This is a genomic window from Streptomyces sp. NPDC001663, from assembly GCF_042893105.1.
In the GTDB taxonomy this organism is placed as follows: domain Bacteria; phylum Actinomycetota; class Actinomycetes; order Streptomycetales; family Streptomycetaceae; genus Streptomyces.
The window spans coordinates 1-55,066 of record NZ_JBIAUR010000020.1 but is presented as its reverse complement, the minus strand read 5'-3'; the positions used below and the strand labels follow the sequence as shown (position 1 = coordinate 55,066).

57 protein-coding genes and 1 tRNA gene (1 of these 58 cut by a window edge) are annotated in these 55,066 nt (G+C 67.5%); 30 read left to right on the top strand and 28 right to left on the bottom strand.

Going from position 1 to position 55,066, the window contains the following annotated elements; all coding sequences use genetic code 11:
* The 5 genes from ACFY1L_RS45525 to ACFY1L_RS45505 form a co-directional block, all read right to left on the bottom strand.
* Positions 1-508, bottom strand: the beginning of a protein-coding gene (locus ACFY1L_RS45525) for a long-chain-fatty-acid--CoA ligase (RefSeq protein WP_388839235.1). The gene continues 1,151 nt to the left of window position 1, outside the view; only the first 508 of its 1,659 coding nucleotides appear in the window; its start codon is at positions 506-508; the stop codon falls past the left edge of the window.
* Between the two features lie 40 nt (positions 509-548).
* Positions 549-1,064 (bottom strand): hypothetical protein, encoded by a 516-nt coding sequence (locus ACFY1L_RS45520; RefSeq protein WP_388839233.1) that lies wholly within the window; start codon positions 1,062-1,064, stop codon positions 549-551.
* A 96-nt stretch (positions 1,065-1,160) separates the two neighbouring features.
* Positions 1,161-1,766: a lytic polysaccharide monooxygenase gene (locus ACFY1L_RS45515; protein WP_388839230.1), complete on the bottom strand. Its 606-nt coding sequence runs from the start codon at positions 1,764-1,766 to the stop codon at positions 1,161-1,163.
* Between the two features lie 110 nt (positions 1,767-1,876).
* Positions 1,877-2,992 (bottom strand): SPFH domain-containing protein, encoded by a 1,116-nt coding sequence (locus ACFY1L_RS45510; protein ID WP_388839227.1) that lies wholly within the window; start codon positions 2,990-2,992, stop codon positions 1,877-1,879.
* 73 nt (positions 2,993-3,065) lie between these two features.
* Positions 3,066-4,511: a peptidoglycan-binding protein gene (locus ACFY1L_RS45505; protein ID WP_388839224.1), complete on the bottom strand. Its 1,446-nt coding sequence runs from the start codon at positions 4,509-4,511 to the stop codon at positions 3,066-3,068.
* Between the two features lie 187 nt (positions 4,512-4,698).
* Here ACFY1L_RS45505 and ACFY1L_RS45500 point away from each other — a divergent pair.
* The 4 genes from ACFY1L_RS45500 (at position 4,699) to ACFY1L_RS45485 (ending at position 9,844) form a co-directional block, all read left to right on the top strand.
* Positions 4,699-4,772 (top strand) — tRNA-Lys (locus tag ACFY1L_RS45500).
* Between the two features lie 104 nt (positions 4,773-4,876).
* The gene (locus ACFY1L_RS45495; protein ID WP_388839221.1) at positions 4,877-5,593 is read left to right on the top strand and encodes a FadR/GntR family transcriptional regulator; all 717 of its coding nucleotides are present in this window, start codon (positions 4,877-4,879) and stop codon (positions 5,591-5,593) included.
* A 316-nt stretch (positions 5,594-5,909) separates the two neighbouring features.
* Positions 5,910-7,910: a glycosyltransferase family 2 protein gene (locus tag ACFY1L_RS45490; RefSeq protein WP_388839218.1), complete on the top strand. Its 2,001-nt coding sequence runs from the start codon at positions 5,910-5,912 to the stop codon at positions 7,908-7,910.
* Positions 7,907-9,844, top strand: coding sequence for a galactose oxidase-like domain-containing protein (locus tag ACFY1L_RS45485; RefSeq protein WP_388839215.1), 1,938 nt, complete (start codon positions 7,907-7,909; stop codon positions 9,842-9,844). Before ACFY1L_RS45490 ends, ACFY1L_RS45485 begins: the two co-directional genes overlap by 4 nt.
* A gap of 20 nt (positions 9,845-9,864) precedes the next feature.
* On the opposite strand, the gene ACFY1L_RS45480 is transcribed toward ACFY1L_RS45485, so the two are convergent.
* The 6 genes from ACFY1L_RS45480 to ACFY1L_RS45455 form a co-directional block, all read right to left on the bottom strand.
* Positions 9,865-10,875: a glycoside hydrolase family 6 protein gene (locus tag ACFY1L_RS45480; RefSeq protein WP_388839212.1), complete on the bottom strand. Its 1,011-nt coding sequence runs from the start codon at positions 10,873-10,875 to the stop codon at positions 9,865-9,867.
* A 445-nt stretch (positions 10,876-11,320) separates the two neighbouring features.
* Positions 11,321-11,989 (bottom strand): class F sortase, encoded by a 669-nt coding sequence (locus tag ACFY1L_RS45475; RefSeq protein ID WP_388839209.1) that lies wholly within the window; start codon positions 11,987-11,989, stop codon positions 11,321-11,323.
* Between the two features lie 4 nt (positions 11,990-11,993).
* Complete coding sequence (locus ACFY1L_RS45470) at positions 11,994-12,608, bottom strand: hypothetical protein (protein WP_388839206.1); 615 nt, start codon at positions 12,606-12,608, stop codon at positions 11,994-11,996.
* A 104-nt stretch (positions 12,609-12,712) separates the two neighbouring features.
* Positions 12,713-13,492 (bottom strand): HAD-IIA family hydrolase, encoded by a 780-nt coding sequence (locus ACFY1L_RS45465; RefSeq protein ID WP_388839203.1) that lies wholly within the window; start codon positions 13,490-13,492, stop codon positions 12,713-12,715.
* Positions 13,493-13,577: 85 nt separating this feature from the next.
* Positions 13,578-14,312, bottom strand: a complete 735-nt coding sequence (locus ACFY1L_RS45460; protein ID WP_388839571.1) for a hypothetical protein — start codon at positions 14,310-14,312, stop codon at positions 13,578-13,580.
* A gap of 108 nt (positions 14,313-14,420) precedes the next feature.
* Positions 14,421-15,545 carry an ROK family protein gene (locus tag ACFY1L_RS45455; protein ID WP_388839200.1) on the bottom strand — a complete coding sequence of 375 codons (1,125 nt, stop codon included), beginning with the start codon at positions 15,543-15,545 and terminating at the stop codon, positions 14,421-14,423.
* Positions 15,546-15,591: 46 nt separating this feature from the next.
* Here ACFY1L_RS45455 and ACFY1L_RS45450 point away from each other — a divergent pair, with 46 nt between their 5' ends.
* The 3 genes from ACFY1L_RS45450 to ACFY1L_RS45440 all read left to right on the top strand — a co-directional run bounded on the left by ACFY1L_RS45450 (position 15,592) and on the right by ACFY1L_RS45440 (position 18,107).
* Positions 15,592-16,659 (top strand): Gfo/Idh/MocA family oxidoreductase, encoded by a 1,068-nt coding sequence (locus ACFY1L_RS45450; protein ID WP_388839197.1) that lies wholly within the window; start codon positions 15,592-15,594, stop codon positions 16,657-16,659.
* Positions 16,656-17,159 carry a heme-degrading domain-containing protein gene (locus tag ACFY1L_RS45445; protein ID WP_388839194.1) on the top strand — a complete coding sequence of 168 codons (504 nt, stop codon included), beginning with the start codon at positions 16,656-16,658 and terminating at the stop codon, positions 17,157-17,159. The genes ACFY1L_RS45450 and ACFY1L_RS45445 overlap by 4 nt, the downstream gene beginning before the upstream one ends.
* 81 nt (positions 17,160-17,240) lie before the next feature.
* A complete protein-coding gene (locus tag ACFY1L_RS45440; RefSeq protein WP_388839191.1) occupies positions 17,241-18,107 on the top strand; it encodes an LLM class F420-dependent oxidoreductase in 867 nt (288 codons plus the stop codon).
* A 99-nt stretch (positions 18,108-18,206) separates the two neighbouring features.
* Here ACFY1L_RS45440 and ACFY1L_RS45435 read toward each other — a convergent pair whose 3' ends face one another.
* From ACFY1L_RS45435 to ACFY1L_RS45420, 4 genes are all read right to left on the bottom strand, one after another.
* Entirely contained in the window at positions 18,207-19,064 is an 858-nt protein-coding gene (locus ACFY1L_RS45435) for a fumarylacetoacetate hydrolase family protein (protein WP_388839188.1), read from the bottom strand.
* A gap of 141 nt (positions 19,065-19,205) precedes the next feature.
* Positions 19,206-19,928: a YidC/Oxa1 family membrane protein insertase gene (locus ACFY1L_RS45430; RefSeq protein WP_388839185.1), complete on the bottom strand. Its 723-nt coding sequence runs from the start codon at positions 19,926-19,928 to the stop codon at positions 19,206-19,208.
* An 81-nt stretch (positions 19,929-20,009) separates the two neighbouring features.
* Positions 20,010-20,321: a DUF6412 domain-containing protein gene (locus tag ACFY1L_RS45425; RefSeq protein ID WP_388839182.1), complete on the bottom strand. Its 312-nt coding sequence runs from the start codon at positions 20,319-20,321 to the stop codon at positions 20,010-20,012.
* Between the two features lie 43 nt (positions 20,322-20,364).
* On the bottom strand, positions 20,365-20,904 hold the full coding sequence (locus tag ACFY1L_RS45420) for a winged helix-turn-helix transcriptional regulator (RefSeq protein WP_388839179.1): 540 nt from the start codon (positions 20,902-20,904) through the stop codon (positions 20,365-20,367).
* A 69-nt stretch (positions 20,905-20,973) separates the two neighbouring features.
* Between ACFY1L_RS45420 and ACFY1L_RS45415 the strand changes: the two genes are divergently transcribed.
* From ACFY1L_RS45415 to ACFY1L_RS45405, 3 genes are all read left to right on the top strand, one after another.
* Positions 20,974-22,389 (top strand): MFS transporter, encoded by a 1,416-nt coding sequence (locus tag ACFY1L_RS45415; RefSeq protein ID WP_388839177.1) that lies wholly within the window; start codon positions 20,974-20,976, stop codon positions 22,387-22,389.
* Positions 22,390-22,566: 177 nt separating this feature from the next.
* Positions 22,567-22,989, top strand: a complete 423-nt coding sequence (locus tag ACFY1L_RS45410) for a hypothetical protein (protein ID WP_388839174.1) — start codon at positions 22,567-22,569, stop codon at positions 22,987-22,989.
* A gap of 53 nt (positions 22,990-23,042) precedes the next feature.
* Complete coding sequence (locus ACFY1L_RS45405) at positions 23,043-23,435, top strand: hypothetical protein (RefSeq protein WP_388839171.1); 393 nt, start codon at positions 23,043-23,045, stop codon at positions 23,433-23,435.
* Positions 23,436-23,507: 72 nt separating this feature from the next.
* Here ACFY1L_RS45405 and ACFY1L_RS45400 read toward each other — a convergent pair whose 3' ends face one another.
* The 3 genes from ACFY1L_RS45400 to ACFY1L_RS45390 are packed head-to-tail and all read right to left on the bottom strand — an operon-like array spanning position 23,508 to position 25,156.
* The gene (locus ACFY1L_RS45400) at positions 23,508-23,870 is read right to left on the bottom strand and encodes an Imm50 family immunity protein (protein ID WP_388839168.1); all 363 of its coding nucleotides are present in this window, start codon (positions 23,868-23,870) and stop codon (positions 23,508-23,510) included.
* Entirely contained in the window at positions 23,860-24,357 is a 498-nt protein-coding gene (locus ACFY1L_RS45395) for an Imm50 family immunity protein (RefSeq protein ID WP_388839165.1), read from the bottom strand. The genes ACFY1L_RS45400 and ACFY1L_RS45395 overlap by 11 nt, the downstream gene beginning before the upstream one ends.
* 16 nt (positions 24,358-24,373) lie before the next feature.
* Positions 24,374-25,156 (bottom strand): class E sortase, encoded by a 783-nt coding sequence (locus tag ACFY1L_RS45390; RefSeq protein ID WP_388839162.1) that lies wholly within the window; start codon positions 25,154-25,156, stop codon positions 24,374-24,376.
* Positions 25,157-25,383: 227 nt separating this feature from the next.
* On the opposite strand from ACFY1L_RS45390, the gene ACFY1L_RS45385 reads away from it, so the two are divergent.
* The 3 genes from ACFY1L_RS45385 (at position 25,384) to ACFY1L_RS45375 (ending at position 29,184) form a co-directional block, all read left to right on the top strand.
* Positions 25,384-26,856 (top strand): beta-1,6-galactanase, encoded by a 1,473-nt coding sequence (locus tag ACFY1L_RS45385; protein ID WP_388839159.1) that lies wholly within the window; start codon positions 25,384-25,386, stop codon positions 26,854-26,856.
* Between the two features lie 71 nt (positions 26,857-26,927).
* Entirely contained in the window at positions 26,928-28,097 is a 1,170-nt protein-coding gene (locus ACFY1L_RS45380; RefSeq protein WP_388839568.1) for an MFS transporter, read from the top strand.
* 76 nt (positions 28,098-28,173) lie between these two features.
* A complete protein-coding gene (locus ACFY1L_RS45375) occupies positions 28,174-29,184 on the top strand; it encodes a YecA family protein (RefSeq protein ID WP_388839155.1) in 1,011 nt (336 codons plus the stop codon).
* Between the two features lie 24 nt (positions 29,185-29,208).
* Here the strand turns inward: ACFY1L_RS45375 and ACFY1L_RS45370 are convergent, their stop codons facing one another.
* On the bottom strand, positions 29,209-29,607 hold the full coding sequence (locus ACFY1L_RS45370; protein ID WP_388839152.1) for a winged helix-turn-helix transcriptional regulator: 399 nt from the start codon (positions 29,605-29,607) through the stop codon (positions 29,209-29,211).
* 105 nt (positions 29,608-29,712) lie between these two features.
* Here ACFY1L_RS45370 and ACFY1L_RS45365 point away from each other — a divergent pair, with 105 nt between their 5' ends.
* The 8 genes from ACFY1L_RS45365 to ACFY1L_RS45330 all read left to right on the top strand — a co-directional run bounded on the left by ACFY1L_RS45365 (position 29,713) and on the right by ACFY1L_RS45330 (position 40,792).
* Positions 29,713-30,120, top strand: a complete 408-nt coding sequence (locus tag ACFY1L_RS45365; RefSeq protein WP_388839149.1) for a RidA family protein — start codon at positions 29,713-29,715, stop codon at positions 30,118-30,120.
* A 412-nt stretch (positions 30,121-30,532) separates the two neighbouring features.
* Positions 30,533-30,985: a very short patch repair endonuclease gene (locus ACFY1L_RS45360; protein WP_388839146.1), complete on the top strand. Its 453-nt coding sequence runs from the start codon at positions 30,533-30,535 to the stop codon at positions 30,983-30,985.
* Positions 30,986-31,154: 169 nt separating this feature from the next.
* Positions 31,155-33,704, top strand: coding sequence for a Z1 domain-containing protein (locus ACFY1L_RS45355; RefSeq protein ID WP_388839143.1), 2,550 nt, complete (start codon positions 31,155-31,157; stop codon positions 33,702-33,704).
* Complete coding sequence (locus ACFY1L_RS45350) at positions 33,701-34,723, top strand: PD-(D/E)XK motif protein (RefSeq protein WP_388839140.1); 1,023 nt, start codon at positions 33,701-33,703, stop codon at positions 34,721-34,723. Before ACFY1L_RS45355 ends, ACFY1L_RS45350 begins: the two co-directional genes overlap by 4 nt.
* Complete coding sequence (locus ACFY1L_RS45345; protein ID WP_388839137.1) at positions 34,720-36,708, top strand: hypothetical protein; 1,989 nt, start codon at positions 34,720-34,722, stop codon at positions 36,706-36,708. The genes ACFY1L_RS45350 and ACFY1L_RS45345 overlap by 4 nt, the downstream gene beginning before the upstream one ends.
* Positions 36,705-37,601, top strand: coding sequence for a hypothetical protein (locus ACFY1L_RS45340; protein WP_388839134.1), 897 nt, complete (start codon positions 36,705-36,707; stop codon positions 37,599-37,601). Before ACFY1L_RS45345 ends, ACFY1L_RS45340 begins: the two co-directional genes overlap by 4 nt.
* The gene (locus ACFY1L_RS45335) at positions 37,601-39,442 is read left to right on the top strand and encodes a DUF6339 family protein (RefSeq protein ID WP_388839131.1); all 1,842 of its coding nucleotides are present in this window, start codon (positions 37,601-37,603) and stop codon (positions 39,440-39,442) included. The genes ACFY1L_RS45340 and ACFY1L_RS45335 overlap by 1 nt, the downstream gene beginning before the upstream one ends.
* 9 nt (positions 39,443-39,451) lie before the next feature.
* Positions 39,452-40,792: a DNA cytosine methyltransferase gene (locus ACFY1L_RS45330; protein ID WP_388839128.1), complete on the top strand. Its 1,341-nt coding sequence runs from the start codon at positions 39,452-39,454 to the stop codon at positions 40,790-40,792.
* Between the two features lie 68 nt (positions 40,793-40,860).
* Here ACFY1L_RS45330 and ACFY1L_RS45325 read toward each other — a convergent pair whose 3' ends face one another.
* Positions 40,861-41,736: an ATP-binding protein gene (locus ACFY1L_RS45325; protein WP_388839125.1), complete on the bottom strand. Its 876-nt coding sequence runs from the start codon at positions 41,734-41,736 to the stop codon at positions 40,861-40,863.
* 217 nt (positions 41,737-41,953) lie between these two features.
* Here ACFY1L_RS45325 and ACFY1L_RS45320 point away from each other — a divergent pair, with 217 nt between their 5' ends.
* Together ACFY1L_RS45320 and ACFY1L_RS45315 are read left to right on the top strand one after the other, a co-directional pair.
* Entirely contained in the window at positions 41,954-42,802 is an 849-nt protein-coding gene (locus tag ACFY1L_RS45320) for a helix-turn-helix domain-containing protein (protein ID WP_388839122.1), read from the top strand.
* Between the two features lie 32 nt (positions 42,803-42,834).
* Complete coding sequence (locus ACFY1L_RS45315) at positions 42,835-43,011, top strand: DUF397 domain-containing protein (RefSeq protein WP_388839565.1); 177 nt, start codon at positions 42,835-42,837, stop codon at positions 43,009-43,011.
* A 15-nt stretch (positions 43,012-43,026) separates the two neighbouring features.
* Here ACFY1L_RS45315 and ACFY1L_RS45310 read toward each other — a convergent pair whose 3' ends face one another.
* The gene (locus tag ACFY1L_RS45310; RefSeq protein WP_388839119.1) at positions 43,027-43,491 is read right to left on the bottom strand and encodes a hypothetical protein; all 465 of its coding nucleotides are present in this window, start codon (positions 43,489-43,491) and stop codon (positions 43,027-43,029) included.
* A gap of 402 nt (positions 43,492-43,893) precedes the next feature.
* On the opposite strand from ACFY1L_RS45310, the gene ACFY1L_RS45305 reads away from it, so the two are divergent.
* The 3 genes from ACFY1L_RS45305 to ACFY1L_RS45295 are packed head-to-tail and all read left to right on the top strand — an operon-like array spanning position 43,894 to position 45,222.
* Complete coding sequence (locus ACFY1L_RS45305; protein ID WP_388839115.1) at positions 43,894-44,214, top strand: DUF6313 family protein; 321 nt, start codon at positions 43,894-43,896, stop codon at positions 44,212-44,214.
* Positions 44,211-44,483 carry a DUF6313 family protein gene (locus tag ACFY1L_RS45300; protein WP_388839112.1) on the top strand — a complete coding sequence of 91 codons (273 nt, stop codon included), beginning with the start codon at positions 44,211-44,213 and terminating at the stop codon, positions 44,481-44,483. The genes ACFY1L_RS45305 and ACFY1L_RS45300 overlap by 4 nt, the downstream gene beginning before the upstream one ends.
* A gap of 37 nt (positions 44,484-44,520) precedes the next feature.
* Complete coding sequence (locus tag ACFY1L_RS45295; protein ID WP_388839590.1) at positions 44,521-45,222, top strand: hypothetical protein; 702 nt, start codon at positions 44,521-44,523, stop codon at positions 45,220-45,222.
* 237 nt (positions 45,223-45,459) lie between these two features.
* Here ACFY1L_RS45295 and ACFY1L_RS45290 read toward each other — a convergent pair whose 3' ends face one another.
* The gene (locus ACFY1L_RS45290) at positions 45,460-45,960 is read right to left on the bottom strand and encodes a hypothetical protein (protein ID WP_388839109.1); all 501 of its coding nucleotides are present in this window, start codon (positions 45,958-45,960) and stop codon (positions 45,460-45,462) included.
* Between the two features lie 269 nt (positions 45,961-46,229).
* Here ACFY1L_RS45290 and ACFY1L_RS45285 point away from each other — a divergent pair, with 269 nt between their 5' ends.
* Both ACFY1L_RS45285 and ACFY1L_RS45280 read left to right on the top strand, forming a co-directional pair.
* On the top strand, positions 46,230-46,886 hold the full coding sequence (locus tag ACFY1L_RS45285) for a class I SAM-dependent methyltransferase (RefSeq protein ID WP_388839106.1): 657 nt from the start codon (positions 46,230-46,232) through the stop codon (positions 46,884-46,886).
* Positions 46,887-46,983: 97 nt separating this feature from the next.
* Positions 46,984-47,841: a hypothetical protein gene (locus ACFY1L_RS45280; protein ID WP_388839103.1), complete on the top strand. Its 858-nt coding sequence runs from the start codon at positions 46,984-46,986 to the stop codon at positions 47,839-47,841.
* Here ACFY1L_RS45280 and ACFY1L_RS45275 read toward each other — a convergent pair.
* The 4 genes from ACFY1L_RS45275 to ACFY1L_RS45260 all read right to left on the bottom strand — a co-directional run bounded on the left by ACFY1L_RS45275 (position 47,829) and on the right by ACFY1L_RS45260 (position 50,689).
* Positions 47,829-48,686, bottom strand: a complete 858-nt coding sequence (locus ACFY1L_RS45275; RefSeq protein WP_388839101.1) for an aldo/keto reductase — start codon at positions 48,684-48,686, stop codon at positions 47,829-47,831. The genes ACFY1L_RS45280 and ACFY1L_RS45275 overlap by 13 nt on opposite strands.
* The gene (locus ACFY1L_RS45270; protein ID WP_388839098.1) at positions 48,620-49,816 is read right to left on the bottom strand and encodes a JmjC domain-containing protein; all 1,197 of its coding nucleotides are present in this window, start codon (positions 49,814-49,816) and stop codon (positions 48,620-48,622) included. Before ACFY1L_RS45270 ends, ACFY1L_RS45275 begins: the two co-directional genes overlap by 67 nt.
* An 86-nt stretch (positions 49,817-49,902) precedes the next feature.
* Positions 49,903-50,070 (bottom strand): hypothetical protein, encoded by a 168-nt coding sequence (locus ACFY1L_RS45265; protein ID WP_388839095.1) that lies wholly within the window; start codon positions 50,068-50,070, stop codon positions 49,903-49,905.
* Positions 50,071-50,119: 49 nt separating this feature from the next.
* Positions 50,120-50,689 carry an ATP-binding protein gene (locus ACFY1L_RS45260; protein ID WP_388839092.1) on the bottom strand — a complete coding sequence of 190 codons (570 nt, stop codon included), beginning with the start codon at positions 50,687-50,689 and terminating at the stop codon, positions 50,120-50,122.
* Positions 50,690-50,945: 256 nt separating this feature from the next.
* On the opposite strand from ACFY1L_RS45260, the gene ACFY1L_RS45255 reads away from it, so the two are divergent.
* Together ACFY1L_RS45255 and ACFY1L_RS45250 are read left to right on the top strand one after the other, a co-directional pair.
* Positions 50,946-52,289, top strand: coding sequence for a tetratricopeptide repeat protein (locus ACFY1L_RS45255; RefSeq protein WP_388839089.1), 1,344 nt, complete (start codon positions 50,946-50,948; stop codon positions 52,287-52,289).
* 74 nt (positions 52,290-52,363) lie between these two features.
* Positions 52,364-53,557, top strand: a complete 1,194-nt coding sequence (locus ACFY1L_RS45250) for a serine hydrolase domain-containing protein (RefSeq protein WP_388839086.1) — start codon at positions 52,364-52,366, stop codon at positions 53,555-53,557.
* A gap of 211 nt (positions 53,558-53,768) precedes the next feature.
* Here the strand turns inward: ACFY1L_RS45250 and ACFY1L_RS45245 are convergent, their stop codons facing one another.
* Positions 53,769-54,284, bottom strand: coding sequence for a hypothetical protein (locus ACFY1L_RS45245; protein ID WP_388839083.1), 516 nt, complete (start codon positions 54,282-54,284; stop codon positions 53,769-53,771).
* A 91-nt stretch (positions 54,285-54,375) separates the two neighbouring features.
* On the bottom strand, positions 54,376-54,870 hold the full coding sequence (locus ACFY1L_RS45240) for a hypothetical protein (RefSeq protein ID WP_351330799.1): 495 nt from the start codon (positions 54,868-54,870) through the stop codon (positions 54,376-54,378).
* Between the last annotated feature and the right edge of the window lie 196 nt (positions 54,871-55,066).

Genomic DNA, 55,066 nt, shown 5'->3' with positions numbered 1-55,066 from the left:
TGGGGGCGCCCGTCGAGCCGGAGGTGAAGTACAGCAGGAACCGGTCCCCGGGAGCGGCGCGGGAGGCGTCCGGCTCGGCGGTCGTATACGGCGCGAGGAGGTCGTCGTACTCCTCGCTGTCGGTCAACAGCAGCCGTACGCCGGGGATTTGGATGCTGTTGAGGAGAGAGAGGTGGGCGCGCTCGGTGATGACGATGCGGCACTCGGTGTGCAGGATGTCGCGGGCGAGTTCGGCGCCTCGGCGAGTGGGGTTGATACCGGCGACGGCCGCTCCGGCCAGGGCAGCCGCGCCCAGCCACAGCGGATATTCAGGGGTGTTGTCGAGCAGCACCCCCACGTGGGGCTCGACGCCCGGCGGCAGGAGGTCGGCCAGCAGTGCCGCCCGGGCCGCGGCACCCGCGGCCACCTCGTGGTGGGTGAACACGCGCTCCCCACACCACAGCCCCGGACGGTGGTCGCCCCACCGCTCCGCCACGAGTTCCGCGACCGTGCGCCTGTTGGACTCCATGGCGGCGCACGGTAGTTGATGGACCGTCAGATGTGGAGGGTCACGGGGTCATCGTGACGCCGTCGACGACGACGGTGTTGGTGGTGTCGTCGGTGCCCTCACCGAAACTGAAGACTGTGGACATCTCGTGGTACGTGACCATGAAGCCGACGCAGAACACCGCGATCACCCCGAGGAACGCCAGGATGGCGACGGTGGACGCGGCCAGCGTGGCCCGGCGGGGGGCCTTGGCCGTGGCGACCACGTTGGCGCCCTCGGCGTAGTGGACGGTGACGAAGTCGCCCTCCAGCGTGGTCGCCGGACCGCCCTCCTCCTCGAAGCGGACGACGCGGCCGTCGCGCGCGGTGAACTCGTACACGTGGTGCAGCGTGGTGCTCACGGACGTGTCGCCGCTGCCGCCGTGGGTCGTCGTGAACATCCGCAGACAGCGCGCCTCGGCCGTCAGCCCGCTGTTCCACGCGCTGCGGATCTGCAGCGAGCGGCGCACCACGCGGTACGCGCCGAAGAGGACGACGGCCAGGATGAGGCCGGGTACGAGGTAGAAGAACAGGTCCATGATGCTTCCCCCGAGGTCAGGTACTGCTGGTGTGGGGAACCTACCCCCGGGGGAGGCACGCCTGTCTCAAGTAACGCTCAGAGATCCACGGGCGGGTCAGAAGGTGACGTCGGAGCAGGCGTAGAACGCGTTACCCGTGTCCGCGATCGTCCACACCGCGAGGATCACGTGGTGGCCGCTCAGCCCGGACGGCAGTGTGCCGCTGTGGGAGAGGGTGGCCGGGGGACGCTGACCGTTGTACGGCACCGTCAGGAACGGTGTGGTGTTGAGGTCGGAGCGGGCCAGGTTGTGGTTCTGGTTCCAGCCCTGCTTGGTGACGTAGTACTTGAAGTCGGTCGTGGCGTGCATGGCGGTGAACTGCCAGCGGAACGTGTAGCTCTGACCGCCCGTCACCTTGGTGGTGGGCCAGGCACCGCCGGACGGTGTCTTCGGCGAGCTGAGCTGACTGAACCTGCTGACACCGCCGTTGCATATCTGACCGTCGGCCGGTCCGGCGGCGGGGAAGCCCTTGGGCCCCTCGACGCTCTGCGGCTCCCACTGGATGTCGCCGCAGTTCGTCACGGTGCCGTTCTGACAGAGCTTCTGCCTGCTGATGGGGAGGTCGGTGTAGCCGTGGCTGCTCGCGCCGCCGGCGGAGAGCACGAAGGCCCCGGTGGTGGCGAGACCCACCACGGCGGCGTACCACTTGGTCTTTTTGCGCATGCTGCCGCTCCCTGGAGAACGTGGGGGAGGTTCCTGAGGCGTGCAGGTCTAGACCAAGCTCCAGATTATTGCCGTTAGTTGAACATGTCCATACCAATCACGGAGACCTTTTACGGCCCCTGTTCTCCGCGCCCCGAGCAGAACGCGACCGTCAAGTCCTTCACCAGCGCCTTGCGTTCGTAGTCGTCCAGCTCCACCAGACCCCGCATGGTCAGCCGCGTCACCGTGTCCTCCACCGAGTCCACGACCGACGTCAGCACGCTCGCCCGCTGCTGCGCGTCCAGCGCGGCGATACGGCGGCGGTGCATCGCGGCGGCTACCTCTGGGGCGTACTCGACCCGGACCGGCCGGACGGAGAACACCTCGAGCCCGACCGGTGCCGTGTCCGCCGCGACCAGCCGGGTCAGCGCGTCCACGGCCGCCTCCACCGAGCCCCTCGTACCGCCGGGCGTCTCCACCGGCACCCGCGCGAGGGCCGCCTCCACGCACTCGCGCAGATACGTCTCGTGGTCCTCGACGCCGAGCGTCGCCCGCGCGGTGTCCCGCACCCGCCACACCACCAGCACGACGGCCCTGAGCGCGACCCCGTTGCCGTCGGCCGCCGGCATCGGCTCGCTGCGCCAGTGCCGCAGCCGTACGTCGACCCGGCGGCGCAGCAGCAGCGGGTTGACCCACATCAGGCCGGTGCGCCGGACGGTCCCCCGGTAGCCGCCGAACAGCCCCAGCACCCAGGCCCGCCCGGTCCGCCCACGGGCCAGCCCGCCGAAGCCGAACAGCCCGAGGGCCCCGGCACCCGCGTACGCCGCCCACTGCGCGGGACCGAGCCCGGCGCCCGCGTAGGCCGGCAGCCGCAGTGCCGCCAGCGCGAGCGGCGGCAGGACGCCGGCCCACCACGAGGTGGCCACGCACCCGGCCGCCCCGCAGGCACCGGCGAGCATGCCCGCCGTGCCGGGCAGCACCCGGGCCGGGCGCTCGGCCAGTTCGGGGTCGACCTCGGGCGTGGGCCGCGACTTCGCCGGCAGCGGGCGCCGGAACCGCGGCTGTTCCCCGGTCCCCTGCCGACGGGCCACGACCGCGGGCCTGAGCGGCACCGACACCGGGGCCGGGTCGTCGCGGAACAGCAGGTGGACGGGGATCTCGGTGGTCGCCTCGTTCTGGATGAGGCGACCCGGCCTGCCGCCCGGCCCCTCGGACTCGGGCGTGTGTGAAGTGGTCGTCGTACTCATGCGTGCCTCCAGCCTCCGCGCCAGATGCGTCACAACAGGTGGATGAAACGAACCGCCAAAGGAAACCGACCGCTCAGGAGAACAGCCGCCTCCATGTCTCCGGCCCCGGATAGCCGTCCGCCGCGCCGCCCCGCCAGCCCTGGGCGCGCTGGAAGGCCTCGACGTTGCGCCGGTCCGCCTCGCCCCAGCGCGGTCCCGGCCCGGTCGTGTAGTACTTGCCGAACCCTTTCTTCACCAGCTGCGCCCCCAGCTGGGTGACGTACCCGTTGTCCGCGCCGGGCCGGAACAACGCCCGCCCCGGATAGCCCTGCACCCCGTGCGAGGCGGGCACCGCCCGACCCGCCACCCCGGTCGCCGGATCGGGCACCCCCTGATCCGGCACTCCAGTCGCCGGATCGGGCACCCCCTCACCCGGCACTCCAGTCGCCGGATCGGGCACCCCCTGACCCGGCACCCCGGTCGCTGGATCGGGCACCCCCTCACCCGCCACCCCGGTCGCCGGGATGTCCTTGCCCTTCCCGGACACCAGCAGCTCCCAGGTCTTCGGCCCCGGCAGCCCGTCGGCGGCCGCGCCCTTCCAGCCCTGGGCCGTCTGGAAGGCCTGGGTGGCCTTGCGGTCCGCGTCGGACCAGCGCGGGCCCGGGCCCGAGGTGTAGAAGCGCTTGCCACCGCGCTTGACGAGCATCTCCCCGAGCCGGGTGACGTACTTGTTGTTCGCGCCGGGGCCGAAATACACCGCTCCCGGGTACGGCGTCGGGGCGGTGGCCGGCGGGTTCGGCTTCGGCCCCGACGCGTCGGCCGAGAGCCCCTTGTACCGGTAGGGGAGGTAGCTCTCCGAGTGGCTCCAGTAGCCGTACGGGGTGGGCTGCCGCCGGGCGTGCGGCGGTGTCTGTTCGTAGGCCGTGTAGTAGGTGTGGGTGTAGTCCGTCCAGCCGCCGAAAATGACGACGTGCGAGCCCTTCTGCGGGTTCGCCGGATTGTGGAACAGCAGAATGTCGCCCGGCTGGAGTTCCTCCTTGGAAATGCGCTCCGCGAACTGGTCGAGGCTGCCGGTCCATTCGTTCTGGGGCAGGCTCCAGGCCATCGAGACGTAGCCCGAGCAGTCCTGCCGGTAACCGTCGGACCAGTACGCGGCCATGTCGTACGGCACCTGTGCGGCGACCCATTTCTTGGCCCGGTCGATGATCTCCGCGCGGGTGGTCAGGGGCGCCTTGACCGCACCCTTGGGCTTGGCCGGCTTGCCGGCCGGGCCGTACAGCGGAGCCCTGGGGCCCTGCGGGTTCTCGACCTCGTCACCTGCGGGTACACCCGGGCCGGGGGGTGCGTACGGAGCCGCGAGCGCCGGTGCCACGTGTCCCGCACCCAGGGCCGCGGACGCGGCGGCCGCCACGATCACGGTCCGGTGGGCGGCCGGGTGCCGGCCCGACCGCGCATAGGGGAGGACGCGGCGCCAGTGCGCGCATCCGGGGCAATCGCAGTCGCCTGCCGGATCGAATTCCTCGAATACCGGAGTCGCCATGCGATTCCCCTCACACTCCAGATGGAAATGACCGCCTCTGTGCACGATGATCAGTTTCCCAACGCTCTTCCCGACGCGCATGTTGACGGTCCGAATGATGTACGGCGGCCCGCTGGGGCCGGGTCCGCCCCGAGGCCCGTTGGTCCGGAGCACGCCCCGGCGTCCGGTAGAGTTACGACGTCAGCAGGCGCCGCTAGCTCAGTTGGTTAGAGCAGCTGACTCTTAATCAGCGGGTCCGGGGTTCGAGTCCCTGGCGGCGCACAGACCGGAAGGCCCCTCGCGAGAGCGAGGGGCCTTCTGTATGCCCTGAACCAAGACTGTCCGGAACGGGGAGCTCCCCTCGTTTGGCCGGATACTCTCTGGCCATGGCAGCCCGAGACCTCCAGGAGCGGATCAAGAAGCTCATCGTCGACCGCCGGCTTCCCTCCGGGGCGCCGCTGCCGACCGAGCCCGAGCTGATGGAGTTCCTGGGCGCGAGCCGGAACTCGGTGCGCGAGGCGCTGAAGGCGCTGCAGGCGATGGGCATCGTCGAGATCCGGCACGGCTTCGGGACCTATGTGGGCCCCATGTCCCTGGCCCCGATGATCGAGGGCCTCGCCTTCCGCACGGTCGCCGGGCACTACAGAGGAGAGGACTCCCTGCTCCAGCTGCTGGAGCTGCGCGAGGCAGTGGAGACGGGGCTCGTCTCCCGGCTCGCGGGGCGGATTCCCGAACGGGACCTCGTTGAACTCGACGGGCTCGTGGGACGTATGGAACAACAGGCCGCGCAGGGAGGTGCCGGCCTCGCCGAGACCGACCGGGCTTTTCACGCCACCCTCTACCGGGGGCTGGACAACGTGCTGCTGGGTGAGGTCCTGGAGGCGTTCTGGGACGCCTTCCACCGGGTGCAGACCGACCTCGGGGGAGCGCCGCAGGATCCGAAAGTGACCTGCAGCCAGCACCGGGACATCCTGGACGCGGTGCGGTCCGGCGATTCCGTACGGGCGGAGGAGGCCATAAGAGAGCACTTCGGCAACATCCGCGCCCGGCTGTCCACAACTGGTCCACAAGACCCCCACAGGCGCCACAATGAACGCGTATGACCGGTAAACACCGCGTTTCGCATCTTGCGATCATGATGAACGCCGTAGAACCCTGTTTTTCAAGATGCTGCGGATACGCGGCAGTTGGGGGTCAAGTAAGCGGTTGCCGGGTCTGCGGGGATAGGGGGCCCCGTTCACGAACGGATGCCGAGGGGGGCATCATGCAACCGGAAGGTCGCGGTTCCATGTCTATGGGTGTGGAAAGTGTGGTGACTGCGGCCGGTCACTGATACGTCTGTGAAGAGTCGAGGGGGACTCGACATGGACGGAAGGAACCGACACAACACGTGGTGACCTGCGTGTGGGGGGATGACTCATGACGTCGACGCCGACGGGCGCCGGGCATAACTTCGACCCGTCTGAAACCACCCAGCTCAGGGTGCCTTCGCATCGGAACAGCACGACGGGACAGTTCCGCAGGATCAAGAAGAACCTGCCGAGATACGACTACGAGCACTACAGCCGGCTGGCCGGTCCCCTCACCCAGCCCGACCCGAGCAAGCCGTACAAGGTGCAGTACCGCTCACTGCTCTCGCAGGAGCCGCACCGGCTGCGCGCCGCGCTGATGCTGGGCGCCGCGCCGCTGCTGTCGCTGGTCCTGCTGGGCTGGCTGCTGCAGCCGGAGCACTGGACGGAACGCGACTACCCCGCCTTCGACTTCCTGCCGGCGCTCGACGTCGTGATGCTCGTCTCGATCGGTCTGATCGAGTTCTTCCGCTGCATGAACGTGTTGTCGAACGCGCACGCCACGCTGGTCGCCCGCGACCCGGTCCCGGTGGTGCCGGAGACCGGCACAAGAGTGGCGTTCATCACGACGTACGTGCCCGGCAAGGAACCCCTGGAGATGGTCACGAAGACCCTGGAAGCGGCCGTGCGGCTGCGACACCGGGGCCTTCTGCATGTGTGGCTCCTCGACGAGGGCGACGACGACGAGGTCAAGGCGGTCTGCGCGCGGCTCGGCGTGCACCACTTCTCCCGCAAGGGAGTCGAGCAGTGGAACCAGAAGAAGGGCCCGTTCCGCGCCAAGACCAAGCACGGCAACTACAACTCCTGGCTGCAGGCGCACGGCGACGAGTACGACTACTTCGCCTCGGTCGACACCGACCACGTCCCGCTGCCCAACTACCTGGAGCGGATGCTGGGCTTCTTCCGCGACCCGGACGTCGGCTTCGTCATCGGCCCGCAGGTGTACGGCAACTACGACAACCCGATCACCAAGGCCGCCGAGTCTCAGCAGTTCCTCTTCCACGCCCTCATCCAGCGCGCGGGCAACTTCTACGGCGCCCCGATGTTCGTCGGCACGTCGAACGCCGTACGGATCAAGGCGCTCAAGCAGATCGGCGGTCTGTACGACTCGATCACCGAGGACATGGCGACCGGCTTCGAGATCCACCGGCACAGGAACCCGGCGACGGGCAAGAAGTGGCGGTCGGTGTACACGCCGGACGTGCTGGCGGTCGGTGAGGGCCCGGGTGCCTGGACGGACTTCTTCACGCAGCAGCTGCGCTGGTCGCGCGGGACGTACGAGACGATTCTGAAGCAGTACTGGAAGGGCTGGTTCTCGCTGCCTCCGGGCAAGCTCTTCAACTACACGATGATGATCATCTTCTACCCGATGTCGGCCCTCAACTGGATCCTGGCGGCGCTGAGTTGTGCGCTGTTCCTGGGCCTGGGCGCCTCGGGTGTGAACATCGACCCGACGGTCTGGCTGATGCTGTACGGCAACGCCTCCGCGCTGCAGATCGGCCTCTACATCTGGAACCGCCGGCACAACGTCTCCCCGCACGAGCCCGAGGGCTCCGGCGGTGTGGCGGGCATGGTGATGTCGGCGCTCTCCGCGCCGATCTACGCCCGCTCGCTGATGGACGCCGTGCTGCGCCGCAAGAGCAAGTTCGTGGTGACGCCCAAGGGCGACTCGGCGAGCCCGGACACCCTGTTCGGGACCTTCCGGATCCACCTGTTCTTCATCCTGGTCTTCGGCGCCTCCATCGGCGCCGGCTTCACGCTGGGGCACTCGCACCCGGCGATGATCATCTGGGCCACGTTCGCCCTGCTGATCACCGCATCGCCGATCTTCGCCTGGCGGTACTCGCTGCGGAAGGCGAAGAAGCAGCCGCCCGCGCCGGTGTACGCGGAGGCGCAGGACCCGGCGGCGACGCCTGCGACGGCGTACCAGCCGCAGCCGCTGCCGGCCCGGCAGGCGCCGCACGGCTCCGGGCACAAGCCCACCTGGGCCGCCTCCGGCGGAGGCCCGGACGCGGGCAATGACCAGACGATGCAGATCGCCCTTGGTGGATTTGGGGGACGTAAGGAATGAACGACCGAGCAGGCCGCCGCCGCGCCCGTCGACTCGCGATCGGCACGGCGGTGGTGCTCGCGCTGGCCGGGATGAACGGGCCTTGGCTCTACCGCGTCGGGACCGAGAAGTACCACGAGTACAAGATCAACAGACCCGAGTACAAGGCGGACAACGGGCACTGGGACATCGTCGAGTTCCCGCCCGAGTACCGCCAGGACACCATCCACGCGGCGCTTCTGCGCACCGGAAAGGTGCTGCTGATCGCGGGTTCGGGCAACAACCAGGACAACTTCGACGCGAAGAAGTTCGACACCCGGATCTGGGACCCGGTCAAGGGCACGATCAAGAAGATCCCGACGCCGAAGGACCTCTTCTGCACCGGCCACACGCAGTTGGCGAACGGCAATCTGCTGATCGCGGGCGGCACCAAGCGGTACGAGAAGCTGAAGGGCGACGTCACCAAGGCCGGCGGCCTGATGGTGGTGCACAACGAGAACCCGGACAAGCCGATAACCCTGCCCGCGGGGACGAAGTTCACGGGCAAGGAGAACGGCAAGACCTTCGTGTCCAAGGACCCGGTGCTCGTGCCGCGCGCGAAGAAGGTCTTCGACAAGGCGACCGGGAAGTTCCTGCGCAACGATCCCGGCCTGGGCCGTATTTACGTCGAGGCGAGGAAGAGCGGTACGAAGTACGAGACGGGTACGCAGGACAACTACCGCATCCAGGGTCTGACCGGTACCGAGGCGCGCAACACGTACGGCATCGCGCAGAAGCTCGCGCTCGACAAGAAGGACTTCCAGGGGATCCGGGATGCCTTCGAGTTCGATCCGGTCGCCGAGAAGTACATCAAGGTCGACCCGATGAACGAGGCCCGCTGGTACCCGACGCTCACGACGCTGAGTGACGGCAAGATCCTCAGCGTCTCCGGGCTCGACGACATCGGGCAGTTGGTGCCGGGCAAGAACGAGGTCTTCGACCCGGCGACCAAGAAGTGGACGTATACGAAGAAGATCCGGCAGTTCCCGACGTACCCGGCGCTGTTCCTGCTACAGAACGGCAAGATCTTCTACTCGGGGTCGAATGCGGGGTACGGGCCGGACAACGTCGGTCGCATTCCGGGTATTTGGGACGTCGACACCAACAAGTTCACGAAGCTGCCGGGACTGAGCGACGCGAACGAGATGGAGACGTCCGGGACGGTGCTGCTGCCTCCGGCGCAGGACGAGAAGTACATGGTGATCGGCGGCGGCGGCGTCGGCGAGTCCAAGGCGTCCAGCAACAAGACGCGGCTGATCGATCTGAAGGACAAGAACCCGAAGTTCACGGACGGGCCGACCCTGGAGAAGGGGACTCGGTATCCGCAGTCCTCGATCCTGCCGGACGACTCGGTGCTGGTGTCGGGCGGTTCGGAGGACTATCGCGGGCGCGGTGACTCCAACATCCTGCAGGCGCGGCTGTACAACACGGAGACGAACTCCTTCGAGCGGGTGGCGGATCCGCTGGTGGGGCGGAACTACCACTCCGGGTCGATTCTGCTGCCCGACGGGCGGGTCATGTTCTTCGGGTCGGACTCCCTGTATGCGGACAAGGCCAACACCAAGCCGGGGAAGTTCGAGCAGCGGATCGAGATCTACACGCCGCCGTATCTGTACCGGGATTCCCGGCCGTCGCTCTCGGGCGGTCCGCAGACGATCGCTCGGGGCGGGACGGGGACGTTCACGTCACCGCAGGCTTCCGCCATCAAGAAGGTGCGGCTGATCCGGCCCAGTGCGTCGACTCACGTCACGGATGTCGATCAGCGGTCGATCGCACTGGACTTCAAGACGTCCGGCAACAAGATCACGGTGACCGTGCCGAAGGGCAAGAACCTGGTGCAGTCGGGGTGGTACATGCTGTTCGTCGACGACGACCAGGGGACGCCGAGCAAGGCGCAGTGGGTCAAGGTTCCGTAGCCGGTCAGTAGCTTCGGCTGCTACTGACTGGCCTTGGCAAGGGCGAGTGCATAACTCGCCCACCACTGGCCCGCCTTCGGGCCGCCCTTGCACGTGCCGTCCGACTCCCCGGGGCGCTTGACCCACACGTACGCGTCCACCAGCGGGTCCGCCGTCTTCGTCGTCGGGGACTCGCCCAGTTTGCGGCCCGGGGGGTTGCACCAGTTCTCGTCGGCCTTTCCGGCCGTGTACGGGCCGTTGCCGTTGCGGCTGGTGTCGATGACGAAGTGCTTGTTGCCCACCTTGGCGGAGAGCTGCTTGCCGTAGGCGATGGAGTCCTTCGTCGAGTAGAAGTTGGAGACGTTGACCGCGAAGCCGTCGGCCTGGGCGATGCCCGCCCACTGAAGGGGCTGGAAGATCTGGTCGGGGTGGCCCCAGCCGGCGTTGCCCGCGTCCAGGTAGACCTTGGTGTTCTTCAGGGACTTGAGCTTGCCGATCGCGCCCTTGAGGAGGTCGTACCGCTCCTCGTGGAACTCCTCCGGGGTGCAGCCGTCCACCAGGTGCAGTACGGCGTCCGGTTCGAGGATGACCGTGGCGGAGCGGTCGCCGATGCCCGCCGCGACGCCGTCGATCCAGGTGCGGTAGGCGTCGCCGTCGGCCGCGCCGCCCTGCGAGTACTGGCCGCAGTCGCGGTGCGGGATGTTGTAGAGGACGAGCAGGGCCGTGCGGTCGGCCTTCTCGGCGGCCTCCGTGAAGCCCTGGGCCTCCTGCTCGGGGTTCTCCGGGCCGATCCACTCGCCGGTCGGCTGCTCGGCGATCTTGCGGATCTGCTCGGCCTCGTCGTCCTTGCCGGATTTGGCGTAGGCGGCGACCTGCTTCGCGGCGTTGCCGTCCGGGTTGACCCAGAACGGGTCGCCGGCCTTGGGCTGTTGAGTGATCTTCGCGCCGGCGTCCTTGTCGCCGTCGCCTCCGGAGGAACATCCCGCGACGAGCAGTGCCGCCCCCAGCACCGCCGCGGAAGCCCGCATTCCGGCCCCCCTCATGCCGTACATCCAACTCCCCCTTGGGTGCACCGGTCGAAGTCTCAATCCTGACATACGCCTCGCGGCACCCACGAGATCACCCGGGCCTTGTCGGCGAGCTGTTACAGCACCGGGGGTCGGCGCTCCAACGGGCGGCGTACGACGCCGAGTTGCGCCCCAGGTGGCGAAAACGACCGGAAGGCGGTCGTAGAACCCTGAATCACCAGCGCGGATGACGGAGAGCCACCGTAGCGGAACCTGGCGTTAATCACCCTCTAGGTTCTGGCGCTCATCCGTTCTAGAGTCTTCTCAGATGGCCCCAGCCCCCGGCCATGACAGCCGCTGTGGCCCCTGAACCTCCCGCGCTGGTCGCCGGGTTACTCCCGCAGCCCGTGCGCGCGCGGTTGAGGACCAGCCCGGTCGGCGGCCTCGGGGGGAGCGGGCCGCCGACCGGGCCAGGTGCGGGCCGGTGCGCTCAGACTCCGGTTCCGGTGAGGTACGCCGAGACGATCACGTTCGCCGTGTAGGTGCGGCTCGCCCGGTCGAAGGTGCCGCCGCAGGTGATCAGTCGCAGCTCGGCGCGGCCCGATTCGCGCTGGGCGTAGGCCTGGCGGGCGTCGAAGCGGTCGCGGGTGAGGACCTGGACGTCGTCCACGGTGAAGTCGGCGACCTTGCCGTCGTCGCGGGCCACCCGGATCCTCTCGCCCGGCCGCAGGACGCTGAGCTTGTAGAAGACGGCGGGCCGGGTCTCGGTGTCGACGTGCCCGACCATGAGCGCGGCCCCGGCCGCCCCCGGTCTCACCCCGGCCGCGTACCAGCCGACGATGCCCGCCTGGTCGAAGGGCGGCGGATCGACCGCCCCCTGCGCGTCCAGGCCGCGGGCCACCACGGGTGCCTGGACGCCCAGGTCGGGGATGTCGATGCGCTGCGGCAGCGCGTCCCCCAACGGACGTGCCGCGGGCGGCAGTTCCGCATCGGGAGGCCGTCCGACCGCGGCCATTTCGCCGGTGGTCGGCGCGGCCATGCCCTGCCGTATGTCGGTCACCTGCCGGCCCCACAGCCACAGCCCGAGCAGCAGCACGGCCCAGGCCACGCCCGTCAGGAGACGTCCGGTGCCGGAGGAATGCCCATGCTCGTCGGACATCGGGTCAGCCCGTTCCGCGACTCCGGCGGGCCCTCAGCAGCCCCACGGCCGCCGCGGCGGCGCCCGCGAGGACCAGCCCGGTCACCGCGTGCCAGGTGTTCGGCCCGGTCGCGCGGGCGTCCACGGTGGCGAAGTGCGCGGCACCACCGCCGCCCGCGTCGACGGGGGCGATGGGCGAGGCGTACACGGTGGACGGCACCGCAGGCTGCGGCTCGGGCTCCGACTGGGAGTGCGGCTTGGAGTGGGACTGCGGCCGTGCCTCGACCGGCGGCCGGGACTGGGACTGGGATACGACGGTGATCCTGCCCTTGATCACGAGGTCGGCGCAGGTGATCTTCACGTCGTAGGGGCCGGGCTCGACCGAGGTGCGGATGCGGGTCTCCCCGGCGAGGGTCCCGTCGGCGCCCGCGAGCTGTGCGTCCGCGACGAAGGCGGCCGACACCGCGGTGGCCGTCCTCCCGGAGCAGCCGCTCACGCGCAGCGCGACATCGGCGCCGGCGGCTGGCGTGGACGGGGTCACCGTGACGTCGCGTCCGTCCCCGTCCGCCGCGTGCGCCACCGGGATGAGGGCGCAGGCGGTCAGGAGACCCGTACAGAGAGTGAGACGTAGTGAGCCCATCGTGAAACCTCCAGACACACTGGAGGCTCCTCCTCGGGCCCGCGCCCCGCATCCTCAGCGGCGGCCCACTACTCCGAACGGGTCACCGGCCCCTGCTGCAGGCGTCAGATCCGGTCGACCAGGTCCGCGATCGAGTCGACGACCTTGGACGGCCGGTACGGGAAGTCCTCGACCTGCTCGGGCCGGGTCAGCCCGGTGAGCACCAGGAACGTCTGCATCCCGGCCTCCATGCCGGCCAGCACGTCGGTGTCCATACGGTCGCCGATCATCGCGCTGGTCTCGGAGTGGGCGCCGATCGCGTTGAGCCCGGTCCGCATCATCAGCGGGTTGGGCTTGCCCGCGAAGTACGGCTTCTTGCCCGTCGCCTTGGTGATCAGTGCGGCGACGGCGCCGGTCGCGGGCAGCGGGCCCTCGGTGGAGGGGCCGGTCTCGTCGGGGTTGGTGGCGATGAAACGGGCGCCGCCCTGGATGAGCCGTACGGCCTTGGTCATGGCCTCGAAGGAGTACGTCCGGGTCTCGCCCAGGACGACGTAGTCGGGCTCGTGGTCGGTGAGGATGTAACCGATGTCGTGCAGCGCGGTCGTCAGACCCGCCTCGCCGATGACGTACGCCGAACCGCCCGGCCGCTGGTCGTCCAGGAACTGGGCGGTGGCGAGGGCCGAGGTCCAGATGGACTCGACGGGCACGTCCAGGCCCATGCGGCGCAGCCGGGCGTGCAGGTCGCGCGGGGTGTAGATCGAGTTGTTGGTGAGCACGAGGAAGGGCTTGCCGGACTCGCGCAGCTTCTTCAGGAAGGCGTCGGCGCCGGGGATCGGTACGCCCTCGTGGATGAGCACACCGTCCATGTCGGTGAGCCACGACTCGATGGGCCTGCGGTCTGCCATGTGCGGGATCTCCTGCCGTACGCATGTACGCGGTGCTGCGTGGCCCCCAGGGTAGACACTGGCCGGATCTTGCGGAATGGGCGTCTCAGCGGCGCCTGCGCTGCCTTCGGGCCAGCAGCAGCGCGCCGCCGGTGACGAGGACGGCGGCGGCGGCGAGGACCGCGCCGGACGTGACCGGTCCGGTGCGGGCGAGTTCGTCGGCGAAGGGGAGGCGCGGGGCGCGGCTGGGCGGGGTGGTGCCGTTGCCGGTGGTGGGTTCCGGGGTGGGGTCGTCCTGGATGCGGAAGGAGTAGTCGTTGGACTGCCCGACCCAGTCGCCGTCCTGGTTCTCGCGCTGGACGACGGCCGCGTCGACGGTGACCTGGTTGGGTACGGCGTCCGAGGTGAGCGCGAGGCGGAGCTTGACCGTGACGGTCGTCCTGGGGGCGACGGTGAAGCCGGGGAAGCCGTCGAAGGCGCCGACGAGTTCGTCCTCGTCGGTCTTCTCGAAGCGGACGGGGCGGGGGTGGGAGCCGTCGTAGAACTCCAGGCGCGGCTGGGACGGCTTCAGTGCGCGCTTGTCGTCGACGAGTACGACGACGGGGTGGATGTTTCCGCAGGTCCGGGCTGTGGTGTTGGTGAGGTCCAGATACCAGGTGCCGAATCCGCCACCGGCTTCGTAGGCGTCGGGGCCGCCGTGGATACGGGTGGTGAGGGGGAAGGCGCGGCCGTCCGGTGCGGCACAGGTGGGTCGGGAGGTCGCGTGAGCCGGGGCCGCCGCGGGCACAAGCGCGGCTGCTGCGAGGCAGAGGGACACGGGCGTGCAGAGTCGCATGAACAGGTGACGGTGCCGTGCGGCGGTGCGGGACGCGGGCTGCCGCTCCGGGTGTGGGCTCGAACGGGCGCATGATGCCGCCCGATCGGCCCCACCCTCACTCGCCCGGTGTCGTCACCCGTCCCCCCGCCCGAACAGCGGCGCCAGCACCAGCTGTGCCGCGCCCTCCGCCACCCCGCCGGAGGCGAGGCGGGCCGGGATCGGGGGCTCGCCCGCTCGGTGGGCGCGGTCGTCGAGGGCGGTGGACACGCCTCGTACGTAGGTGTCCGGGTCGGCGGCGATCGTGCGGCCGCCGAGGAGTACCAGGTCCACGTCGAGGAGGGCGACCAGGTTGCCCGCGCCGGTGCCGAGTACGCGGGCCGCCTCCCGGGTGTCGCCCCGGGCCGCCGCCGCCAGGCACAGTGCCTCGACGCAGCCGCGGTTGCCGCATTCGCAGGGCGGCCCGTCGAGCTGGATGACCTGGTGGCCGAACTCACCGGCGCCGGTCCTGGCCCCCCGGTGCACCGCTCCCCCGATCACCAGCCCGCCGCCGAGCCCCGCCCCGAAGTGCAGATACGCGAAGGACCCGGCCTCGCCCCGCACCGCCAGGCCCAGCGCGGCGGCGTTGGTGTCCTTGTCGACCACGACCGGCAGCCCCAGCCGCCCCGCGAGCACGTCCCGCAGCGGGAAACCGTCCCACTCGGGCAGCCCGGTCACCCGGTGCAGCACCCCGCGCCCATGGTCGAGCGGCCCGGGCAGCGCGACCCCGACACCGAGCACGCTCCCTCCGGGGACCGCGCCCAAGAGCTCCCCGACCTCTCGGACCGCGCGCCCGACGACCGCCTCGGCCCCGGCGCCCAGGTCCAACCCGGCCTCGCGCCGCGCCACCACAGCCCCCGTCAGATCGCAGAGCACCGCCGTCAGCTCGTCCCGGTCCAGGTGCAGCCCGACCGCCTGCCCCGCCTCCGGCACGAGCCGCAGCACCGTGCGCGGCTTGCCGCCCGTGGACGCCCGCCGGCCCGCCTCCGCCGCGAGCCCCTCCTCCCGCAGCCGCCCCGTGATCTTGCTGACCGCCTGCGGGGTCAGCCCGGTCCGCTCGGCGAGTTCGAGCCGGCTGATGCCCTCGGCCCCCGCCGTGCGCAGCAGGTCGAGCACCAGCGCCGTGTTGTGGCTGCGCAGCGCGAGCAGGTTCACACCACCGCCCGTCACACCCGCACCCCGCATGCCCTGCCCGCCCTTCGTCCTGTCCACGCCCGCCATTCTCCCCGCGCTTGCACTTTGGCAACAGCGTTGCGAAAGTGGAGGCATGACTCGTACTCCTCTCCGCGTGGGCCTCGTCGGCTACGGCCTCGCGGGCTCCGTCTTCCACGCCCCGCTGATCGCCGCCACCGAGGGCCTCGTCCTCGACACCGTGGTCACCTCGAACCCGGAGCGGCAGGAGCAGGCCCGCGCCGGGTTCCCGGACGTACGCGTCGCGGCGACCGCCGACGAGCTGTTCGACCGCGCCGCCGAGCTGGACCTGGTCGTCGTGGCGTCGCCGAACAAGACGCACGTGCCGCTCGCGACCACCGCCCTGAAGGCCGGCCTCCCCGTGGTCGTCGACAAGCCGATCGCGGGTACCGCCGCCGAGGCCCGCGAGCTCGCCGCCCTCGCCGAGGAGCACGGCCTGCTGCTCTCCGTCTTCCAGAACCGCCGCTGGGACAACGACTTCCTGACCCTGCGACAGCTGCTGGCCGAGGGCGAGTTGGGCGACGTATGGCGCTTCGAGTCCCGGTTCGAGCGGTGGCGTCCGCAGCCGAAGGGCGGCTGGCGCGAGTCCGGCGACCCGGCAGAGATCGGAGGTCTGCTGTACGACCTCGGCAGCCACCTGGTCGACCAGGCCCTGGTCCTCTTCGGCCCGGTCACCACCGTCTACGCCGAGTCGGACATCCGCCGCCCGGGCGCGGAGGCGGACGACGACACCTTCATTGCGCTGACGCACGCGAGCGGTGTCCGCTCCCACCTCTACGCCACCGCGACGACGGCCCAACTCGGCCCGCGCTTCCGGGTGCTGGGCTCGCAGGCCGGTTACGTCAAGTACGGCCTCGACCCCCAGGAGGCGGCCCTGCGCGAGGGCGACCGCCCCGGGCCGGAGTGGGGCAGGGAGCCCGAGTCCCTGTACGGCCGCCTCGGCGCCGGCGAGTCGCCGCTGACCGGCGGCGGCACTCCCGTACCCACCCTCCCCGGCGACTACCCGTCGTACTATGCGGCCGTGACCAGGGCCCTCAACGACGACGGTCCCAACCCGGTGACCGCTCTGGAGGCGGCCGCCGCACTCGACGTGCTCGAGGCGGCCCGCCGTTCGGCCCGCGACGGAGTGGCGGTGACGCTGTGACACACAACACCGGGATCACGCCGAAATTCCACCCGGAGATCACTCCGCCCGTGGAGGAACTGGAGGCCCAGGAACGCCGCCTGGTCTTCAGCCAGTTCACCTACGAGGACGCGTGGGCGCTGGGCTCGCTGCTGGTGGAGCTGGCGCGGGAGCGCCAGGCGCCGGTCGCGATCGACATCCACCGCGGAGGCCAGCAGCTCTTCCACGCCGCGCTTCCCGGCTCCACGCCGGACAACGACGCCTGGATCGCCCGCAAGCGCCGGGTGGTGGAGCGCTACGGCTCGGCCTCCTACCTGGTCGGCGCCCGGTTCCGCGCCAAGGGCTCGACCTTCGAGGACTCCTCCCGCCTGGACCCCGACGAGTACGCGGCCCACGGCGGCTCCTTCCCGATCAACGTCCTGGGCGTGGGCGTGATCGGCGCGGTGACGGTGAGCGGGCTGCCGCAGCTGCAGGACCACCGGTTCGTGGTGGAGGCGCTGGAGGAGTTCCTCAAGCGCTGACGGATCGCCGAACGGGGATTATCGCGAGGCACCCTCCGGTTGGCACCGCTGTAGAGCACACCGACCGGAGGGACCGCACCCGTGAGTGACGCCTTGAAGCAATCCGTCGGCCGCTACGGCATCTGGAGCGTGGGTCTGCGCTCGGAGGACCCGTCCCTCCGCAGCGAACTGGCCGACTCGGCTGCCGAGTTGGAGGAGCTGGGCTTCGGGGCGGTCTGGCTGGGCGGTAGCAGCGCCGCCCGCCATGCCGTGCCCCTCGTCGAGGCGACCTCGAAGCTCACCGTCGGCACGAGCATCCAGTCGATCTGGCAGTACGAGGCCGCCGAGAGCGCGGCGGGCTTCGCGGACCTGGAGGCGTCCCACCCCGGCCGCTTCGTCCTCGGCCTCGGCGTCAGCCACGCCAAGATCGCGGACCAGTACCGCCGCCCGTACTCGGCCCTGGTCGCCTACCTCGACGCCCTCGACACGGCGGGCGTCCCCGCCGACCGCCGCGTCCTGGCCGCGCTCGGCCCCAGGAGCCTGGAGCTGGCCCGCGACCGCTCGGCCGGCTCGGTCCCGTATCTGGTCACCGCCGACCAGACGGCCAGCGCCCGCGAGATCCTCGGCGAATCCCCGCTCCTGGCACCGGAGTTGAAGGTGGTCCTGGAAACGGACCCGACCCGGGCCCGCGCCGTGGCCCGCGGCACCCTGGCCATGTACCTCGCCCTCCCGAACTACACCAACAACTTCCTCCGCAACGGCTTCACCGAGGAGGACCTGAAGGACGGCGGCAGCGACCGCCTGGTGGACGCGGTCTTCGCATGGGGCGACGACTCCACGATCCGCTCCCGCATCGACGAGTTCCTCACCGCGGGCGCAGACCACGTCGCCCTGCAGCTGCTGGACGACGGCAGCCGCGACGCCCTCCCGAGGGAGGCGTGGCGCAGGCTGGCCGCTCTGCTGGCGTGAGCCTTTTGCTTTTGGGGGCGCGGGGAACTGCGCGATCAGCCACGGACGGCCCGCAGCCGACAAACGACCGCAGTTCCCCGGCTCTCCCCAGCGGAGCGCTTACGCGTCCTTCAACTCCTGCCGCTGCCGACCGAGCCCAGAGATCTCCAGCTCCACAACATCCCCGGCCCGAAGAAACGGCTTCGGCTCAGGCTGCCCGAGAGCAACCCCCGCCGGCGTACCGGTGTTGATGACATCACCCGGGTAGAGCGTCATGAACTGACTGACGTACCGCACGACTTCACCCACCGGAAAGATCTGCTCGGCCGTCGTCCCGTCCTGCTTCAGCTCCCCGTTGACCCAGAGCTTCAGCGACAGGTCCTGCGGATCGGCGACCTCGTCGGCCGTCACCAGCCACGGCCCCAGCGGATTGAACGTCTCGCAGTTCTTCCCCTTGTCCCAGGTCCCGCCCCGCTCGATCTGGAACTCCCGCTCGGACACGTCGTGCGCCACCGCATACCCCGCGACATGCCCGAGCGCGGCCTGAGCCGACTCCACATACCGAGCCGTACGCCCGATGACGACCGCCAGCTCGACCTCCCAGTCGGTCTTCACCGAGCCCCGAGGCACGAGCACGGTGTCGTTCGGCCCGACGACCGTGTCCGCGGCCTTGAAGAAGATGACCGGCTCGGCAGGCGGCTCGGCCCCCGTCTCGCGTGCGTGGTCGTGGTAGTTCAGCCCGATGCACACGATCTTGCCGATCCGCGCGAGGGGCGGCCCGACCCGCAGTCCGGCGGCGTCCAGCGCGGGCAGCTCACCGGCGTCCGCGGCGGCCCGGACCCGGCCGAGCGCGGCGTCGTCGGCGAGCAGCGCCCCGTCGATGTCCGGGACGACACCGGAGAGGTCCCGCAGCACCCCTTCGGCGTCGAGCAGCGCAGGCGTCTCCGCTCCCGCCGTACCGACTCGCAGCAGCTTCATGATCACAGTCTCCCTCGATCGCGGGTGCCCGCCGACGGGTGCAGCCATCGGAGGACTGGTCGATCCTCCAAGCTGGGCGTCCAGTCCGCAATACCCGGTTCACGGACTGGACCGTAACCACGGATCCCGGAGCCTCAGGAATCAGGAATAGAGCACCGCTCGCTCCACAGCACTCCACGTCGTACTGGTCACCACATACAGCGCGGCGGCCAGCGGCACCACCGCCACGGTGAAGAGCGTGAAGAAGGACATGAACGGCATCACCTTGCTCACCGCACCGAGCCCCGGAACCGACTCGCCCTCCGGCACCGGTACGGGGTTGCCCGCCGCCATCATCCGCTTCGTACGCCGGTAGTTGAAGGCGGCGACCACCGCGACCACGACGAACAGCCCGAGGTACACGAGCCCCGCACCCCCGAAGATCCCGCCGTCGGTGAGCGCGTCCGTCCACCGCCCGCCCAGCGGCGCGGCGAACAGCTGATGGGCGAGCAGGCCGTTGCTCTCGCCGCCGATGGTCGAGTTCGAGAACAGGTGGTACAGCAGGAAGAACGCCGGCAGCTGCAGCAGCCCGGGCAGGCACCCGGAGACCGGCGACACCTTCTCCTCGGCGTGCAGCTCCAGCACGGCCTGCTGGAGTTTCTTGGGGTCGTCCTTGTGCCGGGCGCGCAGCTCGGTGATCTTCGGCTGCAGCGCGGTGCGTGCCTTCTGGCCACGCGCGGCGGCCCGGGACAGGGGATGCACGAGCAGTCGTACGAGAGCGGTGAACAGGACGATCGCGGCCGCCGCGGCGGTGGCGCCGAACAGCGGCTGGACGAGATGGGCGAGTTGCTCGACGAGATCGGCGAACACCGAGAAAACGGACATGGGTGAGCCCTCCGAGGGTCATGCCGGAATGTGGTCGTGACGGCATGACGACCCACGCGAGGGCGGTCGGTGGTGCGTGCCCTACGCGACGGTCGCCGGAAGGGCGGAACCGGGCGCTCGGGGCCGGGTGCGCCCCTTGGCGTCGGGGTCGCGTTGCGGCAGGAAGGCTGTACGGCGGGCGCGGTCGCGGATCGCCGTACGCACCCGCGTCGGCGGCACCGCGGGCGCGCAGCGCGCGGCGACCAGGGCGCAGGCGGCGAGCGCGGACCCGGCCGCGGCGGTCGCGGCGAGCGCGACGGTGGCGGTGAGGGTGCCGGTGTCGAGCAGGGCGACCTGGACGAGCAGGAGGAGGAGTACGACGGCGGGGCGCGTGGTCGCCCGGTCACGGATCATGTCCTGCGCCCCCCTCTCGTACGTACGCCGACCGCTGTGTTCGTTATACCTGACCGGCCTCGGCCGGCAGCACGACGGGCTCCAGCAACCGCTTCGGCTTCAGCAGCGCCCGGCTGACCGGATCCGCCGGGTCGGGACTCAGCCCGGGCCCCGGCTCCATGAGAACGTCCTCGACCGGTACGACGGTTCCGCAGGCGGCGCATTCGCCGTACGACCCGAGTTCGGTGCCGCAGTCGGCGTGCCGGAAGTAGCGCAGCTGGGTCTCGTCGAAGTGCTCGCGGCCCCACCGGCCCAGCGAGCGCAGGGTGGGCCACAGCGCGATGCCGCGCTCGGTGATGACGTACTCGTCGCGCGGCGGCGACTCCTGGTAGCGCCGCTTCTCGAGGATCCCCTCCCCGGTGAGCAACTGGAGGCGGGCGGCGAGGACCGCACGCGGGATGCCGAGGTGGACGAGGAAGTCGTTGTACCGCCGGACGCCGTAGAGCGCGTCGCGCACGACGAGCAGCGTCCACCGCTCGCCGATGATCTCCAGCGCGCGGGCGATGGAGCACTCCTGTGTCGCGTAGTCCTTGCCCAGTGCCATGCCGTCCACTGTAACCATTTTTCGCGGAGTTGGTTCAATGAACGAACCTACGGTGTTACGGTTCAGGGCATGACTAGGTTCAATGAGCGAACTCTCTCCGAGGTCGACGCACCGAGCACGCCGCGTACAAAGACACCACCCCTCGCGGAGGCACCTCCGCATCCCCGTGCCACCCTCGCCCTGACCAGCGCGGCGACGGCCGTGACGCTGATGACGTACACCGCCCCGGTGGTCACGCTCCGGGACACGGCGGCCGCTCTCCACACTTCGCTCTCGGCACAGGCCTGGCTCATCAACGGCACCCCGCTGGGCCTCGCCGCCCTGCTCCTGGTCGCCGGCAGCCTGGCCGACGACTACGGCCGCCGCCGCATCTTCCTGGCGGGCACGCTGACCTTGGGCATCACGACAGCCATCGGCGCCCTGGCCTCCTCCACCCTGCAGTTCACGCTGGCCCGTATCGCGCAGGGCGCGGCGAGCGCGGCGATCCTGGCGAGCAGCCTGGGCCTGCTGGTCCACGCCTTCCCGACCCCACGCGGCCGACTGCACGCGACGGGCGTGTGGGGAGCCTTCGTGAGCGGCGGCATCGCGGTCGGCCCGCTGCTCGCGGGTGCGATGCCCGACTGGCGGGCGGCATACGGCGTCCTGGGCGCGGCCGCGCTGGTCGTGGCGGCCCTGGGGACGCGTACGTTGACGGAGTCCCGCTCACCGAGGGGCGGCCGCCCCGACATCCTGGGCGCGCTGACCTTCGGCCTGGCCCTGGTGTCCCTGGTCGCCGCACTCACCCTCGGCCGGGACGGCTGGCTGCGCGCGGAGGTGGGCGGGCTGTTCCTGGCGGCCGCGGTCCTGGTGGCCGTGTTCGCACTGCTGGAACACCGGACCACGACCCCCATGATCGACCTGAGCCTGCTGCGCCGCCCGGGCTTCCTGGCGTCGTCCGCGGGCGGCCTGTTCACGGGCCTCGCGGTGATCGGCCTCTTCAGCTTCCTGCCGGTGCTGTTCCAGCAGGTGCTCGGCCTGTCCCCCATGGACACGGCGTGGCTGTTCCTGCTCTGGTCGGGCCTGTCCTTCGCGGTCGCCCTGCAGGCCAAGCGCCTGGCGGGCCGCGTCCCGCCCCGCCACCAACTGGCCGTCGGCTTCACCCTCCACGCGGCCGGCGTCCTGACGATGCTCGGCGCGATCGACTCCGGCTCCTGGCACCGCCTCCTCCCCGGCCTGATCCTGGGCGGCATCGGCAGCGGCCTCCTGAACGCCGCCCTCCCCCTCCTCTCGGTCGAATCGGTCCCGGCAGCCCGAGCGGCCATGGGCTCCGGCGCCCAACAGACCTTCCGCTACATCGGCTCCTGTGCCGGAGTCGCCCTGACGATCGCGATCGTGACGTCGTCGAGCGGCGGCCTGGGCCACGGCGCGAACATCGCGCTGCTGGTGTCGGCGGGGCTGGCGCTGCTGGCGGCGGTGGCCGTGCTGGTACTGCGCGAGCGGGGCTGAGCGCGAAGCCCACCCAAGTCACCCTGAGAACTCTCAGGTTCCCGTCCCACGGCCTGCGTTCCACGATGTGGTGGAGCCGGCCGGCCCGGCACCTTTCGACGGCCTTCGAAGTGTTTGCGGCTGCCTCTGGGCCGCACCTACGTTGAGGCGCCGGGGAATCGACAACGGGGGGACACCATGAAGAGTCACGTCCGCCAGGCGGGACCGATGCGCCGTCGCGCCGCCGCGATGGCAGGCGCACTGGCACTGGCCGCAGTCGCGGTGGGCGCATCCGCCTCGCCGGCATCGGCCGCGGGCTGGGCCTGCGACCACGACGGGCACACGGTGTGGTGTGCGTCGGTGACCGGTATCTCGGCCGGGTCCTACCTGGCCTCCCACAACGGGCCGTCCTACTCCTCGGGCACGACCGGGCACCGCTACTACAACGGCAACACCATGATGCTGGCCTGCTGGACCACGGGCGACGGCGACGCGGACGGCCACGGCGACCACTACTGGTTCGCCCTCGACTTCGACAGCGACGGCGGCTACATCAACGACTGGTACGTGACGACCGGATCGCCGTCCCAATGGCAGCCGCACGTACCGCACTGCCGGTGAGCCCAGCGCGGCAAACACACGCCCCCCACCTACGCTCCCGTCTGGAGATCACCATGCGTCGCGCCTTCATCGCGCTACTGGCCTGCCTGGGGCTGGCCGTGCCCGCGGTTGTCACGGCATCCACGACCGCGTCTGCCTCACCGGCCCCGTCGGTGCAGACCGCCTCCTGCAACGCAGGTCATGTCTGCATCTACAAGGGCGACATCTGGGACGACAGCCCCAATCACGCAAAGGTGTACGACTTCTACTACTACGGCACGTACAACGTGCACAATCTCGTCGGCGACTACACCGTGCTGAATTGCCAGACAGGCGGCGCAGGCGTCAAGGGATTCACGGGATACAACGGCACAGGAAGCGTGACGTGGGATCTCCCCGCAAACAACTGTGCAGGCGGCCTTTGGACGGACCTCACACCGACGTACTCCGTGAGGCTGTACGCCTGACCTCGCTCTTGCCTGAGGGTCCGTCGGCATGCCGACGGGCCCTTTCTGCACGCGAGTTGGGGCCCTGAGGCCTCAGAAGCTGTCCGAGGCAAGATAGGCACGCGACTTCGCCAGGCGAACCGCGGAAGCCCGGAAGCTGATTCCGGAAGTCCCGGACCCGAGGGACACGTCGAAGAGCTGGGCGCCTCGGACGGCCACCTCGATCTGCCCGGCCTCCGCATACCCCCAGCCGGTGACCCGAAGGCCCTCCAGCCCGGTGAAGACGAGATGGAACTCGAAGGCGTTCAACTCCTTCTCCACCCATTCCGGAAGCGGATCCGCGGGGAATTCACGCGTCTCGAACCCCAGGGTCGCAGAGTTGCCGCGCTCGTCGAAATGCACGTAGAAGAGACGACACGCGGCCGAAGTCAGAAGCCGCTGCCAGTCAGCGCCCATAGAACTTGTACTCCTCCGTTCCAGGAAGGCACTTGTACAGTCGCGCATCCAACTTGCCGACGTAGCAGTGAGGACCGCTGTCCGCGCCGTCCGGCCGCATCTTGAACGCACTCACATGGCCGAGGGTCGCGAGCTCATGACACTCGAACTCCAACGCCACCCCACTCCCCCCGACGGCGACACGCATACGCCTCTCGTCGCCATACGGTTCCATCCTCACGTCACCCGTCGTCGGCGGGACCCAGCGGGTGAGGGAAATCCTCGTCACGTCCAGAAACGCAAGCTGACACTGAACCGCGTCCGCACCGGCCTCGAGCCATTCCCGGGGCGCAGAACTCGGAAAGGACGGCAAGTCGACGCGAAGCGTGACCGTGGGACCGCTGGGGTTCAGGTTGATGGACCTGATGCCGACGCCGCTCAGGTCGGGAATGCTGCCGTAGAGCGACTGAAGCACCTCCGGATTCACCAGACGGTTCTCAACGCTCATGGTGGTGCTCCTGTTGCTAGTGCCGAGGCCGCATCGACACCAGCTTCCCCCACACCACCAGCCGATACCTCGACGTGTACTCCGGAGTGCAGGTCGTCAGCGTGATGTAGTACCCCGGCTCGGAGTACCCGTAGCGGGGCTTGACGATCGAGCGTGGGATCGGGCGTACGACACCCGAGTCGCGAGCCGAGGTCTGCGGGAGCGTCTTGTCGACGGCGTATGTGTAGGTCGCGGTCTTCGTCTCGACCTCCACGAGGTCCTTCGCCCGCAGCCGGTTGATGTACCGGAAGGGCTCGCCGTGTGTGTTCCGGTGGCCCGCGAGGGCGAAGTTTCCTGCCTGGCCCGGCTGTTGGGTGCCGCGGTAGTGGCCGACGTACCCCATGTTGAGGACGTTCTGTTTGCTGACGCCCTCGGCGACCGGGACGCGGAGGCCCAGCCGGGGGATGGTGAGGATGGCGTAGGCCTGGGACCAGGAGGGGCGGGACTGCCCGGCGGTGGTGGTCTGTTGGCGGTTGCGGGTGCTGGTGCCGGTGCGTGGCTGGGGCGTCGCGGCGGGGACGGACGTATCGGAGTCGTCGCCGCCTTTGTCGGTGGCCCCGTCACCCCACTCCCGCTCCAGCGCCTCCACCTTGCGCTCGGCCCCGCGCCTGGCCTCCCGGTTGGTCCACCACAGCTGGTGGACGACGAGCAGCAGGAGCACGAGCCCCGCGGTGACGAGGACTTCGCCCCCGGTCCACAGCGCGCGCCGCCGCCGTGCCGACCGTCGCCGGCTGCTGTGCTGCACGACCGGAACGCGCATCCGTACGCCTCCTTCACCGGGCCGCCCGCACGATAAGGGCCGGACGTCGAAGTCACCAGACCTGCACTCCTCCGGCCGTGGGACAGCCGTACGACAGGGGTCGTTCGGGACTTCGTACATAGGTTTTAGAAAGGGCTGGCACAACCCTCGACAACCCCACCCGCCACACCCGATGCTTCCCTCCAGTGACCTGACGGGCCAGGTCACCCATCGAAGGCGGAGAAGCCATGATCCGACGCAGAACCCTGCTGACCGCAGCCGGCGGCACCCTCCTCGGCAGCGCTCTCGCGACCGGCACCGCACGCGCGGATGCCACGATCGCCGTCAACCCCGGTACTTCGTACGGCACTTGGGAGGGCTGGGGCACCTCCCTGGCCTGGTGGGCCAATGTCTTCGGCGCCCGGGACGACTTCGCCGACATCTTCTTCACCACCAAGTCGACGACGTACAACGGCACTTCGCTCCCCGGCCTCGGCCTGAACATCGCCCGCTACAACCTGGGCGCGTGCAGCTCCAACACGGTGAACGGCGAGAGCATGGTCGCCTCCGCCAACATCCCCGCCTTCAAGCAGATCGAGGGCTACTGGCAGGACTGGAACAACGAGGACCCGACCTCCTCGGCCTGGAAGTGGACGGCGGACGCCACCCAGCGCGCGATGCTGGTGAAGGCGACCGCACGCGGCGCCACGACCGAGCTGTTCGCCAACTCCCCCATGTGGTGGATGTGTCTGAACCACAACCCCTCCGGCGCCTCCGGCGGCGGCAACAACCTCCAGTCCTGGAACTACCGCCAGCACGCCTCCCACCTCGCGGCGGTCGCGCTGTACGCCAAGAACAACTGGGGCGTGAACTTCGCGACGGTCGAGGCCTTCAACGAGCCGAGCTCCAGCTGGTGGACGGCGACCGGCACGCAGGAGGGCTGCCACATGGACTCGACGGTCCAGTCGGCCGTACTGCCGTATGTGCGAAGCGAGTTGGACAAGCGCGGCCTGACGAGCACGAAGATCTCCGCGTCCGACGAGACGAGCTACGACCTCGCGCGCACCACCTGGAACTCCTTCAGCTCCACGACGAAGGGGTACGTGAACCGGGTCAACGTCCACGGCTACCAGGGCTCCGGCGGCCGCCGCGACCTGCTCTACACGGACGTCGTGACCACGGCGGGCAAGGCCCTGTGGAACTCGGAGACCGGCGACAACGACGGCACCGGCTACACCCTCGCCTTCAACCTCCTCTACGACTTCCGCTGGCTGCACCCGACCGCCTGGGTCTACTGGCAGGTCATGGACCCGTCCACGAACTGGGCGATGATCGCGTACGACGCGAGCACGCTGCAGGCGGGCGCGGTGCAGACGAAGTACTACACGATGGCGCAGTTCAGCCGGCACATCCGCCCGGGCATGAAGATCCTCGACACGGGCGTGAGCAACGCGGTGGCGGCCTACGACTCGAGCGCGAAGCGCCTGGTGATCGTGGCGCTCAACACGTCGTCGTCCTCCCAGACCTTCACCTTCAACCTCTCCAACTTCACGACCGTGACGGGCGGTTCGGGCGGCCTGGTCCCGCGCTGGAACACGGTGACGACGGGCGGCGACCTCTACAAGTCGTACTCGGACACGTACTTGAGCGGGAAGAGCGTGGCGGTGTCGCTCGCGGGGAAGGCGGTGCAGACCTTGCAGATCGACGGGGTGACGATCTGACCTCGGAGCGATCCGACATCGAAGCGGAGGGGCGAGCTGTGACCGCCCCGTCCGCCACGCCGTCCGGGCGGATGCCGGCCGGGCTGGTCGCGCTGGCGCTCGGCGGTTTCGGGATCGGTCTGACCGAGTTCGTGATCGCCGGGCTCCTGCCGCAGGTGGGCCGGAGCCTCGCGGTGTCCGAGGCCGCGGCGGGCTGGCTGATCTCCGGATACGCCCTGACCGTCGCGGTCGGCGCGATCGCGGTGACCGCCGCGACGGCCGGACTGCCCCGCAAGCCCGTCCTCACGGGCCTGGTGGTGCTGTTCGTCCTCGGCAACCTCGTCTCCGCCCTCGCGCCGAACTACCCGGTGATGATGCTGGGCCGCGTCGTCGCCGCCCTGTGCCACGGCTCGTTCTTCGGCATCGGCTCCCTCGTCGCCCGCCGTATGGTCGCGCCGGAGCGGGCGTCGAGGGCGGTGGCGGTGATGTTCGCGGGCCTGACGGTCGCGAACGTGCTCGGAGTCCCCTTCGGCGCCCTGGTCGGCGAACGCTGGGGCTGGCGGGCCACGTTCTGGGCGATCACCGGGATCGGCGTGGTCGCGGTGCTGGCCATCGCGGTGCTGGTACCGGAGTGGGCGGGAAAACCCGAGGCGGAGACCGGCACGGCAGGCGCACTGTCCGGCCAGATCCGGGCCATGCGTTCCCGCCAGGTCTGGCTGACCCTCGGCGCGACCGCGCTCAGCTACGGCGGCATGTTCGGCGCGTTCAGCTACCTCGCCTACACGTTCACCGAGGTCACGGGCTTCTCCGACACGGACGTCGCCTGGCTCCTGGTGGTGTACGGCAGCGGTCTCGTGGCCGGCAACCTGGTCGGCGGCCGGGCCGCGGACCGCAATCGCGACCGCGCCCTGATCGCATCCCTGACCGCGTTGACCGCGACACTGGCCACGTTCGGCCTGCTGGCAGGCAGCCCCGCCGCCTCGGTGATCCTGACCTTCCTCCTGGGCCTGTTCGGCTTCGCCCCCGTCCCCGGCCTGATCACCCGTGTCACGGACGCCGCCCACGGACTACCACTGGCCGCCAGCGCGAACGTATCGGCGTCGAATGTCGGCAACGCGCTGGGCGCCTGGCTGGGCGGCCTGGCCATCAGCGCGGGCCTCGGCTACACGGCGCCGCTGTACGTCGGCGCGGCGATCGTCCTGGCAGGCCTGGTGACGATGCTGTTCGCGGCGTACGGGACGGCAGGGCAGGAAAGGCAATGATGGTCCGCCTCCCGATCCCGCCCTTTGACCAGCACATACCTCTTCTTCGTCAGAGATGGGCAGTACGGTTTCCCTCATGCGCCCCGACACGCCTGCCGAGAACGTCGACCACACCGCCGAAGCGGCCCGCCTGGAGCGAACCGCCGGCCTCTATCCCGAGGACGCCGAAGCCCTGCTCCTGCAGGCCGCGGCCCACCTGGAACTGTCCGGCGACCGCCCCGCCGCGACCGCGCTCTACGACAGCCTCCTGTCGTCCCAGGCCGGCCTCGAGAACCCCTATCTCGTACGGGCCCTGAAGGCCTCGAACCTGTGGGAGTACGGCCACGAGGCCGAGGCCCGAGCGATCATCGACGGCGTCCGAGCGGCGTCCCCGCGCGACCCGGCCCCCTGGGTGATCGTGGCGGAGGCACTGGAGTCCCACGACGAGCTGGAGGCGGCCCAGGAGACGTTCACGGAGGGCGCCCGCCTGCTCCTGACGGACGTGGAAGAGCCCCCGTACTCGACGCACCCGCTCCTCTTCGGCCGCCACAGGGTCAGGCGCATGCTGGGCGTGGCCCACGACGAGTGGGACACCATTGCGGACCTCCTCCACTCGTCCCCGGTCTCCCTGGACGAGCTCCACGACCCGAAGCGCGTGTGGTCCCTGGGCTCGGACAACCCTGTGGAACTGGCGGCCGAAATCTCGCGCCTGCGGGCGGAGTTGGGCGCGTACCGCGAGGCGCTGTCCCGCCCCTTCCCAGTGGCGGTCCTGCACTGGCCGGCGGGCGAACTGGCGGAACTGGTGGAGGCGTACCCGACGCTGGCGGTGGAGTACCCCTCGCATGAGGAGCACCTGGCGACGATAGAGGGGTCGCTGCGGGAACTGGCGGCCTCCGGCACCCCGAACCTGGGCATCGTGACGGGGACGGTCCCTTCGTACGAGGCGTTCGCGGCGTCGGAGGGCACGTCACCGGCGGAGGCGGAACTGCTCCCCCAGTACGCGACGACGCTGGCGGCGCGGGGGCGGGCTGTGGAGTGGCCGCCGCAGCGGGGGGCGGTGTGCTGGTGCGGGTCGGGCCGGGTCTACGAGGGATGCCACGGCGCATAGCCGTATCGACCGCCTGGCCGCCCGTCAGCCACCTTCACCCTCGTTGAAGCGGCGACGGGCGGCCTCGATGTGCCGGAAGTACTGATGGGTCCACACGCACATCCCATCAACGGTCGCCCGCAACCCCTGCCCCGCCTCGGTAAGGGTGTACTCCACCCGCGGCGGAACGGTCGGATACACCCGCCGCTCGACGAGCCCGTTGCGCTCCAGCATGCGCAGGTTCTGGGTGAGCATCTTGTGACTGACGCCCTGGACCTCATTCCTCAACTCACTGAAACGCAGCGTGCCTTCACCGATGGCCTCGATAATCAGCAACGCCCACTTGTTGGCGACGTCGGAAAAGATCTCCCGCGCGAGTGAGTCCGCACGCCGCAGATCCGCATCCGCTTCCTCGCCCAGGCCCTCGACCTGCTTGGTCACCATAAGGTTCCCCAGTCACTGAAAAGTGCGTTCTTCCACGTCAGCGCTCACTCTCCTACGGTTCCCAAGTAACCACAAGCGAGCACGAGCACGTAGGAGACAAGCACCATGCCCATCACCCTGGTGAACCCTGCCGGACTGCCCAAGATCGACGTCTACAGCCAGATGTCGATCGCAACCGGCTCGAAACTCATCCACATAGCCGGCCAGGTCGCCTGGAACACCGAGGGCACCACAATCGGCAAAGCCGATCTCACCGCCCAGGTAGAACAGTGCTACCTGAACATCGCCACGGCCCTGACCGAGGCCGGCGCCTCCTTCACCGACGTAGCGAAACTGACCTTCTACGTCGTGGACTGGACGCCCGACAAGATGCCAGCGCTGCTGGAGGGAGTGTCCCGGGCATCCGCAACGCTGGGGACCACGCCGACTCCGCCGACCACGCTGCTGGGCGTCGCGGCGCTGGATGTCCCTGAGCACCTGGTCGAAATCGAAGCAACGGCAATCATCGACTGAACGACCACCCAGTGAGAGCCGCTAAACCAGCCCGGCGTGCCCCGAACTGCTGACGCGCCCCTACCCCCGGCCAACTGCCCAGCCCACAGCGCACCCACCCTGCCTTGACCCCCGCTTCCCCGGGCCGCTCGCTCGCTTCCAACCCGTGCTGGAGCGGCCCGGGTCAAGGGTAGCCCGCAGGGCCATCGCCGAAGGCGACGCGAAGCGCCCTTGAGGCGGGCCGTGGAGGCACGACACTGCCAAAGAAACGGGCGGCCCCACGGCCACCTGAACGATTGACGGGGCCAACCCGCCTCCACCCCGCCTCGCCTCTCCCGGAGCGGTACGCCATCTTCACCCGGGGCTCCTCACACGCCGGCAGAATGTTGACGTGCCACATGCCGTCCCTTCCTCTCCCGCCGTCTCCGCCCGCATGAGCCGACAGAGCTCCCGCGACACGGCTCCAGAGGTAGCGGTCCGACGGCTTCTGCACGCGGCAGGCCTGCGCTACCGGGTGAACGTTCCGGTCCCCGGCATGCCCCGTCGAACGATCGACATCGTCTTCGCCAAAGCCAAGATCGCCGTCTTCATGGACGGCTGCTTCTGGCACGGCTGCCCCGAGCACGCAACGCAACCAAAGGCGAACGCCGAGTGGTGGCGGGCCAAGTTGGACAAGAACATGGCTCGGGATGTCGAAACGACCGACCACCTCACGGCGCAGGGATGGACAGTTCTGCGTTTTTGGGAGCACGAGTCGACCGAAGACGTTGCAAGCCGGGTCGCGGCCTTCGTAGCAGATCGGACGCCGCCGCCCGTCAAAGCCTCACCCGTACCGTTCGGCGCCCCGCGCTCCGAGAAGCGTCCGGGAGGCGAAGACCCACCGTGACTCCGATTCGCGTCTTATCGCCGAACTCACACCCACAGCGCGCGGCGACTGTACAGGCGGGCGCTCCTTTGCACCTCGGGATCACCGGCCCGTGGCCGGCGTCTGCCGAGGCCATCAGTCTTTCCAATGCTGTCGGCTTGACGAACCAGAGCGGGGGCGGTCGATTCCAATGACCAGCGAATTCAATGCGATGTACGAGACCTTCCAGGCACTCCTGGACGCCTTTCCGCCTTCAGAGGCAGTCAAGCGCCTGGAGGTATTGGGTGTAAGCTCAGAGATCGTCCAGCAGATTCGTGAGCAGCATGAGCAGTACACGGTTCGCATCAAGGAACTCGAAGAACCTCACGCTGTCGTGCGAGACGGTCTCGACACCTGGTACACGGGTCCACAGGCCAAGGACAAGTGCTGGCCCGCAATCGTGGACCTGCTAAGCAAGGACGGCTGGTCCAAGGATCCGGCAATTCGCAATCTGGACGATTCATCCACGCGCGTCCTCTCGCTGCTGAACCATCCAAAGGAAAAGAAGTTCTCCACGCGAGGGCTCGTGGTCGGCTACGTACAGTCCGGCAAGACGACCAACTTCACCTCGGTCATGGCCAAGGCCGCCGATCGCGGCTACAAACTCTTCATCGTCCTCGCAGGCATTCACAACGGCCTGCGGCGCCAGACCCAAGCCCGGCTGGTCCAGCAACTGGTGGAGCCCAACCCCTCCTTGTGGTCCCAACTGACCGGGCTGGAGAAGGACTTCACTCCGCAGGAGAACCCAGCCTCATACTTCGGGAAGAACAACAAGACGCGCGTGCTGTGTGTCGTCAAGAAGAACGCAACGGTACTGCGCAAACTCGCAGTCTGGCTCGAAAAGGCCTCGGACTACCTGAAAGACTGCCCGGCCCTCATCATCGACGACGAAGCAGATCAGGCCACCGTGGCAACGAAGTCCATCAACCCGCTGATCCTTCGAATCATGGAGAGCCTTCCCCGGTCCGCCTACGTGGGGTACACGGCATCGCCGTTCGCCAACCTCCTGATCGATCCGAGCGCCAAGGACCTCTATCCTCGGGATTTCGTCGTCAACCTTCCCAAACCTGCGGGCCACTTCGGCACCGAGGTTCTCTTCGGCCGCTACGCACTCGACGGCGAGGACCCGGAACAGGTCGACGACGGTTACGACATGATCCGCTCTGTGCCGGAAGACGACGTAACCTGCGTGCGCCCCGAGACCAGAGCCGACATAGATGGCTTTGAACCCATCATCACCGACACCCTCCGGAAAGCAATCGAGTACTTCTGGTTGGCGACCGCTGCCCGCCGTGTACGGGGATCCGGCAACCCGCACAGCACCATGCTGATCCACACCAGTGTCAACACCGCAGTGCACAACAGCTTCAAGCGCCCCTTGCAACACCTGCTGGACCGGGCCGCAGGATCCCTCGCCGACGCGGCCTTCCTTGCCCGGCTGCGTGATCTTTGGGACCTGGAGACGGAGAGGGTCCCCGCATCGGAGTTCGGTGAGTCGAAAGTGCCTTTCGCGGAACTGGTCCCCGAACTGCCGGGCGTTCTCCGTAGCTGCCGGATCATCATGGACAACTCCAGCAGCGAGGACCGCCTCGATTACGAGAATGGCCCTGTCGTGGCAATCGCCGTGGGCGGCAACACGCTGTCCCGTGGACTTACGCTGGAGGGCTTGGCGGTGAGTTACTTCGTACGCTCCGTCTCGGCGTACGACACACTGCTGCAAATGGGACGTTGGTTCGGCTTCCGAAATGGATACGCGGATCTTCCCCGCATCTGGATGACCGACGAATTGGCCGAATGGTTCCGTCATCTGGCCACGGTCGAGACCGAGATGCGTCGAGACATTGACATTTACATGACCGAGGACGAGACGCCGACCACATTCGCGGTCCGTCTGCAAACCCACCCGGCCCTTCGCGTCACGGCGGCGGCCAAGATGAAGGACGCAGTCACCGCGGCATCCTCATACGGCGGCAAGCGGGTGCAGACACACTATTTCCACACCAATTCCAAATGGCTCGGCACGAACCTGGCAGCCGCGCGCGACCTGGTGAGCGCGTCCGTTTCGAATGCCGTCAGAGTGGAACACCGGCCCGAAGACGGCCGCTACATCTTCCGTGACGTGCCGTTCGACGCCGTGACCGATTTCCTGGCGGCGTACAAGTTCCACGAGAAGTCACCCGAGAACGACGCCGATCTCATCAGGGACTACATCCGGAAGCGAGTGACAGCGGGCTCACTCCGCCGGTGGAACATCGCCGTCGTCGGCAACCCCGCAGGTGAGCCCTTCAGCTTCGCCCCGACCGTGAGTGTGGGGCTCAACAGCCGTGCGCGTCTTGCCATCAAGAACCCCGATCCCGACTTCGCCGATATCAAGACTCTGATGAGCCGCCGCGACGGCGCAGTCGATCTGACCGGCGACATCGAGAAGTTGACCGAACAAGGCATCAAGGACCAGCGTCGTCTCCAGTTGCCGAACACAGGCCTGCTGGTTTTGTATCCAATTGACAAAATGTCCGAGCCTAGCCCGGCGAAGAAGGCACGTGCTGCCCTGAATGCCGACGAACACGTAATCGGCGTCGGCCTCATGTTCCCTCAACCGCAACACGAGGACAGCACGGTGAAGAAATACATCTCAGCCAATCTGTCCGGTCTGCGTATCGAGGACGAGGATCTCAGTGCCCTCGAAAGTGAAGACGCATGAGAGACGACAGCATGCACCGAGTCGTCGAGGAGTGTTGGACCGCCCTCGAGACAGAAGGGACGACCAGCGAGCGTCGCCTGCGGGTCTCATTGCTGCCCGCTGCAACCGATCCTGCATTGGCCGTCGCCGTCGACCACGACGGTCACCGCCACCTCTTGGTACCGATTCCTACACACGGGAAGATACGTTCCGGCCTCGACGGCCCTGTCCTTCAACTGCGCAAGCGCCCCTTGGAGGATGCCGAGACCTACCAGACGTATGCGGATCTCGCCTGCTTGCGAACAGACCTCAACGACCTGTTCACGGAACTGTGCGTTGAGGTGGTGGGCACGGCAGACAGGCTGCCCGAGAACCCCGTGAAAGCGCTCTACCGCGTCCTCGACCGGTGGAAAGCCCTCTTCCAAACTCAGGGGGCGCCCCTGGGGATCGAACAACTCGCAGGGTTGTTCGGTGAGTTGCTGATTCTTGAGCAACTCCTCAAGCGGGATTCGAGCGCCCATCGCCTGTGGCGAGGTCCAGAAGGTCACCACCACGACTTCTCTGCCGGAAGCACAGCCGTGGAAGTGAAGACGAGCACTGTCACCGAGGGACGTCGGCCACGCATCCATGGACTTGATCAACTCGATGCACCAGAAGGCGGGACGCTCTCACTGGCCTGGTTCCGGCTGCGTCGCACCGCAAGGAGCGATTCGAGTATCGGTTTCCTGGACTTGCTCGATCGAGTCCTGCGACTGTGCGACGACGAGAGCACTCTCCGGGAACTGCTCGCCGAGGCCGGCTACCGACCCGTCGACGCAGAGCAGTATCGCGAGATGTACTTCCAGGTGGACGAGGAAACTTGGTACGAAGTCGTCCCTGGCTTCCCCAAGCTGACGACCCGTACGCTTGTGGCCGCGGACGTGCCCGTCTCCGTGGTGGACGTTGAGTACACGATCGACTTGTCCGGCGACTCTCCGACCGCCATGGATTCCGACGCAGTGTCCCGAACGATCGACCGCATGATCCAGGAGTCCGTGTGAGAGGACCCCGCTGGTTCTCCCAGCCCTATCCCCCAGAAGGTGCGAGCGCCGCTGAAGGCATCCGTAATCAGCTCGGCCGCCCGGAGCTCGATCTGCTGACCATTCTGGTGCGAGAGTCCGCCCAGAACAGTTGGGACGCCCGCCTGCCGCAGTCGGGTGTGCCGGTCGACTATCGAATTGACATTCGAACCGTCGGACCGGCCCATGCCCCTGCCTGGCGTGAGCTTCTCTCGGAGGGAGCGCCCAACAGCGCGAATTTCCCTCTCCGCGACACGCTCAACCGCGGCTCGATCCGAATCCTTTCCGTGTCCGACCGGGGAACCAGAGGACTCGGGGGGCCTACTCGCGCCGACAACGCTGTGGGCCCGGAACGCGACTTCGTCTCCTTCATTCGCAACATAGGTGAACCACGCGACAACGAATTGGGCGGTGGCACCTACGGCTTCGGCAAGGGCATCTTCTACCTGCTGTCCAAGCCCGGAACCGTCCTTGTCCACTCCCGGTGCCGAACCACGCAAGGCGCGTACGAAACCCGCCTCATCGGCTGCACGCTCTGGAAGAGCTACGTGCCCACTGATCAGGACGAGAGCCGTCGCTACACGGGTCGACACTGGTGGGGAGACACCTCTGGCCAGGTTGTCGAGCCGCTCGTCGGGGAGGAAGCGGAGACGGTGGCTCAGCGCCTGGGCCTGCAAGCCTTCGGACCACGTGAGACCGGCACGACCGTTGTAGTCCTCGATCCGAACCTGGACGAACTCGAACCGCCCGAGGCAGCCGACTACTTGGGCGAGACCATAGCCTGGCACCTTTGGCCCAAGATGATCTCCACTGGCGGCAAGACGCCCGCAATGCGCTTCTCAGTCACATGCGACGGCGTCCACCATCCGGTTCCCGACCCTCGCGACACCCGTCCGCTCAACATGTTCGTGACAGCCTACGAAGTGATGGCGGGACCGGACGGAAGTGACCTCGACTGCCATCGGCCCAAACGGCACTTGGGGCGGCTTGGGCTGGTAAAGCGGATCATGCCGCCGCTCGAACCGTCCCGGGCGTCAAGGATGTTGGACATCGAGGACTTGATCCATCACGTCTGTCTCATGCGTCCGGCAGAACTCGTCGTCACCTACCATGCCGGGCCGAAACCTCCAAGCACCAATCAAGGCTACGCGGGGGTTTTCCGAGGCGACGAGACCATGGACGACGTCTATGCGAGGGCTGAGCCGCCCACGCACGACGCCTGGAACCCTCAATCCCTGGACAGGCCCGACAGCACCTTCGTCCAAACGACGTATCGGCGTATCGGCGAAGCCCTGGAACACCTTCTTTCGTTGAGCGGGATCGCACGTCCCGGTGCCAGCAACGTGGCCTTGGGAGCTGCCAGTTCTCTCTTCTCCGGTTTGGTGGGGGGCGCTTGGGGAATCGGCGGCGCAACTGCCTACTCCAAACCCGGGAGCCCTGCTGGGGGCCTTTCCAGGGCGGATACCACCGCACAGACTTCGAGCCGTCGCCCGGCAGGCACGCCGGCTCCGGCGGCTTCCCCCTCGGATACGGCATCTTTCGGGGAAGGACATCGCCCTGAGGGCTTTGGCAACGAAGGCCGGCCGTTCTCCGAGTCTCTCCAAGGAAGCAGTTTCGAAGCTCCGCGCCGACGCCCGCGCGTGCAGTACCTGGGAGATCCCTACTACGACGATCGCGGCGACACCGCCGTCCTGGTGCAGGAGTTCAGGCTGCCCGTGCCCGGTCCTCAACGCGTCAGCATTGATCTCGCTGTGACGCTTCCTGGCACCGGCGGCCGTGAGACAGATCCCCCTATCGGTGCGACCATGCCTGCTCTCATCGGTTGGGAAGACGACGCAGGGCTCCTACACGCGTCCGAGCGACAAGTCGTCGAGGGTGGTGAGTCGGTCTGGCGCGCGGTGGTCAGACCTGCGCCGGACACCATGACCGAGATTGGCATCAAGGTCGAGGCGGTGAGGGTCACGTGACGCGACGCGGACTTCCCTACCGCGCTCCTGCCGAGAACGTCGTGTCTCCCGAGTTCTGGCGTTTGGTGGTTGAGGACGGCGAGGTGGAGTTGCCCGAGGCCTTGCCTGACTGGGACTACCAGATGGACCTGCACCTACGACGGGCGGTTCGCATTGATCTGGACCTGACGCGGCGCCAGACGGGACTTCCCGAAGACGCTGCTCTGATGCTCTCGGCCGTCTGGACCGCTACAGGGTCCAACCTCAGTGGCCCTGCCCAGCACGTGTTGTTGCCCGAAAGCGGCATGAACACCGTGGAATTCGACATCAGATTGAGCGGCGCCGACCTCGGCGGGCTCCTGCTGCTTGACACCGCGTTGGTGCTGGCCCAGCGAAGGAACGATGCGCGTCCTTCCTCACCCCGGCGCGCCGGCTCCGTGCTGTGGAGCGATCGGGAGGCTCTGCGGCTGCAGGGCGACGCCCCTCAATTCCCCATGGCGATCATCGACTTCGCTCGGACGTCGTTCCCCGATGACGCGGCCTGGCATCTACAGATCAGCGGAGGCCTGGAACATGCCACCATGGGGGCCCTGTTGCTGCTCGTCAACGAGCGGAACACAGTCACGTCTACGGCATTCCAGAACGCGGCCAGGCCTCGCCCGATAGACCGGATCGTGCTCTCAGCGGTGTACGCCGACGCTGCACGCGTGATGGTTGAGCACGCTCTAACACACGACGACTTCGCTGAAGAGTCCGACTTCCCGGACGGTTCGCTGGGCGCCACCTTGCTGAGCCTCTTCGACCAACTCTTTCCCGGACAACAGATCGCGGACATTCGTCTGCGCCGACGCCAGTCGCCAAGTCTGTTCGCTTCGGACCTGCAAGCAGCCGTCAAGATCTTCGAGGTGTCATGATGAGCTTCCTCTATCCTCGGCTGCTTACAGCACAGGCGAGACCGCTCTTCGATGAGTACCAACACCTTACGGTCGCCGAATTGTCCCGCCGCGTCGCTGCCACGCACGAATCCGCGGTGTATGTGGCCACTGGAGGTGACCGGGTTGCTCCGGACCAGCTCCGTGAGCTCCGCAACGGCATTCTCGACCTGGCAAAGCAGGCCGGTTTCCCGGATAGCTCGGACCGTGTGCGCAATGCTGAGTTCGACCTACAACTGGCGGCTCTGCTGCATGCCGAGATGGGCATGGTGCCTGCTGAAGCTGCATCTCGTGACGTGTGGGCCTTCTTGGCTCTGGTCCTCCTTCCTGACGTGGCTTTCTGGCGCTACCCTCAGCCGCCCAAGGACCGTGTCCTCGGCACCGACCTGACCCGACACGTCTTCGGGCGCCTCTGGTGGCGAGCCCAACTCGTGCGCTCGCCAGGGGATCCTGAACCATACGCAGCGCTTGAGATCCTCGGCGAAGCAGCGTTCGACCAGATCTATGCTCGGCGTGCCGCGCTCGGCGGAAGTCCCCATCTGGTGCGAGCCATCCTGCATGTCTGGCGCGATCTCGACCTGAGCGGGCTGAATGAACGGGACACCCTTCGCGACTTCCTCAAACGGCTGCTCAGGCTCGCCCCGTTCGTGCTCTTCGACGGGATCGAGGAGCGCGCCCTGGCCGACGAGTTGCGCTCCGTGGCGCAAGAGGCCGTGGACGCTCAGCGCTCGCCTTCGACGTCGGCCGCAGAACCTGTGAAGGACACTCAAAAGACGCCCACGACAGACGTCTCCAGAGAACTGCCCGCAGCCACGACTGCCGAAGAAGTACCGGCATCTCCCGCTACCGCTGCCACAACTGCGGTCATGGCGCAGCGGTTCAGGTCCGTGGAGATCTGCGCCGGCGCCGGCGCTCAGGCTCTCGGACTCGAACGTGCCGGCTTCGACCCGGTTCTCCTCATAGACAGCAAGGCCGATGCCTGCTTCACCATCGACCTCAACCGGCCTCATTGGGATGTTGTCTGCATGGATGTGGCGCAGTTTCATCCAAGTATGCGACCCGACACCTGGGGGGTCGACCTCGTTAGTGGCGGTCTACCACGGGTGAAATCTCCAGCAGCTGTGGGTCGCACCGAGGACACCGAGGAACGGCGCGTGCTCAGGGCTGCGATCAGCCTGACATGCGAGATCAGGCCGAAGGCCGTGCTCTTCGAAAACGTACCCGACCTCGTGGACAAGCCCGAGTTTGCCGATGACCGCGCTTGGATCGAGATCGAGCTGCGACAGGCCGGATTCCGAACCAGTTGGAAAGTCCTCAATGCGGCGGACTTCAGCGTCCCTCAGAATCGCAGCAGCGGTTTCTTGGTGGCATTGCAAGAGCGATACTTCAGCCGGTTCACCTGGCCGGAGCCGAGCCACGCCCCGGCGCCGACCGTGGGTCAGGTATTGGGACCGTCCATGTCCGCCCAAGGGTGGCCAGGAGCAGCACACTGGATCAGGAACGCCGATCGCATCGCACCGGCAGTCGTCGGGGGCTCCGATCGCCGAGGCGGTGCGGATCTCGGCCCCACGGGCAGCAAGAGGGCATGGGCGACGCTCGGGGTGAACGGCAACAGCCTCGGCGACGAACTGCCTGGTCCCGACTTCCCCATGGACGGTCAGCCCAGACTGACCGTTGAACAGGCCGCCCTGATTCAGTCATTCCCGACCGACTGGAAGCTGTTCGGCGGCAAGACGTCCAGGTATCGCCAGATAGGCCACGCGATGCCGCCTCCATTGGCGACGGCGATCGGTCTGGCCCTCGCAGCCGCGCTCCGAGGCTAAGATCCCTCCATGGTCACGCCCCGCCCCTCTGCACCCGAACCCCTCACCGTTCTTGATCTTTTCAGCGGCTGCGGGGGGTTCACCCAGGGGTTTCACGAGTTCCGGCCCGCGGGGTCGGATATAGGCGGTCCCGTCTTCCGTAGTATCGCGGCTGTCGAGCACAACCCTGCGGCGGCAGCAACCTACGCCGTGAACTTCGGGCGGCTTCGATCCGACAAGAGCGTGCCGGGCGCTCGCGTACATGTCGGTGACATCGAGGACTGGCGGCCCACAGCGGAGGATCTCCACGCCGACGTGGTCGTCGGCGGGCCGCCGTGTCAGGGCTTCTCGGCCCTGAACCGCGAGAAAAAGGGCAGCGAACGCAATCGGCTGTGGGAAGAATACGTTCGGATCGTCGCCGAAGTGCGTCCCAAGGTCTTCGTCATCGAGAACGTCGATCGCTTCATCAAGTCAGACGAGTTCAGTAACTTGCTCAGTCAGGTAAAGGAGGGGGGGCGTCTCTCCGACTACCGACTGGTCGATCCTCCCGGTTACGAGAAGAGCGACAGCGAGGAACAAAGGAACAAGCGCTACCTCCTCAATTCTGCGGACTACGGCGCCGCCCAGGCTCGTCGGCGGGCCATCGTCATTGGGATACGCCGAGACATCGAAAACGGGCGCACAATGAAGTATCCCGCCAAGTCGCACACTCGCCGCCCGAAAGGCAACCCTGCAACGCTTGACGGCGTTGATGCGGGGATCTCGTACTGGAACACCGTCGACGCAATCTTTCGTGAGTCCGCAAAACGCCTCATCCAGGGAACCGAGCTACCCGACAACAAGGAGTTCATCCCTGAGGTCGATGCTGCACTCCCGGGAATTTTTACCACTCGCCACTTGCATTTCGGCCGAAATCCCGAGCCCCTCTCAAGGGCGAGATACCTTGCGATTCCCCCGGGCGGAAACCGAAAAGACCTGCGCGACAAGTGGTACACATTGGACGAGTTCGGCGAGGTCCACGTCTTCAATACTCCGAACCCGTCTGGCGTGAGGACACCTGTGGAACCTCTGTCGACCAAGAGCTGGGACAGCCACAACACCGGAACCGGTGATGTCATGGGCAGGCTTCGCTTGGGCGAACCCTCGGTCACCATTCGAACCGAGTTCTTCAAGCCCGAGAAGGGGCGTTACCTTCACCCTACGGATTCGCGCCCCATCACGCACTTCGAAGCTGCGAGGATCCAGGGGTTCCCTTTGAAGTTCCGCTGGTGCGGAACGAAGACCGAGATTGCGACGCAGATCGGTAATGCCGTACCAGTCCCTCTAGGACGAGCCATCGCGGCGTCCATTTACACCTATCTTCGGGGGTAACTTACTGGGCCTGAACTCGAATTGCCGTCGTGGTGAAGGACAACCCGAGTTCAAGCACAGCAGCCGCTTCAGGCGAGCAGTTCTCGGGCCAGCACGGAGGCGACTCTCCAAGCCATCCGCGCATAGTCGGTCTCAACCTCGTCGTACGGCGACAGAAGACGAAGGGGCACCTCACCGTGCTCTCCCACGAACTCCTTTGCCTCCCGCGTCCAAGCCTCATCGATCTCCTGCACCTCGAGCGCGAGGCTTCGAATCCGGGCCATACGACGCGCATCGGACACCATGGCCTCAGCAGGTTTTGGCATGGAAAGTTTCCGCTTCCCGAGACCAGCGACACGGAACGAGTCTGAGCCCAATCCAAAACCTCTCCCTCGGAGCAGCCATGCTCTGAGCCAGTGGAGGGAGTCCGTGATGACGTCGATCACCACTCCCAGAGCCACCGTCCAAGTCAGCCTGCTCGGAGTGGCTTCACTAGCGCGCCTAGCCACTGTGTAGAGCTCCGGCGACGCCTCTGCCGTTATGACGCCGGTTCTGGTCGCGTGACCGTTCGCGGGCGTAAGCCCTGTCGCCAACTCACACCAGGTCACCTTCCGATCGGGGCGGAGAAAGACTCCCCAACGGTCGGCCACCGCATCGACCAAAGCCATGCCTCGTCCACCCTCGGAGTCGGAGCCCGCATCGACGAGGGTGGGCAGCGCTCGCGTATCGGGATCGTGGACCTCGATACGCAGGTGGGTGCCGTTCATGGACACCATGAGCGTGGCGGGGGTGCCGTGGCCGACATGCGTGATGACGTTGGCCCCCAACTCGCTTACGCAGAGCTGGGCTTCGTCGGTGATGTCGTGTAGTCCCCACATCTGCAAGTGCAGCCGCAGGATGCGCCGTAAGGCGCCCACTTCCTCGGGTTCGGCCGTGAAGGCCAGGTCCCAGGGCTTTCGAGACATACACGGTTCCTGGACCACGAAGACCCCTCTCGTCGCATGTCCTCTCCGCGTGATGAGCGGAGCGTTACGCACCCTCACGGTGAGTGGCGTTACGGATCAGAGTGGCGGGCGCCTATCCCGTCGTGCAATGTGCAAGGCGAGATTCCCACTTACGAGTGATTGGCAGGCGGAGGCCTTGGCGCGAGACTGAACGCCCGCTATTCAACGGAGGGTTGAGATGGCCGGATCACCCACGGCACGCCGGCGCCGTCTCTCGATCGAGCTCAAGAAGCTCCGCGAGAAGAACGCACACACTTGCGCACAGGTCGGCGAAGCCCTGGACTGGAGCGGCTCAAAGGTCAACCGCATGGAGACCGGCAGCGGCCGGGTCCAACCCTCGGACATTGACGCCCTGTGCCGGTTCTACGGCACCACAGACGAACTCCGCGAATTCCTCAAGTCGCTGGCGCGGGAGGCCAAGACGCGCGGCTGGTGGCAGGTGCACGGCTCCGGTGTCCCCGAGTGGTTCAACATCTACATCGGCCTGGAGCAGGAAGCCTCTGCGTTCCGCCAGTACCAGTGCGAACTGATCCCCGGCCTCATGCAGACCGAGGCGTACACGTGCGAGCTTCACAAGACGGGGGCTCACATGTCGGCCGAGGACATCGACAAGGCGGTCCGCGTGCGCATGGAGCGCCAGGCCCTGTTGACACGGGCCGGCGCCCCCGATGCCTGGTTCATCGTGAACGAGGGCGCTCTGCGCAACGTCATCGGCGACCGAGCGTTGATGCGTGAACAGCTTGAACGCGTTTTGGAAGCAACCGAGTTGCCGAGCGTGACCTTGCAGGTCCTTCCCTTCGACTCAGGCACCTATCCGGCCACGGGCTCCTTCACGATGCTCGGCTTCCCCGACCAGGAAGACCCTGACCTGGTGTACCGGGACGGCATCACTGATGCCGTCTACTTGGAAGGCGAGCATCATGTTCGTGAGTACACGAGGGCATTCGACGGCTTGCGAGCCGCTGCTCTCAGTCCTCAGCGTTCCGCCCAGCTGATCAACTCCGTTCTGAAGGAACACACAAGGTGAGCATTGCAGAGCCCACGAACGACAGCCGCCTGATGTGGTTCACGTCCACGTACAGCAACGGCGCAGGAGGCGAGTGCGTCGAGTGCGCGCTGACCGATGGGCGTGCGCTTGTACGCGACTCCAAGCGCGCGGCGGGGCCAGTGGTCGCAGTTCGAAGTGTCGCTTGGAATTCCTTCGCGCAGGCCTTGAAGCACGACAAGTTGGCGTAGTTCCCGAGACGCGCCTCAGTCCGAAGTGAGATCCGAACGCATTGCCACGCGAAGGCTGTCGAGTGCCTCGCTGACTGCGGCCATGGTTGATGACCACTCGGCGTCTGCGTTGATGTCGGGCCCGTCGAATCGGTCTCGTAAGACCCGGACTCGCGTGAACGCCTGGTTGGCCAGGTCGCCGAGATGCTCGGGAGCGATGATCAACATCTGATAGCGGAGGTGGTAGGCGTTCGTGGATCCGAGTATCTCGCCTGCCTGCCCCACGCGTTCTTCCCTGGTCAGGTCAGAGCTGCGCTTCAGGTCGCGGAGGCGGTGCGTGGTCAGCGACAGCGCCCCGAGGTATTCGGCGTACAGCTGCTGTTTGACGGCGCGTTCACGAGCTGAGTGCTCTCGCTGCCATCGCGACCGTTCGGCCAGAAGAGTGGTGCTGACGCCCAGGATGGCGCCGAGTGCAGTTCCTGCGAGAGTCCCCCAGTCCACGGTCTGATGGTAGGGGCGCGTTGCGGTGGGCTGAAGGCTGCCCCATCGGCATCGGGCGCTCCACGTACTTCATGCAGTATCGCGCCGCAGCATCAAAGCGTCGTACAGCGGCGCATCCGCACCGACGACCCATGCATGAACGTCACCCGCAGCCGACTCGGGCGCCTCACCCGGCAGGGCTTCCTCGCCCAACCCGGACAAGGCCGCTACCAGAAACGGACTTAACGCCCACTTAACGGATGACCCGAAAATGGTACACGTCATGCCGAAATTCGCTAGATTCCGGCCGTGACATCAGCCTCTCCCCCCAACGCTGCACCGCCGAGGACGCCGCCGCCCCCTCGGCCTACGTGGTCCCGCCGGGTCCGCCGTTGGTGGCGCTCGCGTGATGCGCTGTCGCGGGTGCACCGCTGGCTGCTGTTGAGGGCGCTGCCTGGCCTGCTTGCCCTGTGCGCCTTATTCATTGTTGACGGAACGGTAGACGGCTGGGTCGGTGCCTACAATCTGCTGGTGGGTATCGATTCCCCAGGCGAGGCCAAGACGAAGTGGTGCGCTTGGTTGTTATCTGTTACCGGATGGGCGGCGGTCCCTGCGTTCATCGGTGGCTTCGTGGGCTACCTCGTAACACAGCAGATTGACTCTCACCGTCAACAGGACGTTGAAGTGATTCTCTCCGAGCTGCGGCGCGCATCGCTGCCCGCTCAGCAGCCACCGGGGCCATGACAATGCGGTCCCTCTACGACCTGCACGAAGAGGGCGGCGACGCAGCAGAGATCGCGGAGCAGTTCGCCAGCCAGTGGCACGCCGACAACTGGAAGGTAGCGGAAGATCACTGGGAACAGCTCGTCAGCAGGATGCTCAAGGCAAAAACCATGGACATGCACTCTGCAGAGAGCGCTCTGCGACAGGCCGAGATGATCATCCAGAACTTCGCAGCGGCCAGCTTGCCCGCCCGTGGCAGCAGGTGCCCAATCTGCGCGACCAACTCATAGCCTCGCCTGCCCCAACCAACCGTCTTACCCTGGAGCCATGGTGGAGAACAGAGCATCAGCCGACGAGCTGCGTGAACTGCTCTACTTGGCCTGCCGAGATGCACCAGCCAGCGCACGTGAGTCCACAGCTGCGCTGATCATCGCCGCCGACGACCAGCGCCTCAGCCAACGCGAAATCGCCGAGGCTGTCGCCCTGCTGAGCGGAGAAGCCCAGCAGGGCCAGACCATGAGGTCTGGTAAGGATGCCGAGCAGGCGGTTGTTGAGGGCCTCGAAACCGTTCATGAATGGGCAAAGCTCCAGCCCGAGCAACTTAAGGCCGCCCTCGAAGCTTTGGTGCCTCAACTTGAGCGCGAACGCCAGTATCGTTTGACAGAGGCGGCTTCAAGGCGTACCCACGTCGCCCAACTCGTCGGTTTGATCGCTGGTTGCATCGTTTCCACTGCACTGATTGCCGCTGCGGTAACCGTCAGTCAGGAGACTCCCTGGTTGTCAGCTCTCCTAGCGGGTCCAAGCGTCCTGTCTCTCGTCATCCTTTTCGTCCTGCCGAGGACCGACGCACTGCTCTCACGCAAGGCACGTGATTCTGCCAGGACAGTCCGCGGGTCGTCCGAAGGCTCCATGCCCATGAGTTACCGCGCCTACCGCGACCGCCGTGACAGGCAGGCCAAGTGGGAGCGCCGCTACCGTCGCGAGCGCCCCATGGAGGCCCGCCGTCAGGAGCGCGAGCAGAGAAAGTAGGGGCAGCTGGCGCTGACCGGAAGCACCCTCCGCACTTGGGCCTAGCTCTGCAAGGCTGCATGTTTAGCCGCGTGACAACGACCGCATACGGTGACGCACGTTCAGCGCCATGCACTTCCCTGCTCCGCTACCAGAAACGGACTTAGCGCCCTCTGAGAGCGCCAGCGTTCGTCTCCTGACGCCCGCCTGGAGGGGACGGGGCAGCCTCCAGCGCGGGCCTCGCCCCTTTCGCGACGCTCATGGCCGGGACGGCCAGAACTGGACGAGGTACTTCTCCCCCCCTTCGCCCGTGCCCTCCGCCTCGGACATTGCCGCGGCCTCGGCGCGCCCCGTGCAGCTCACCCGCACACGCCACGAACCGCCCGAGTCCGCGAGCGTGATGAGGTCCTCGGCCCGGCCCAGGCCCATTGACCACACGGCCACCTCACCGCTGGTCGACTCGAAGTCGGCTTCCGCCTGCTCGTCCCATGCCGAGGAATCCTGCTCCGGCGGCCGCCCGTCCCACACCTCCACGGTGACCCAAGCGGTGTGCGTGTGGCCGGCGCTGCAGACGTCCAGGCGCCCAGGAAAGGCGTTCAGGAACACCTCGTCGGCGAAGTCATCGGGGAACGGGACCGGCAGGTCACCGTCATCGGACTCCTGAAACCCGAAGCCGTGATACTCCACGTCGGCATCAAGATGTTGCTGCCGGACAAGTTCGGCCAAGAAAGCCCCTTCGGCGTGACAGACGACGGTCATCGCCGAGATCCTAAGTCGGCTCCGTCACATGCCGGTTGGGCCGTCGCCTTCATTGGCTTCCTTGCCATCCACCGTGACGCTGCAGGTACGGGCGCCGAAGGGCATCTGACATCGGCGCGGGCGGCTTAGAGTGCTCTCGCGCGGTGCACAATCACTGCTGGCTGGTGGATCACGAAACGGCCAAGTGCTCTTCCATGCTCGCTACTTGAAGGAAGGTGCGCCACCATGCGCTCACCGGTCGGGACTCTGTTGACGAAAGAGGAGAGAGCGTGACGCAACACGCCACCGAGGAGAATGCCTGGGACGCCTACGGCGACGGCCGCCAAGCCAGACTGTGGGATCGTGACCCGATCCGCTTCCACTGGACGCAGTGGACTGGGCACCCCAACCACGGCCCGCAACTGGAGTTGCTGCCGACAGGCCCCGGCACAAGCGTCCTCGACTTGGGCTGTGGGAAGGGCAGGAATCTCTCCCACGTCGCTGCGCGCGGCGGTCGCGCGGTCGGCGTCGACCTGTCCGGGAATCAGATCACGGCGGCGCGTGCGCTTTCCGGTGTCGGCATGGAGTTGCACCAGGCAGACGCAGCCGCGTTCCTGGACACCTGCCGAGAGGAGTTCGGTGCGGTCTGGTTTACCGACCCGGAAGTGCTGCTACCCAAGATCTGGCGGAGGCTCAAGCCCGGTGGCGTCCTGGTGTTCTCGCACCGACCGCCCGAGAACGGCGAATACGGAGCCGTTCTGCACGGCGAGGAGGCGCCAGCTACGCGGTGGTGCTATCCAGACGCCGTGTGGGAGGGCCACCTGCGCGCCGTCGGCTTCGTAGATGTGGCCAGCTGGATCATCGCGCCGCCGCCCGGCAAGGAAGGCATGGTGCAGACCGTGATCGTCCGAGGGACAAGGTCCACCACAGCCCAAGGATCGCCGTAGGGGTAGGGACCGCCTCCCCTGGAGGCCTCAGCCTTGCTGCCGTCCAGCCGCGTCGGCGATGGGCATCTCCCATCACACCGCTGGTACGGTCTCGTCCATGACGCTCTCGGTCTCCACGGGTCATGCTGTTGATCTACGAGTGCAGCCGGTTGACGGGGTTCTTGACCGCGTCGAGGGGTCACTTCAAGTGCGTTTGCTGACAGGCACGTTGGTGCGTAAACGCCGATCCGTAGGGGCGAGAACGAACCGCGATACCTGGGTGCGGATCGAGCGGCGCTTGTTCGACAAGATCCCCGATCAGGGGTGGAACGGCACGGAAAGTGCAGCCCGTCTGGAAGGTATCGCCCAGCCCGAATGGCGCGGATGCGTGGTCTGGCGGGATACGGACGAGCCGGTGATGTGGCGAGCCGATGAGACCGAACTGCTGCCGGGGGCGCCCGTCGGAAACGCCATCTTGAGTGAAGCCCCGGAGCTGCCGGATACCTGGTGGGAAGCGCTGAACGCTTCATTGGACGCTCTGGCGGCGCAGGACACGTGCCGGGTCGCCACCCCGGACACCGTCACCATCACCCAGGCCCTCGTCACCGACTCCATCCGCGGCACCTTCGCCGACGACTTCGATACGACCGTGGAGCGGTGGGTCCCGGCCCACGCGGACCTGAACTGGGCGAACATGACCGCGCCGACATTCAGCATCTTCGACTGGGAGGACTGGGGCAACGCACCGCTGGGGCTGGACTCGGCCTCGCTCTGGGCGAGTTCCCTGGCTGTCCCGGCTCTGGCCGATCGCGTACGGCGCGAGCGCCGGTCCGACTTCGAGAGCCGGGACGGCAGGGTGATGACGTTGTTCGCCTGCTCGAAGATCCTCGGCCCGTACGCGCACCCGGAGGACCCTAGGCTGGAACCCGCCCGGCGCATGGCTGAGCAGGTCATCAAGGAGCTTCAGGAGGGCTGAGCACGCGAGCGGTCGCGAAGGAGACTCCGATACTCCCGCACGGTCCGTTCATCGACCTCGCCCGCCAGGGCACCGACGAGTTCGCCCAGATGGGCGGGCTCATCGGTGCCCACGGCGACGGAGCCGACCCGCGGCAGATGAAATGCGGCTCTGAACGCCGCCTGCACACGGGAGAGTTGGTCGTCAGTCCGGAGAAAGATGCGTGGGTCAACCCTGTCCCACACCGGGTCGCTGGTGCTGCCGCCGAACGGGCTCATCCCCCACAGCTCGTCGACGCTTAGGTCCCACGCCTTGATGAGGGCATCCGCGGCATCCAGATTTCTGGCTCCGACCAGCATGCCCGCGCGGACCATGAGAACCGAGGGTCTCGGCCCGGTTGCGTCGATCATGTTCGCCAGCTGTGACGTGTCCCAGGACGCGATACCCCAGCCGGCGCACAGCCCTTTGGCCGCAGCGTCGTCGAGGGCAGCGCACGCCTCCACCAGCACATCCTGGTCGTGTGGGACGGATTCGTGCAGTGAATGTTCAGGGTTGTGCAGGAAGACCAGATCCGGCTCCCGTCCAAGGTCCTGGGCCGCCTGTTCCACGGCAGCGAGCAGGCGTACGGGATCCAAGGAGTGCTCCGCCCTGTCCGGCCCCGGGAAATAGCCGACCTTCGTAGAGACCGTGAACTTCGGCAGAAGGTCACCGACTGCCCGCGCCAGGGCCTGATGCGAGCGGAAGCCGAGGTAGTTGGTGCTGGTGTCGAGCGTGGTGACGCCGAGGTCGAGCGCCTCAGTCAGGAGGCGGCGTTCGTGACGAGACCGGTGTAACCCGAGGACAACTCGGGGGTCAGCACTGCGCACAGCTCCTCCTTCACCAGGATCTCGGCGACCTCCGTCACTTCGGCGCCGACGGCGGCCGCAGCCCACTCCAACTCGACCGGCCTGCCACTCAGCAACAGACGCAGTGCCGGCAGGGCCTTGGCCGCGAGGGTGAGCTTCTTACCCGAGACCACGACGTGGACGGCCTCACCGTTTTCCTCGATCCGAGGACGGAAGTGGGTGGTGCAGACGACGGCTTCGAGCGGCCCGAGTACGTCGAGGAACGGCACATGCCGAGGCAGGCTTGTCTCCTGCTCGTACGCGGACAGGAATTCGGCCGGCGAGCGCTCCCCGACCAGCCGGGCGGCTGCTTCGGTCAGGGCGTCGCTGCCGGTTCCGTGCCAACGGTCGAGATCATGGCGGAAGATCTCTTGCTCGCGGCACCAGTCGGCCAGCCAAGCCAGATAGCTCGCTCCCGTGCGCTTGGTGATGCCGAAGGTGACGTGAAGGCTTTTCCCGGAGCCGATGCCGGTCCGCGTGGCCTGATGCCAGTGGCCGCGGGGAATGTGCATGACGTCGCCAGTCCGCATGACGCCGGACCAGATGATCTCGTCACTCGGGGTGTTGTTGGGGTCGGCATCCCGGTACATCGGGACCTTGCGGGAGGTCGCGCGTACCTCCCACTCCTTCTCGCCCGCGAGCTGGACGATCACGACATCGTGGTCATCCCAGTGCAGAGGGAAGCCTGCGGCGTCGTTCGTCGTCAGGTAGGCGTTGACCTGGACTCGCTCGCGGGACCACCACTGCAGGGCCCGGCAGGCGACCTCCATCGTGGGATCGAAGACGTTGGCCTGGTCCATGATCATGGTCGCGCCCTCCCGGAGGAGCCTGCCCAAGCTGCGCATGTTGACCATGGGGACGCTCTGACCGCGAGGGCTGACGCTGTCGGTGTAGTAGACAGCTGGATGGACTTCCTCGCCCTCCTGGAAGCACCGGAACTGCGGGCGGTTCAGGCTCCTGCGCATCGCGATGTCGAGCAGGCGGTTCGGAGTCATGATGCGCGAGACGAGTGCAGGGTCGTGCATACTCCCGCGTACGAAGCCCTTGCCCAGTTCCTCGGCCCCGCTCCACCCGAGGGCGGTCTCGATGGCGCTGATCAACTGATGTTCCATCGCTGAGTCCTCCATGGGTTCGACCACGTGATTCGGAAACGATGAGGGCCGGCACGGCCGACCGCACCGGCCCTCATCGCTGGTGCCTACTCGCTGTCGTGCAGGTTGCCGTCGCCACCCGGCCACGGCGCGTCGCCGGAACTCCCGGCGTTGTCCGATCGGAGGCTGTCGTACCGGTCATGGACGGCGGTCAGCTCTTCCACCGCCACCAGGAGGCCACTCCGGGCCGGGGGCGGTGCCACTTGCTCTGCCACCTCGTGCTCCTTCCTTTTCGGTTCTCCCGTCAGGGCTCCGACGGGAGGTCTATGGCCGCCCCATGGCCGCTTGAGCTGGGAGTAGCCGTGGAGCGGCAGGCATAGAGGGCCGCGTGCATGGCACTCGACCGGACGGGCCGATCCACGTTGCCGATGTCGCGGTGGTCGGCCGGAAGGCCAGGTCGGGATCGGGCATGGAGCGCAGAGCGGAGGTTCGGACAGCGGGCACCGGCATGGGCAGCGTGATCTCCGCCCATACACGCTTCCCGTGTCTCGTTGGCTCCCAGGAACAACGCGACGCCAGCACGCCTACCAGCGCGAGACCGCGCCCGCTCTCGTCGTCTGCTTGGGCACAACCCCTCTGCGGGGCCAATGAGTTGCCGTCGAGAACGTCGATCACCAAGTGACCTGGCCGGTGTTGCAGCGTGACGGTGACGGGCCCCTCCCCGTGGACGACGGCATTGGTGATGAGTTCTGACGCGACGAGGCGGATGGCGTCATCGGTCTCGTCGTCCATCGAAACGCCCCACTTACGCACCTGGTCAATGACCTTGTGCCGGGCGAAGGGCACGTCCTCTTGGGTACCCGCGAGGACGAATCGATGGACGAACGTGGACATGGCGGACGCCTCCGAAGAGCTGGAGAGCGGTTCCGTCCTCGACGGGGAAACGGGGACGGAGCCGCCGATGTGGGGAACCGTCCCGGGAGCGACGCCCTGGGCGGGCTCCTCGTTGGATGGCTGACACTCAGTCAACGGGCCCAGCGGGCAAGGCGGAACGTTTCTAGGGGGTTCCTCCTGGGGACGCCCTCCCCGTACGCGGACACGCGAAGTAGCCTCCCCACTACACCGCGAGGGGATTGACGGGAGTGATGACGTGCCTTGTGAGCCGTTGGCAGTCCACCCGCTGAGCTTCCTCCGCCACACGCGCGGATGGGGCAAGGCAGAGTTCGCCCGCCTCATGCAAGCGCACGGGAGATCACTCGGAATCCCGCTGGCGACCAACCGGACGACCGTATGGAAATGGGAGCAGGGGCAGGAGCCAGACACCGATGCCCAGCGCGTGCTCGCCGACTTGCTGCATGTCCCGTACGAGCAGGTTCGGGAGGAAGGATGGCCCCGGTGGCTCCCAGTCTGGGAGATCACCGGGCTCACCACCCCGTGGACCGAGGCCGGTACCGTTGAAGCCTTGTCCGAACTCGTGGGGAGTGGCCGCATGGACCGCCGGGGCTTTCTCACCATCACCGGCGCCGCCCTGACGGGCCTCGCAGCAAGTTGGGCGGACGCGCCCTCCGCCTTCGCCTCGGCACTCAACGGGGACCAGGTAACGGACACGATGGTCTCGACGATCGAGCAGCGCATCAGCACTCTCCGCACGCTCGACGACCAGCTCGGCGGTGCCCGGCTCCTGGAGCAGGCACGCGGTGACCTCGCCCTGGTAACCGGCCTCCTCGGCACTGGCCGCTACACGGAAAGGGTCCGCGTCCGCCTTTACTTGCTGGCGGCCCGGGTGTCGCACCTGACCGGCTGGATGGCCTACGACGCTGGCCTGCGGTCCGCCGGCCAGCGCTACTACGTCGGCGCCCTGCGCAGCGCCCGTACCGCTGGAGACGACGCCTTCGGCGCCTTCATCCTCGCGGAGATGGGAGTCCAGGTCTCCGAGGCCGGACGGACCGCCGAGCGGGTCGCCCTCATCTCGACCGCCATCGACAACGCCCCTCAATCGCTGTCGCCGTACACCCAGTCCTTCCTTCACCTGCACAAGGCCGAGGCTCTGTCGCGCGACGGCGACCACCGGAAAGCCGGTACAGCGCTCAACCATGCAGTGTCCCTCTGGGAGCGCCACACGACGGAGGAGAACCCGGACTGGCTGAACTGGTTCGGCGAGGCCCAGCTGAAGTCGACCGAGGGCAAGGTACTGCTGCGGTCCGGGCAGCTCGAGCGCGCGACGGGTTCCCTGGAGGCCTCCGTGAAGACCGCGGCTCCTCGAGACAAGGCCGTACGTTCCAGCCGCCTGGCCGAGGCCCGGCTCGCCGGTGGAGACCTGGAGGGAGCGCTGGACGCCGCGAACTACGGCGCCGGACTCCTGGAGAACAGCGTCAGCTCCGTGCGAGCCGTGGACCGCTTGAAGGAGTTCTCCGCGCGGCTCGAACCATGCAAGGCAGTTCCTGCTGTTCGTGAATTCCGCGAGCGCCTTCAGGCCTTACCCGTCGCAGCTTGACAGTCACCCCTCTCGGATTCTGAGGGTGAGCTCGCCCCGTCGGAGCAGGTGGTCCGGATGCCAGGATGGACGGCATGACGACGATCGACGGTGAGGTCTCGGCTGGGTTCGAACCGGTGCGTGAGGCGTTCGCGGTGAACTACTCCGAGCACGGGGACATCGGCGCGGCGGTATGCGTGTACCAGGATGGCCGGCCGGTGGTGGATCTGTGGGGCGGGGTCGCCGACCCAGGCACGAACCGTGCGTGGACGCGGGACACGCTGCAACTGGTCTACTCGGCGACCAAGGGGGCAACGGCGACCGCTGTACACATGCTGGCCGAACGCGGTGCACTGGACTTGGACGCACCGGTGGCAAGGTACTGGCCGGAGTTCGCCGCGAACGGCAAGGCGGACATCCCGGTGCGTTGGCTGCTGTCGCACCAGGCCGGCCTGGTCGCATTGGACCAACCAGTGCCGCTGGCCGAGGCGCTGGCTTGGCACCCGATGGTGGCTGCGCTGGCCGCTCAGCGTCCGCAGTGGACTCCGGGCACGGCGCACGGCTACCACGGCAGGACCTGGGGTTGGCTCGTCGGTGAGGTGATCCGTCGGGTGTCCGGCCGCTCGCCGGGCCGCTACTTCGCCGAGGAGATCGCTGACCCACTGGGACTGGACTTCTTCATGGGCCTGCCGGCGAGTGAACGCGACCGGGTCAGCCGGATGGTCTACCAGCAGCCCGAGGTGGACTTCACCACGCTGCCCCCGGAGAAGATTCCCGAGGACCTTCGCGATCTTGTCGCAGCCTGGCGCAACCCGAACTCGCTCAGCAACCGGGCGTTCGCGGTCACCGACCCGACCGAGATCGACTTCAACTCGCCCGAGGTCCAGGCCGCGGAGCTGCCGGCCTCCAACGGCATCGGCACCGCCCGCTCACTGGCACGCATGTACGCCGCGTTGATCGGTGAGGTGGACGGCGTACGCCTACTCACCGCGGAAGCTCTCGCCTCTGCGGTCAAGGAGCAGGCCGGCGGAGCTGACCAGGTAATGGTGCTCCCGAGCCGGTTCAGCTCCGGGTACATGCTGCCCATGGATGCCAACCCCATGACCGGGCCGTACGCCTTCGGCCACACCGGCCGAGGCGGCTCGCTCGGCTTTGCCGACCCGGAGCACGGCATCGCCTTCGGTTACGTGATGAACAACATCATCGGCGGGCCCAATGACAATCGGGCGACGTCGTTGGTTGCTGCAGTAAGAAGGTGCTTGCCGAAACATTCGAGGCCCCTGGCCTGATAAGAGGCCGTCCGCAAGAGAACTGTTCGTTCGGGCGGCCAGGGCACTGAACAGCACGATGAGAACTGAGAGGCCCTACGTTTTTCGGACAGGGCGGCCTGTCCCGGACTGCCGGAGCAAGACACAGCACGCCCCAGACGGCGGCCGCCTCCGTCAACGCCACACCAGGCCCTCTGAGCGTTACCCGTTCGTCGATGAGATGGTGCCGGATTCAGTGAGGCGGCGCGCTGCCCCCGTCTTCCTTCGCCTTGCTTCTCCCCAACCGCTCAGCCAGCGGCTCCAGGACGAGTCCGACCGTAGCCACCGCAGCCGCCGGAAGCACCGAGTGGGCGTGGACTCCCGGTGTCCACTCCAGCAGCATCACGCCGATGAGGAAGGCCGACAGCCAGGCGAAGGCGGCGTCCGAGGCGCGGGCCGCTGTGGGTGAGGGTGCGAGGGTGGCGCGGACGAAGCGTCGTGCGGGCACCGTGATGGCCGTGGCGATCACGGAGCACGGGGCGAGGAGCAGCAGGGCCCAGAACAGTGAGGTGAGGCCGTCGAGTTGGACCGCTTCCGGGAACACCGCCACCGTGATGAGCAGGACGAGCAGGAACACCAGGCCCACGAGTGCGGTCACCAGCAGGAGCAGTCCGCCCACGACGGCTCGGGCAAGTCGCTTGTCGCCTGGGGTCGACGGTTCGCCGTCCACGACGTCGTCCTCGTCCTCGGGCGCGGGTCGCGCGTCCACGTCGTACACCTTCTTCTGTTCCTTCGTCGGTCCCTGGAGGCTCGGCGCCGGCCGCAACGCTCGGGCATCGCGGCCGGGCCGATCGCGGGGGTTACGCCGCAACGATGATGATCGCCTTCGCGAGGTCACCTGCCACGTCTGACGGCAGTCCGGCCCGCATCAGGGCCAGGGTCAGCGCGTGCTCGCCCCAGTTCTCGACCGCGTCGATGGCGTCGGCGATCTTGTTGCCGTACCTGGAGGCATAGCGGCCCGCCTTCGGCGAGACGTGCTTGAGCACCTTGCCCATCCACACGCCGCCGTGGCGGAAGCCGGCCACCACGAGCTTGCGGACGATGGTGCTCCAGCCGAAGCGCTGCATCGGCTTGCCCGCCGACTTGCCTTCCAGGGAGTTGGCGTATGCCTCGAACTGCGCCAGCTGAGCGGTGTCCGCACCCCCGTCCGCCTTGATCCGCTGGATGAGGTCGCGTACGTCGGCTGCGGTGAACGCCAGGTCGGACGAGTTCGCCGCTTCCGCGTCGAGTACTGAAGTGGCCGCAGGTGCGCCGGAGTTCTGCGCCTCCGTCGCCGCGGCCAGTGGGGCCGTCACTCCCAGAGCCACCGCTGCTGCGGCCGCAACGGCGGCTGCCCTGAGTCCGGTTCCCCCTCGCTTGGCCCCCGTTGCCGGACGGCGTATGGCTGTCGACGATCTCAGACGCCATCCGCTTTCCGAACGTGATCGTTTAGTTCGGGTGGGTGGGCATGAACTCCCGTTCGTGGCGGGAGAGATGGGCGTGGTTCATCCG

Bases quoted from the DNA above. Each gene is read 5' to 3' on its own strand.
- ACFY1L_RS45520 (WP_388839233.1), bottom strand. From the start codon at position 1,064: ATGGACCTGTTCTTCTACCTCGTACCCGGCCTCATCCTGGCCGTCGTC.
- ACFY1L_RS45515 (WP_388839230.1), bottom strand. From the start codon at position 1,766: ATGCGCAAAAAGACCAAGTGGTACGCCGCCGTGGTGGGTCTCGCCACC.
- ACFY1L_RS45510 (WP_388839227.1), bottom strand. From the start codon at position 2,992: ATGAGTACGACGACCACTTCACACACGCCCGAGTCCGAGGGGCCGGGC.
- ACFY1L_RS45505 (WP_388839224.1), bottom strand. From the start codon at position 4,511: ATGGCGACTCCGGTATTCGAGGAATTCGATCCGGCAGGCGACTGCGAT.
- ACFY1L_RS45495 (WP_388839221.1), top strand. From the start codon at position 4,877: ATGGCAGCCCGAGACCTCCAGGAGCGGATCAAGAAGCTCATCGTCGAC.
- ACFY1L_RS45490 (WP_388839218.1), top strand. From the start codon at position 5,910: ATGACGTCGACGCCGACGGGCGCCGGGCATAACTTCGACCCGTCTGAA.
- ACFY1L_RS45485 (WP_388839215.1), top strand. From the start codon at position 7,907: ATGAACGACCGAGCAGGCCGCCGCCGCGCCCGTCGACTCGCGATCGGC.
- ACFY1L_RS45480 (WP_388839212.1), bottom strand. From the start codon at position 10,875: ATGTACGGCATGAGGGGGGCCGGAATGCGGGCTTCCGCGGCGGTGCTG.
- ACFY1L_RS45475 (WP_388839209.1), bottom strand. From the start codon at position 11,989: ATGTCCGACGAGCATGGGCATTCCTCCGGCACCGGACGTCTCCTGACG.
- ACFY1L_RS45470 (WP_388839206.1), bottom strand. From the start codon at position 12,608: ATGGGCTCACTACGTCTCACTCTCTGTACGGGTCTCCTGACCGCCTGC.
- ACFY1L_RS45465 (WP_388839203.1), bottom strand. From the start codon at position 13,492: ATGGCAGACCGCAGGCCCATCGAGTCGTGGCTCACCGACATGGACGGT.
- ACFY1L_RS45455 (WP_388839200.1), bottom strand. From the start codon at position 15,545: ATGGCGGGCGTGGACAGGACGAAGGGCGGGCAGGGCATGCGGGGTGCG.
- ACFY1L_RS45450 (WP_388839197.1), top strand. From the start codon at position 15,592: ATGACTCGTACTCCTCTCCGCGTGGGCCTCGTCGGCTACGGCCTCGCG.
- ACFY1L_RS45435 (WP_388839188.1), bottom strand. From the start codon at position 19,064: ATGAAGCTGCTGCGAGTCGGTACGGCGGGAGCGGAGACGCCTGCGCTG.
- ACFY1L_RS45430 (WP_388839185.1), bottom strand. From the start codon at position 19,928: ATGTCCGTTTTCTCGGTGTTCGCCGATCTCGTCGAGCAACTCGCCCAT.
- ACFY1L_RS45425 (WP_388839182.1), bottom strand. From the start codon at position 20,321: ATGATCCGTGACCGGGCGACCACGCGCCCCGCCGTCGTACTCCTCCTC.
- ACFY1L_RS45420 (WP_388839179.1), bottom strand. From the start codon at position 20,904: ATGGCACTGGGCAAGGACTACGCGACACAGGAGTGCTCCATCGCCCGC.
- ACFY1L_RS45415 (WP_388839177.1), top strand. From the start codon at position 20,974: ATGACTAGGTTCAATGAGCGAACTCTCTCCGAGGTCGACGCACCGAGC.
- ACFY1L_RS45410 (WP_388839174.1), top strand. From the start codon at position 22,567: ATGAAGAGTCACGTCCGCCAGGCGGGACCGATGCGCCGTCGCGCCGCC.
- ACFY1L_RS45405 (WP_388839171.1), top strand. From the start codon at position 23,043: ATGCGTCGCGCCTTCATCGCGCTACTGGCCTGCCTGGGGCTGGCCGTG.
- ACFY1L_RS45400 (WP_388839168.1), bottom strand. From the start codon at position 23,870: ATGGGCGCTGACTGGCAGCGGCTTCTGACTTCGGCCGCGTGTCGTCTC.
- ACFY1L_RS45395 (WP_388839165.1), bottom strand. From the start codon at position 24,357: ATGAGCGTTGAGAACCGTCTGGTGAATCCGGAGGTGCTTCAGTCGCTC.
- ACFY1L_RS45390 (WP_388839162.1), bottom strand. From the start codon at position 25,156: ATGCGCGTTCCGGTCGTGCAGCACAGCAGCCGGCGACGGTCGGCACGG.
- ACFY1L_RS45385 (WP_388839159.1), top strand. From the start codon at position 25,384: ATGATCCGACGCAGAACCCTGCTGACCGCAGCCGGCGGCACCCTCCTC.
- ACFY1L_RS45380 (WP_388839568.1), top strand. From the start codon at position 26,928: ATGCCGGCCGGGCTGGTCGCGCTGGCGCTCGGCGGTTTCGGGATCGGT.
- ACFY1L_RS45375 (WP_388839155.1), top strand. From the start codon at position 28,174: ATGCGCCCCGACACGCCTGCCGAGAACGTCGACCACACCGCCGAAGCG.
- ACFY1L_RS45370 (WP_388839152.1), bottom strand. From the start codon at position 29,607: ATGGTGACCAAGCAGGTCGAGGGCCTGGGCGAGGAAGCGGATGCGGAT.
- ACFY1L_RS45365 (WP_388839149.1), top strand. From the start codon at position 29,713: ATGCCCATCACCCTGGTGAACCCTGCCGGACTGCCCAAGATCGACGTC.
- ACFY1L_RS45360 (WP_388839146.1), top strand. From the start codon at position 30,533: ATGAGCCGACAGAGCTCCCGCGACACGGCTCCAGAGGTAGCGGTCCGA.
- ACFY1L_RS45355 (WP_388839143.1), top strand. From the start codon at position 31,155: ATGACCAGCGAATTCAATGCGATGTACGAGACCTTCCAGGCACTCCTG.
- ACFY1L_RS45350 (WP_388839140.1), top strand. From the start codon at position 33,701: ATGAGAGACGACAGCATGCACCGAGTCGTCGAGGAGTGTTGGACCGCC.
- ACFY1L_RS45335 (WP_388839131.1), top strand. From the start codon at position 37,601: ATGAGCTTCCTCTATCCTCGGCTGCTTACAGCACAGGCGAGACCGCTC.
- ACFY1L_RS45330 (WP_388839128.1), top strand. From the start codon at position 39,452: ATGGTCACGCCCCGCCCCTCTGCACCCGAACCCCTCACCGTTCTTGAT.
- ACFY1L_RS45325 (WP_388839125.1), bottom strand. From the start codon at position 41,736: ATGTCTCGAAAGCCCTGGGACCTGGCCTTCACGGCCGAACCCGAGGAA.
- ACFY1L_RS45320 (WP_388839122.1), top strand. From the start codon at position 41,954: ATGGCCGGATCACCCACGGCACGCCGGCGCCGTCTCTCGATCGAGCTC.
- ACFY1L_RS45315 (WP_388839565.1), top strand. From the start codon at position 42,835: ATGTGGTTCACGTCCACGTACAGCAACGGCGCAGGAGGCGAGTGCGTC.
- ACFY1L_RS45300 (WP_388839112.1), top strand. From the start codon at position 44,211: ATGACAATGCGGTCCCTCTACGACCTGCACGAAGAGGGCGGCGACGCA.
- ACFY1L_RS45295 (WP_388839590.1), top strand. From the start codon at position 44,521: ATGGTGGAGAACAGAGCATCAGCCGACGAGCTGCGTGAACTGCTCTAC.
- ACFY1L_RS45290 (WP_388839109.1), bottom strand. From the start codon at position 45,960: ATGACCGTCGTCTGTCACGCCGAAGGGGCTTTCTTGGCCGAACTTGTC.
- ACFY1L_RS45280 (WP_388839103.1), top strand. From the start codon at position 46,984: ATGACGCTCTCGGTCTCCACGGGTCATGCTGTTGATCTACGAGTGCAG.
- ACFY1L_RS45270 (WP_388839098.1), bottom strand. From the start codon at position 49,816: ATGGAACATCAGTTGATCAGCGCCATCGAGACCGCCCTCGGGTGGAGC.
- ACFY1L_RS45260 (WP_388839092.1), bottom strand. From the start codon at position 50,689: ATGTCCACGTTCGTCCATCGATTCGTCCTCGCGGGTACCCAAGAGGAC.
- ACFY1L_RS45250 (WP_388839086.1), top strand. From the start codon at position 52,364: ATGACGACGATCGACGGTGAGGTCTCGGCTGGGTTCGAACCGGTGCGT.